This window comes from Azospirillum sp. TSO5, assembly GCF_003116065.1.
In the GTDB taxonomy this organism is placed as follows: domain Bacteria; phylum Pseudomonadota; class Alphaproteobacteria; order Azospirillales; family Azospirillaceae; genus Azospirillum.
Window position 1 is genome coordinate 114,233 of record NZ_LGQY01000058.1, and the last position, 55,034, is coordinate 169,266.

Genomic DNA, 55,034 nt, shown 5'->3' on the forward strand with positions numbered 1-55,034 from the left:
GACTGACCGCGAAGCCGCCGGTCGGCTACCGGGCCGAGACCTCTCAGTTCTCCTGTCCGCACTGGCAGGCGGAGCTGGCCCTCTGGGTCCGGGTTCTCGCCGCAGGGCTGTCCGTCGGCATCACGGAGACCTCAATGCGCGACGTCGGCGATGACGGACGGATGCTCTGCACGGAGGACGGCCGCCCGCGGATCGCCATCCGGGCGGACGGCCAGCACCTCGACGGGGCCTTCTGCCTCGCTTCCGACGAAGGGCGGATCGCCGCCGGGGTCCACCGCTCCGTCGTGACCCTCCGGCTGCTCGGCGCCGAGCTTGCCCGGCGTTCCCTCCCCTGGCTCCGGCGGAGGCTGTCTCCCCCGGACACGCCGACGCTCGACGCGGCAGGCGTCCTCTTCGCCTCGGCGGGGGCAGCCATGATCGGGCTGCTGCGGCCCGAGGACGACTTCGACGGACGCATGAAGCTGTCCCGGCTCGCCGCTGATGGGGCCGACATGGAGAGGTCCGTCCGTCTCGCCGCCGACGCCCTGTCGCTCGCCTTGTCGGTCGCCGAGCCGATCGTCGAACCCGTCCGTCCGCTCCCGCTGGCCGGCAGGCTGGACGGAGAGCCTCCGGCCTTGACCCTGCACGCCCCCTGCCCCGCCCTGCTGTCGGCGTTCCGCGAGGCGTTCGACGGCGTCAGCGGTGTCGCGGTGACCGACGGCGACATCCTCGACACCGGGTGCGCGGCGATCGTGTCTCCCGCCAACTCCTTCGGCTTCATGGACGGCGGGCTGGACATAGCCCTCGCCCGGAGGTTCGGGTGGGGGGTGGCCGAAGCCGTGCAGCAGGAGATCATGGCCCGCCCGCTCGGCGAGCTCCTCGTCGGCGAGGCCGTGGTCGTCCCGACGCGCGACAGCACCGTCCGCTGGCTCATCGCCGCCCCCACCATGCGGGCGCCCGAGCCGCTGCGGACGACGGTGAATTCTTATCTCGCGATGAAGTCGGTCGCCCTCGCCTGCCGCGGCTTCGGCATTCCGTCCGTCGCCTGCCCCGGACTCGGCACCGGGATCGGCGAGGTAAAGCCCCTCACGGCTGCCCGTCAGATGGCCCGGGCGTGGAGGGAATCCGCACTGTCCGAAGGCCGCTTCCCCGTCACTGTGCAAGAAGCCGCCGACCGGCACGACCTGCTGGCCCTCGGACGTGCATGATTGACGCATCTGTTGACATGCAACCAGCTTTGCGTTAGCCTCATCCACCTAGACGAAGCGGGGGATTCCATGACCGACGAGCAGAACGGCGCAGATGCAGCCTCGCCCCTGCGCGACATCGAGCTGACCCGCAACGAGCGGCTCTGCCTCGACCTGCGTGGGCCGAAGACGCCGTTCCAAGACCGCCTGTTCGCCCGCGAGCACATCCGCGACGTCGTCCGGGTCAACGGGCGCACCTTTTCGCGTCCCTCCGACGCCCTCGGCCGCTGGCTCGACCGCTGCGGGGGCAGCCGCCGACGCTGGCGGTGACATGGCAGCCGGGTTCGTCCTGAAGCCGCTCGGCGGCGTTGCCGCCCTGCTTGGACTCTTGTCGCTCGCCTGAAGCCGCATCGCAATCCGCTCACATCGACGAGATGATGCGAAGCGGTCTCCGCGACCGGCATGACGCCAGCCCGGGAACGGGGGATTTCGACCTTGGGCCACTCTCCTGGCACAGCACACGCAGCCGGAGAGAGCCATGGACATCAAGAACGAGATCGCGACCGCCCGCCGGGACGCAGCCGACATGATCGCCGCCGGCATGTTCCCCGTGTACATCGTGGTCGATGAGGACGGCGAGGACGTCGCGATCTACGCCACATCTGGACAGTCGATGAAAGGCATCCCGTCCTTCGCTGCGGCCTCCGCCGACGGCTGGCCAGAGGTCGTCCGGATCGAGGGCGACGCGGGCCGTGCGGTCGCCCATCTCGTCAACTGAGCGTCGCCTTGCGGCTTCCGCAATTGGAAGAAGGGAACGCCGGGCTGGGCTGGAACGCCCTTCCCGGCTTCAGGCCAGCGTCGGTCTGCATGCCCGCCCGATAGGTGTTGACATGCGGATTGTTTTTGCCACGGGCTTCGCTGTGCGCTATCCATAAGAGAGAAACAACCCGCCCAGACCGGGCGGCAGTCCTAAGCAGATGTTGGCATGTCAGGTCTTGTTTAATTGCACATCTGCGGGATGCCAATTGTCGGCGGACGGACTTTAAAGGAGGAGAACGCAGCATGGCGAACGTGTTCATCACGAAAATGGACGAGGTGCCGGGCAGGCCGGTGGTCAGGCTTTTGAGGCCGATAACCGTGGCCGTCGTCGTCAACCGCAACTTCGCCCGGGACTGGTGGGACTCGAAGGTCAAGAGCTTCGTCGGCGGGAACTCGACGGCCAACGCCGACTACGTCGAAGACTGGATCGAGGGCCGTGAGGGCTGCCTGCTCGAAAAGCTCCAGGACAAGGCGGCAGCGTTCGGCGCCAACGCCGTGCTGCGGCTTGAAATCTCCCCCTCCCCTTTCATGGAGAAGGGCATGCAGTTGATCATGGCCACCGGCGAAGCCGTGATCATCGCTTCAGAGCCTTTGACCAATGACGCCCTCCCCTGCCCCGACCCGCGATAGAAAAATGACCCGCCGCAAGGGACTCACCCCCGACGGTGCCCTGACCTTGGGCGTCGTCGCCTTCACCGCCGGGGCGGCCTGCCTTTTCCTGGCGTTGCTCCCTCCGTCCACCGGGGTCTCCGGCGACGATCCCAACGCCGCCGTCGCGCGGTTGGTGGTGGAGTCCGTCCGTTCCAAGGCATGGCCCCCGACGATGGTCGCCCACGACTGGTCTGCGGCCCGTGCCGACGGCACGGTAGAGGTGGGCGTCGTGCAGGAGTCGAAAGCCCCCGGCGGAAGCGTCCGCAAGGCTCCCGCCTTGCTCCCGGTCAGCGCCCCGCCCTCCGTCCTCGCCGACGGCATGGTCGGCGCCGCCAAGCGGCACGTGCAGGCCGTCCTCGTCCAGCGTTGCGGGGACGACGGCAGGTGCGGCCCGCTCGCCGTCGAAGATGTCCGCTTCAAGTCCGCGGACGCCGCCGAGGCACTGGCCCCGGAAGGGTCGATCCGCCGCACGCTGCTGGAGAAGGGGAAGGAGAAGCTCTCGGAGAAGCTCGACGGGGTGCTGAAGAGGTAGCTTGAGCGGCGTCCGCTAGGCTCCCACGAAGTGCGTTTAGCACATCCCGCCTTGTGGTTTCTGCGAATCCCGCTGTGCGGGTGCCTTGCATCCCGCGCCGTGGGTTAATGGCCTCCCACTTCGGTGTTCGGACGGCTCCCGCGTGTCGCTGCCCTCGATGCCCACCAGACGGGCCAAGGGCATCCCCAGTTGTGCATGTTTAGCCTCCCGCCTGATGGCTGCTTGGGTGCAGCACGAGTGTCATCTATGCATCCCGCCATGTGCAGTCGGTCACGCCCACGGCGTGCCGGGATCGGCTCCCGGGATGCGTGCACCGGCATCCCAGGCAGTGCCTTCGCAGCCACCCGTCCGCTGTGCTCGGTGCTGACCGACAGGATGCGTTTCAGAATCCCATACAGCGTTGCCTTCGTCCCCGTACGGCTCCCCCATCACGTCCCACAGACGGGCTGAAGGCATCCGGCATCGTCCCGCTCCGTGCGTCGGCGGCTCCCTGTCGGTGTCCTATTGGGAGCCAACCCAAATCCCGCGCCCCTACCCTCCGGCTCCCTGAAGGCTCCCGCGTCGGCCCGGAGCTTGACGGTTTCCTCCCATCGTGTTATGGGAGGCGTAACCGGCCGGAGGAGCGCCGGGGGTTGGGGGGCGACCGTGCAGAACGCAGAAGACAAAGCCGGGGCGAAGAAGAAGCCGAGGACGGCTGGCCTCGATGCAACTCGGATCGCCGAGACGCGGATTCAGGGAAAGTCGTACCAGGAGATCGCCGACGGCTTCGGCGTGACCCGCCAAGCCGTGCAGTTCGCGTTGAAGAAGCTGGAGACCGAGGCCGCGGCCCTGTCCGGCGAGGGGCTTTCCGTCCGTGCGGTCGCCAACCGCCTCGGGGTCACACCCGCGGTCGCGCAGCACGCGCTGAACGGGTTCGGCGCCGTGCCGCTGGCAAAGGACGGACGGAGCCGCCGGTCGGAGTGGCAGTCGGAAGCCGTCAGGCTCGCCTCCGAGGGCATGGACCCCGCCGAGGTGGCGGCGAAGGTCGGGCGGTCGGAGGATCACGTCCGACGCGTCGTCCGCGATGCGGGTGTCGCCCTCTCCCGCCGGGCCAGCGACGAGGACCGGGACGAGATCCTGCGGCTTCGGGGCGAGGGCCTGATCTACCGCGAGATCGCGGAGCGGACGGGCTGGTCGCATGCCATGGTCGAGAAGGTCTGCCACGAGGCCGGGCTGCAAGGCACGTCGAAGTCCCGTCGCAAGAGGGCGGTCACCGAAGAGGACGAGCGCGAGATCCTGCGCCTTGCCGACGAGAACCTCTCCCAGGCCGAGATCGCCCGGCGAACAGGTTGGAGCCAGTCGCTCGTGTCCAAGGTCATCCGCCACGCCTTCTCGACGCCCGGCGAGTAATCCGTCAACAACCCGCTGGGCATGGCACAGCCTGGTAGGCTCTGCCTGGCGGGCATCTTGCGGGCTCCCACATAGCGTCCATACGCCGTCACCGTGGTGTCGTCGCCAACGCCCGGCGAGTGTCCTCCGGGGAACCCGGGTCATCCATGTTTGCGGCATCTATCTGTTGTCATGTCATCTCTTGTTGCGCTTGAATGCTGGCACTTATATGCTTTGCCAAACAACACCGTTTCAAAGGAGATGCGTCATGAGCAACAAGGGAATCACGAGACTGGCTGCGGTCGCCCTGCTGGCGGGAAGCCTCACCGCCTGCGTCGGAAGCGGACAGGGAATGGGCGGACGGAACGCCAATGCGGACGGATTGTCGCTGTTCGGCGGGCAGTCCGCCGGGGCTGGCGGCGGTCGTCCGGCTTCGGGCATGTTCGCGACCCAGCACCAGGTCTCGCCGGAGACGGTCGAGACGTTCAAGTCCGATCTCATCCGCATCGGGCACACCGAGGCAGAGGCGGAGGCGGCGATAGGCGCCGCCTCGAAGGCGATCCATCTGTTCGAGACCGGCAGCAGCAGGACCAACAGGAACGCCTCCGTGACCGACGTCTGCGGCTCCTACAGCGGCGCCTCGGCGGACTGGGCGGTCGGCAAGGGCGCCGGGGTCATCGTCGTGTGCAGCACGGGCTTCTCCGGTTCAGCCGAGCTGCACGTCGGCAAGAAGGAAGGCAAGCGCTACCGCGTCGGCCAGCTCGGGACGGTCAGCCAGCACTCCGTCCGCGGCGGCACCCGCACGATGATCGGGCTGGGCGGTTTGAAGACCGAGAGCTCGTTCTACTGGGACTACAAGCCCGGCAAGTGACGGCAAATGTGTTGACATGCCATCTATTGTCGGCTATGGTGGCGATCGTGGGGAAGGCAAAGCGACAGCCCCTTTCCGTCGATCCAAGCGAACACTGGGCCGCCTCATGGCGGCCTTTCTTTTTCCTATCCGACGACGGTGCGGCGTCCGCCGTCCGCTTGGTAAGCGCCTGCTTGGCTCCCACTCCGTGGGTGTTCAGCATCCCGCAAAGCGGGTGTGATGCATCCCACTTTGTGGGTTCCTCGAATCCCGCAAAGCGGAATCCACGAATCCCACTCCGTGGGTGCGTTGCATCCCGCTCAGCGCGACAAGCGCACCCGTCGAGTGCATGCGCTGAATCCCACGCTGCACGCCGCCCAGCTCCCGGCCGGTGCTCCTTCGAGTCGTTCAGTGGCCGTCACCCGTACCGAAGCAAGGACGACGCCTGCCCGGGAAGGGGGACGGTGAAGCGGGGTGCAGAATTGCGTCAGCCGCCCATCCGAGCGGCCACACGGTTCAATTTTCAAAGGAGGACAGAATGGCAGTGAAGTGGGAACGCAACCCCGGCGACATCGCCTGGGTTCTCGATGATCGGGAGGCCAGACGCCTGCTGGCGGCCTTCGCCCTTGTGCGTCGCTTTATCCCGGCCTATGAGGGCTGGCGCCTTGGCTTTGAGGAGTTTTTCATCCGACGGGGCAAGGCGGTCACCGCCCAGGCCCTCGACAGTCTTAACCGCCACCTGCGGCGGAAGGGCTGGCCCGAGGTGGAGTTCACCGAGACAGCCCCCGGATGGGGGCATCACCTGTCCCCTTGCGGGTCGCGGGAGGACATGTTGCAGAAACTTCAGCGTCTGGCCCCTTCCGTCCTTGCCGAGATCGCAGCGGGCGATGATACCGGCGAGGAAACGGCCTGCTCCCAGCCCGAGGTGGAGGCCGATTTCGAATGCATCCGGCACACCTCGCCCGGCCTTGACCGCCCGACGATTGAGGCCCTGATCTCGCACGCCCCTGACACTGCGACGGAGGTCTGGCTGCGGGCCTACCTTCCCATGACTGCTCCGGCATGATGGGTGGTCGCCGTTCGGTCGCCATGCATGCGTCCGCGTGGCTCCCACAGGGTGGGTGCTTCGCATCCCACTTTGTGGGTTCTTCGGATCCCGCTCTGCGGTCACACAGAATCCCGCATAGTGAAGCCTGCGGCACCCGCTCCGTGCGTTCTTCGCCTCCCGCAGAGGTGGCGATGGGATCCCGGCGTGCGTCCGCCTGACGCTTCGACAGCTCCTCCCCGGCACCCGTCTACGGCTGCGTTCTACTGGCGGGACTTGCCGCGGCCGCCGTACAGGCGGCTCCAAAGTTCGTCGGTCTCGGTCAGGACGAAGCTGCCGCCGGCGGACATGCCTGTCATCGGTCCAGAGACCCGAAGCCCTTCGGGTCAGGCGCGGCCTGAAAGGCTGTGCCATGATCGCCGCCAGGGCGGACATGCCATGTCAGGCATAGCCTGCCAAGGCTGTGCCATCTCCCCCTGGGTCTGGCGGGGCAGGGCGTCCCATGTTCTCTCGTCCATCCCCATCGGGCACAGCGTGGCGAGCCTGGCCTGCGCGATGGCGACCGCGGCCTCAAGGGTGCCGCCGCCGGCCTCGACGTTGCCGCGGACGGACTCGACCTCACGGCGGGGCAGGGTGAGCCGCAGGCGGAACAGGCGGAACGCGACGCCGTCAGACTGGCCCTGCCGCTTCGCCAGCTCTGGGAGGGCGTATCGGACCATGGCACAGCCTTGGCAGGCTATGCCTGACCCGAAGGGCTTCGGGTCTCTGGACCGATGACACGGCATCCCCAGCAGACCGGCGAGCACCCGTTCGGCCTCCTCGCGGCTGCCCAGCGGCATTCCCTCCGGCTGGCCGAGGACATGGCACAGCCTTTCAGGCCGTGCCTGACAGGCATGCCCCCCCCGAAACAGGATGTTGGGGATGAACCCGGTTCCGCCGGAGGGCAGGGGGCGCTCGGCGATCACGATCGCAGAGGCTCACGCCCCTGCATCGGCGGAGCCGATTCTTTCCAATGCGTGTGCCATGTCTTCGATGAGCTTCCACTTGTAGTGCTTCAAGCCCTGCATGCCAGCAGGCAGAGCCTGCAAGGCTGTGCCATCAGCACCGGCGACACGTCCCGCATCTCCCGGTGCCGCTCGCCGTCGCGGATGCCGTACTGCCGAAGGAGTGCCGCGATGCGGCGTTCAAGTCGGGCGTTAATTTCCGTCCGCGTCCCGTTGCGTCGATGGCCGTAGGGCAGGGTGGAGACAATACAACACCCGGGAGAGAGTGGGAGCCCAGGGCTTTGCGTGGCGCGGGGCATACAGAGCATGCACCATGCGGGTATCGCTGAACCCACAAAGTGGGATTTGAAAGCACGCTGCGCGGGAGGCTCGCACGCCCCATGCGGGCTTCATGTGGGAGCCAAGTGGACGGCGTAAGGGCTTCTAGAGGGTGTCCCGCCCGACGCCATCTCGAACCATCGGCACAGTCTGCTTCGGAGGAAGGGACTGCTCGTCCGCCCTCATTTCGACGAAGCGGGCCGCCCCGAGGGCCTCGACCAGCCGCCCCTGGGCGGCGTACAGGCGGATGCTGGCGTGCTGCTCGGCGTAGCGGGCCGATATCGCCGCCGCCTCCGCGGCGAACGCCGCGTCGATGGCGTGGATCACGTCGGCGGCGGAGCGGTAGCCGAGCCTGTACTGCTCGCGGTAGTGCCGCTCAACGTCCATCAGGCTCTTCAGCGCCGCCTCCGCCTCGGCCCGCTGCCGCACGACGGAGTCGTGCATGTTCCAAGCCTCCCTGATCCTGAATGCCGAGAAAGCGAAGTCCGCCGGACGGACGATCGTCGTCAGCGCGTTCTTGCCTCTCGCGACCTCCGCCTCTTTCTCTCCGACGGGCAGGGGCACGAACGGAACGTGGGGGCCGAACTCGTGCCTGTTGACGCGGAGGTAGCGGTCGGATGCGTCGGCGAGGTCCTGCTCGGCCCTGATGCGTGCCGCGCGGGCCTGGTGGATGCTCGCGTCGGACAGCGGTACGTCGGCGGCGTTCGCGTTGCCCTCACGCACGGCGGGCACCACGTCGGTCGTCTTGAAGCTCTCGATCCCGCGTTCCCTCCGCAGGGCCGCGTCCGCGAGATCCCTGCGGAGCGCGACGTCGATGAAGACACCGCCGACAGCGTACGCGGCATGCTCGGCGAGCTCGTGCGGGGTACGGGCGCCGTCGCCGGGCTGCGTCTCTTCCACGTTCCGGTCGGACTTCAATGCCCAGGCGACTTCCCACGCGAGTGACCCCGGAGCGAGTTCGCTGTCTTCCGGGGCGTCGAGGGCGATCGGCACTCGGACGGTCGAACCGCCGGCAGGAATCGACACGGTGATCGGCGTACCCTGCCCCTGCAAGGCAGAGCATGCGGAAACCGCTACAAGAGCGGTGCCGAGACACAAGGCTCTCGTCATCGCAGAGACCTCTGTGCGGCCTTGCGACGCACTGCGTGTCACATTCCCGAACGACCTCATCGGATGGTTCCTGTTCTGGCTCTCACGGACGGGCAATCACCCGTCCTGATTTATGACTAAGAATATGCGGTGTGCATGTCAACACGTAATTGACTGTCGTTTCTGCGGTCGGGGACTCTCAGTCGCCAGAGGGGCAGCCACGCACCGCCCGTTTGGCTCCCACTAGACGGCGTCTTCAAATCCCACGGTGCGTCCGTTTGAAGTCCGCCGTGTGGTCATCCAGAACCCCACACTGCTTGAGCGCTGCATCCCGCATCGTTCCCGAAAGACGTCCCGACACCACCCGGGGCAGGGGCAGGGGCAGGGGCAGGGGCAGGGGCAGGGGCAGGGAGTCTAAAACATCGAAAATCGTCGAATAAACATCGTAATCCGCTAACGCCCCTCCGTCCGGGCGGTGGCGACAGCCCCTACTGCCGCAACGGAGACGGGGCGGTGGCGGAGGTTATTCCGTTTCCTCCTTATCATTATATTATCTCTTAGTTACCCGCACGTACGCGCACGCGCGTTGGTTTCACCGAACGTCTTGGTTTCGGACATACGGGGCGGATGGGGAAGTTCGTTCGGTCGGGAAAAGGGATTCCCGCAGCAGAAGCGGGAAGGGGCAGTGCCCCCATGGAATCCTCTTTCATCCCGGGGCGGAGCTGGAGGCGGACGGACGGGACGGACGGAGAATGGTCGAGGCGTGATTGCGGACGGGAAGCGGTCGTCCGCACGCCGTATCCGACTGGGTCGGCACACACGCACCACCCGGGATAAAGATGAGATCGGGGGCGGTAGCCCTCCGACATGCCCGCAAAATCGGTTCCAAGGGGTCTCTGGACGCTCCGGCGGGGTAGGGTGCTCCGAGACAGCCGGACGGCGGATTTGGCGTTCAGAGGTGGCCCGCAACCGCTTTCATGGGGTGTCGCCCAGCCGGATCAGCCGAGCCACTCGTCGATCGGGATGAACCCTTCGGGACCCTCCACGGCGTCGAGGCACGGGGCGGACATTCCGACCTCGTCGTCGCCGGGCGTCGGGATCGGATGGAAGTGGTCGCCGTCGGGCGCGTCCCACGCGATGTCGATCTCGCCATCGGCATGCAGGCTTCGCAGCGTCTCGACGGCCTCGCCGGCGGACCCCGCCCGAACCTCGACTTTGGCTCCCAGGACGATGGCCAGCCCGCCCCCGCTCGGGCGGCGTACGGTCTCGGTAGCGGAAAGGTAAGCGGTGTAGGTGCCCATCGGTATCCTCCGGAATCGGGTGCGATGCCCGATCCTGGCGCAGGCGACCTTCCCCCCGTCCCGGGCACGCGTCACGACACCGATGTCGGGCGATACCCGAAGCCATTCGGGGAATGGCACGTCGTGCGGCTTCCCAGCGGGGTCGGGCAAGCCGACCGGAGGGCATGGCTCCCAGCTTCGCAGGGAACCTGCGTGGCATGACGCGGGAGGCAGCATCACCGCAATGTGGGATTCGTAGAACCTGCTGTGTGGGAGCCTATTGGGAGCTAGTCGGCTGCTTTCTTGGTATCTGCGGGGAGTTAAGGGGGTGCGATGCGGACGGCATGCCGCATCTCCGGCGGGGGAGGGCAGACACCGATGGAATGGCGGCATATCGCCAGTAAAAGGCAAATCGGCGGATTCACCCCGGGATTCCATCGTGTTAGCATGCCCCCTCGCTCTGCGGAGGGAGGAAGCGATGCAATCCGAGCTTCGGGTCCGGCTGGAGGCCGTCGATGCGTCTCGCAACGTCCACCGCGGCTATCTCGTGCAGGCGGGCAGGGACCTCTTCGGGAGCTGGACGGTGCAGGTCCGCTACGGTCGCATCGGCAGCCCACACGGGGCCGTGCTCAACGTCTACGCGGGCAGCGAGGAGCGGGCCAGGAGGGCAGTGATGTCGGCGCTGCGCAAGCGGATGTCGTCGCCGAAGCGGATCGGGGTGCCGTACGTCGTCGTCGAGGCCGTGCTGCCGCCGGGGGACGGGGCGGACGCGTGGCTGCCGGAAGGGATGGCACGGCCCTGATCTTAACCCGCTTCTCGCTGGGTTCCGTCCTGCCGGCGCCGGTCAGCGCCCCTTCCAGACCCTGATCGCTTCCCTGGCAACGTTGAGATCGACCCCGATGCCGCTGTCCGACATCAAACGCTGTACGGCGGCGCCCTTCGACCACGCCTCGCCCCACAGCCCGAGCGATGCCTTGGCCGACGCCTCGACGCGGGCCGCCTCCGACCCGGCGGGGAACGCCGACGGCGGCGCCGCCGTCCACACGACCGCCCCGAGGCAGACCGCGGCGGTCGCGGAGGCCGGGAGAAGCCCGCCCCGCCCGCCGGCGGCCAACCCCCAGATCGCCCAGAGCGAAGCAAGAATTTTCGACACGTTGAGCAGGATCGAGACCTGCGACAGGACCATGGACACCGGCGGGACGAAGACCGAGGCGACGACGTTGTGCGAACCCTCGGCTCTGGCCCACGCCTCCGGGTCGCTGCCTGCCGCCGCCCTCCAGGGGGAGACGAGTTCGGCCTCAATCCAAACGTCCAGCTTCGCCGAGTCCATCCCGTAGGGGAGATCGGAGAGGGCCAGCCTGCGTCCGTCAGCCATCGGTATCGACTTGCGGAAGAACGCCTCGACCAGCTTGCGAGCCTTGGGGTCGGAGGACTGCGGCAGGATCTCGTAGGCGAACTGCCCCAACGAGGCGTCGGGGTTGGCGGGCAACCCGCCGGTGCGCTGAGCGAACTCGCGGTCGAGCCGGTCGCCCGCCATGGCGACCGCACCCCCGCGCCGCTCTTTCGGGCGCGACACTTCAAGCGACCAGAACTGGTAGTCCCGGTGCAGAGCCTTGAGGTCGGACCACACCCGGGCGTGCGACGTCCGCAGGCGTTCGGCTCCGAAGTCGATGTCCTTGCGGGCCTTCTCCGCCCGCTCGGCGTCCCTCGCCGCCGCCCGCGCCGCCGCGGCATCGTCCGCCAGCAGCAAGGCGGACGAGACCGCCGCCACGGGATCGGGCTTCCCGCCGGGGGCGAGGAATCCGTCCTCGGCCCGCCCGGCGAGCACGTCCGCACGGTGCAGGGCCACGACCCGGCCGGCGTCCTTCACGTCGGGCGGCAGCCCGTCGAGCGCGGAGTGGTAGCCGTAGTGCACCGCGGCCAGCGTGCAGACCCACAGCACAAGGAACCCGCTAGCCCCTCGCAGCGTGCGCACCAGCCCGCTGCCGAAATACCAGGCGAGACCGAAGGCCAGCAGGATCTGGCCGACCCAGGAGAGCGCAGTCAGCACATCGTTTCCGGCGGAGGGGTCGGACGAGACGGCGAGCAGCGTGCCGTTGTACGCCAGCTCGAAGAAGACGTAGACCGCCGAGACCAGCCCGGTGACGGCGAGGAACAGCCCACGCCGCCAAGCCTCCCTCCTTCCGTCCGGCGGCAGTCCGACCGAAGCCGTCATCGCCCCGGCGGCTCCACCCGCTCCAAAAACCTGCTCACCCGTAGTCATTTGATGTCCTCCTGCACCGCGTATGTCCGGATTCGACGCTATGGCCTATGTGTCTGCATGTCAAACATGATCGGCATCTTTTGGCTTCCTTTTAGGCTTCCTTGTGTCTGCATGCGGACCTGCTAGGCTATTCCCTTGAACTCTCCGCCGGGGAGCGCGAAGCACACTAGGAGTGTTGACATGAGGAATGTTGTAAAGGCGTTGTGGTGGCTCGCGAAGCTGCCGATACGCTTGGTCTTCCGCCTTGCTTTCGGGGGCTGGGCCGAACGCCGGGGTCGCAGGGCCGAACTGCGGATGAAGCGGAAACTGGAGGCGCGGGGGATTCCCGTCATCCACGACCTCTTCGTCCGGCACGGCAACGGGGTGTGGACGCAGATCGACCTCGTCGCCTTCCTCGGTGACCGGATCGCCGTCGTCGAGGTCAAGAACTACGGCGGCACGGTCGAGGTCGCCCCTGACCGCGCGGAGTGGGCGGTCACCTACGCCGGCGGGCGGAGGGCGACGATGCGAAGCCCGCTGCGGCAGAACGCGCAGCACTGCAAGGCCCTCCGGGAGCGCTTCGGCCGCCCGGGCGTCGCCTTCGAGAACCATGTCGCCTTCGACCGCACCCCGCTCCGGGGCGGCTGCGAAGGGGTGTGGGACCGCGTGCCCGAGCTGTGGCCGACGGATGAGACCCAAGCCGCCAGGGCGGTCTGGAACGCGATCGTCGCGCACGACGAGGCGACCGACCGCATGGCTGCCTCACGCGAGCACATGCGGTGGATTAAGGGGCAGAGGTGAGACGAGGCCTTCGAAGAGCAGTCCGTCCGCGCTATCTTATATGTTTGCATGTCAGAAGTAACGGCATGCGCGGCACCTGATCGGGAGGACGGAAAATGAATCTGGCTGCTTCAGCCCCGGCGGAAGGGGCTTCCGTCGGCTGGGCGCCGCCGCTGTCGGTGGCCGCGGTGTCGGTGCTCTACCTTTGCGGCGAGGTTTGGTTCCACTTCGAGCTGCTGGACGCGGCCTCGTCGCCCGACACGCCGCGCGAAGCCCTGGAGCGGCTGGCCGCCATCGGGAAAGTGCTGGCCGCCTTCGGGCTGGCCTGGTCTGCGCGGGGAGGGGGCGCTCTTCGGGGTGTGGGCCCGCGCGGAGCATGCACAGCGTGCCGGACTGTCCGTCCGGGCCTCCGCGGCGGATTGGCTTGCCAAGCCCACGTCGGGCGGGGCAGAACGCTCGGCGACGGCGGGCCGGTGAGGGCGACCTCCCGCCCCCGCACCCAACCACATCCAGGCACAGACGATGAACAAGTCCGAATTGATCGACGCGGTGGCCGAAGCCACGGGCCTCTCGAAGACCGACTCCGGGAAGGCTGTCGAGGCCGTGTTCGGCGGCATCGAGTCCGCCCTGAAGGCGGGGGACGAGGTGCGGCTGCCCGGCTTCGGCACCTTCGCCGTGAAGAACCGCCCCGCCCGGACGGGCAAGAACCCGCGCACCGGCGAGCCCGTCGAGATCGCCGCCGCCAAGGCGGCCGCCTTCAAGCCCGGCAAAGGTCTCAAGGACGCCCTGAACGGCTGATCGAAGACGACGGGTTCGGACGGCGGAACGGTGCCCGCCGAGTCCGGAAAGGCGAAAGCGGGGGAAGGATCGCTCCCTCCCCCGCTCATCTCACTTCGGCTCCACGACCCGCCGGGCCTCCTTGGCCGCTTCCGCGTACCGGCGGATCGTCCCCCTCGCCCGCCAGGAGGTGTCCACCTCCATCGCAGAGGCATACGCCTCGGCGTGTGCCATCCCGAGCGCGGAGTAGGGCGGGGGCATGGCACAGCCTTTCAGGCCGTGCCTGACAGGCATACGCACCGCCTCGATCTCCGACAGGCTGGCGTACCCGAGCTCCGGCTCGCCGAACCCCATCGTCAGAGCCGTGAACGGCCCCGACGTGCACGGCATGTCGATCAGCCCGTAGAGCGTGTCGCCGTCGGCTTCCATCTCCGAGACGATGGCACAGCCTGGTAGGCTCTGCCTGGCGGGCATGAGCGTCGCCGCCCCGACGGCGGCGAAGATCTTTACAACCGGCTCCAGGTCCGGCTCCGTCCGGCCCTCGGCCTGCGCGGTCCGGGTCAGGCGGTTGTTCTCGCGCAGCCGCGCGATGGTGGCCTCGTCAAGCAACGACATGCATCATCCTCGCTTCTTGGATCCACGCCTCTTCAGCCGCACGCACGGCGCGTGCGGACTTGCTCATGGCGATGTCCTGGCGCACGCGGTCGATGCCTGCCAGGCAAAGCCTACCAGGCTGTGCCATGACCCCGGAAGCGTTCCGCCGCCCCATCGTGACCCGCAGCCGCCCGTTCACCTCCTCGATGGCACAGCCTGGTAGGCTCTGCCTGCCGGGCATCGACCAGACGAAGACCAGGCGGCGTTCCCGACAGGACAGGTCGCCGTCAAGCCGAGCCAGCAGCTCGGACAGCTTCCCCATCTTGCCCGGGTCGGAGGTCACATGCACCGAGCGGCAGCCCTCCAGGAGTTCGGGGAAGTCGGCCCGCAGGATTTCGGCGTCGTCGCTGTCCATGTCAGTCCCTCTTGCCCATCTCGTCCCAGGCCCCCCGCAGGTCCCGCGCCCAGCGGGCGAGCCGCGCGTCGAGGTCGGCGAGGAACTCCATCGGCTTCAAGACCGCCATCTCGCCGCGGCGGGCGTGGACCAGTTCCCCGGCGGTGCCGACGCAGTCCGGCATCACCAGACGCCGCGTCCCCGACGAGCGGGACAGCACCGCCAGCACGAGGCTGTCCTTGGACCATCCCGGGTTCGGGACGGGAAGCCAGCCGATCAGGTCGCAGTCCGTCGGCCAGCGCTCGAACTCCGCGAGCAGGGCCTCCGCCTCTTCCTTCCATGACCGCTCCCACCCCCGGATGACGGCTTCGTCAGGCTGCCGCATCGTCCCCTCCTTGCCCATTACCCGCCGTGTCCGGCCTCGGCGGACACCGCTCCGCCGTCCAGAGCCCCTCGTCCTCGATCAGCCGCCCGTCGGTGCCGAAGCGGGCGAGCCACGCCTCGCGACCCGCCAGCCCCCGCACCCGCGTGCCGCAGGGCAGGGTGGCCCGGTAGCTGAAGTGGTGGTGGCCGTGCACGAGCAGCCCGGCCCCGCAGTCCCTGGCGAGGCCCGACAGGCAGGCTGCCCCGAACTCGTGCGTCTCGGGCGCCTCGTGCGTCACCAAGATCCGTCCGGCGGACGGAAGCCCCCGCGACCGCTCCCGCAGGGCGTCGAAGTCCTCCGGGAAGATCGTCGTGCGGTCTTTCACCGGCAGCCCGTTGCGGAACCGCTCGTTCTTCGGGATGCACGCCAGCTTGGACTCCCGCGTCAGGAAGCGCGGCTCGGACCCGTCGTTCGGGAACCACACCTTCTGCCGGAACACGCCGCCCAGCCCGCCGAGCGACACCGGGCCGACGGTTTCGAAGCGGGCGTGCAGTCCGTCCTCGACCGGCAGGGACTCGATGGACGCCTTCCAGATTTCGGGGCGGTCGCTTTCGTGGTTGCCGTGGATGTACAGCACCCGGACGCCCTCCGCCCGCACCGCGACGAGGGCCGTGTCCGCCGTCTCGCCCGCGGCCGGCAGGCTTTTTCGGTCGTAGAAGTCGCCGACGATCACCGCCGCGTCGGGACGGGCCTCGCGGGCCGCGTCGATGATGAAGTCGAAGTCCCCGTGCGGATCCCCGCAGAACAGGATGCCGATCTCTTTGCTCACTCTCAACCCTCCTCGCCACGCGCGGAGGGTCGCCCGCCCCGCGTCAGTCCGTTTCGTCCGCTTCGTTCGTGTCTATGTCTATTAGGGCAGGCATCGGGTTCGCTCCATGAATTTCCCTATCGTGTTATATTAAGCATCACCCTTGCCTTTGTCAACATTCTTCGCCTTTGGCGCGTTCTTTTTCGGCTTCCGCTCGCGCTTCGCGGGTGCCGCCCTCTCTTCGTCGTCGGCTTGGCCCCGCTCGCGGTCGGCCAGCAGTTCGTGGAGCTGCACCCGTCCCGACAGGTCCCACGCCAGCAGCTCGTCCACCGTCGAGCAGTCCACCGCCTGCTCGACGGGGATCAGGTGGAAGGGGCCGGACGCGGAGCCGCCGTCGATCATGCCCGGCAGGCGCTGCCCAGCGGGCTGTGCCATGCCCGGCAGGCAGAGCCTACCAGGCTGTGCCATGCCCCGCACGGCTGAGCCGTGAGGCTCTGTCGATCGTCAGGATGCTGTGCGCGATCGCAGAGCCTTCGGCACCGCGTGCCGATGGCATGCCGCCGACCCGCCATTTGATGGCCTCGCGCAGGGCGGCGGGGTCGTCCGTGGGCAGCGGCGAAGGCTTCCCCTCCGGCCCGGTCGGCAGGTCCGTCCAGTAATCCGTCAGCAGCCGGATGTTGTCGATCATTGGCCAAGGCCCAACGCCCGGTGGGTCATCGGGTGAGACCCGAAGCCCTTCGGGTCAGGTCCTCGGCGATCTTCCGCCGCTTCGCTTCGCTGGCTTCGGCCATGCCTGTCAGGCGCTGCCTATCTGGCTGTGCCACGCTTTGCTTCCCTTTCACCGGCTTTCTCCTTCCGATCCTGGCGCGGCGGCCGACGAAGGACAAGAATTGAAAGATTCCGTTCACTCCGCTTCCGGGGCAAGCAGGGCCGCCCGCAGGTCGAGGTCTTCGACGGCCCCGTGACCCTTCTCTTGCAGCAGCCGGTTCGCCTTCACGGACTCGCTCATGAAGTCGGCGAACACCTCGGTCTCGATCCGCTCGCCGCGCCGCCAGACGCGAGGGGACGGCTGCACGACGCGGAACCCGGCGATCAGGTGGTCGAGGCCGAGCGCAAGGAGGTCGGGGTCGCGGACGGACAGCCCGATGATCCGCATTCCCGAGAGCCAGTGCCGGGGCGACGGGTCGATGCTCATGAAGATCGCGCCTCCGCCGAGGCGCCAGCCGGTGGCGCCCGTCAGCATCAGCGGGAGCAGGCCGGAGTGCCGCCACAGCACGCCGCGGTCGAAGCGGACGCCCTGGAAGTAGAGCCCGAAGGCGGGCGGCAGCTTGCGCAGCACGGCCTCGCGAACCATGCGCCGCGCGGCCTCGACGTCGTTCGCTTGCGGGGCGGCGAGCAGGGTCTGCCGGAGGTCGGCCTCCCACTCGCCAGCCCGGTAGCTGAGCACGGTCGCGCCGTCGGCGGAGCGGTCGGCGCCGAGCATCGCGTCGAGCACGGTGGCGCAGCGGGAGTCACGCACGACGAGCCGGGCGGACTCGCTCGGTTTCCGCACGAGCGAGCTGAGAATGCCTGCGGTTCGGCCGGCGGGCGACGTGAACGGCGTGTGCAGCTCGACGGAGACCTCGTCCGCCTCCACGGCCCACGCCCGAGCGTCCGTCCGCGGCGGCACGCCTTTGGGGCTGTTGCACGGCAGCCAGCCGCCGTCGCGTGCCACCAGTTCCAGGGCGTCCGCGAGGGCCTCGCGGGAACGCTGCGCCTCGATCATAGGAAGAAGTCCGGCCATGTTCGCTCCTGCCGTGCCGTCGCACTGCGGTTCAATGTGAGTTTTTGGGCTGGGCGTCCGCCGCCCAGACCGCGTAGGCCCGCCGAAGAACACGCAGGTCGCCGCCGGTCCGCGTGAAGAGGCTGCGCAACGCCGTCAGGGCATTCCCGGTCGGTCGGCCAGCCGTCCCGCCGTCCCCAGATGCGGAGACCACGGCGTCGAGGCTGGCCGCGAAGAGGTCGCGCCCGCCAGCCGGAGCCGGGGAGTCCGCCTCTTCGTTTGTCATGCCCCGCACGTTCCGTGCGAAGCTCGGAGCGATGCCCGGCGCGTCGTCTTCATCGGGCATCCGGTTGAACTGCGTCAGGCTGACCCGCTTGGGGCGGTGCGGGGCAGGCTGGCCCCCCACCGAAGCATCTTCGGCATCTTCGAGCGCCCACCGCTCGTGAAGTTCGAGTTCGTCGCCGACGTCGGGGAAGGGGATGTCGCCCGAGGATGCGGGCGAAGGGTGCCCCGCACGTTCCGTGCGCAGCTCGGGGCGATGCACCGCACGTTCCGTGCGAAGCTCGGAGCGATCGCCGGGACCGCGCCGACGCAGCCCGCTCGCCGCCTTGTTCATCATGTCCGCCAGCCTCATGTTCGACGTGCCGAGAAGCGACGGTGTCCCGCTCCGTTCCCACGCCTTCCGTCCGTTGCAGGCGAGCCACTCGCCTGCGATCCGCCGGCTCTCCTTATCCGAATCCTGGTTGTGCTCCCCGGCGAGCAGCCGGGCGGCGATCCGCGTCTGTGCGGCCCAATGTCCGAAGGCGGCGGCGCACCAGGTCCAACCCCAGCAGGCATCCTCAAGCCCGGCGAGGCGGAGGGCCTCCGCGATCTGCGCCATCGCAGAGCCTGCGGCACCGCGTGCCGATGGCATGCCTTGCACGGCAGAGCCGCCCAAGGCTCTGTCGATGTCACGCAGGGGCATGTCACGCAGGGGCGCTCCGGTCGATGCAGGGGCGTGGCAACCCCACCGGACGCGGGACATCCACCGCTCGACCTCCGAGGTCAGGACCATCCGGTCATCGGTCGCATCGAGCACCCGGGCCAACGCCTCGCGGGCCGCCTGCTCGCACAAGGGAGGCTCCCAAGCCCAGACTCCGAACGGGTCGGGCCACGGCCACTCGTCTTGCGTCGGCATGTTCGTGCCCCCGTCGAAGACCATCACTCCCCCCGGAATACGGTACGCGCTAGGCGTAATTAGGTTGGCATGTCAACCTGAAGATACCTTACATGTGAGATGGCGTGCTTGTCAACACAGGTTGTGCGTTCTCGCGTTTTGCCCGAAATGCGCGTGCCATGGTCAGGCTTCCCGCTCCCAGGGTACATTTCGCACATATATTGACATGCAGACACTTTAGCGCAAGCGTCGTAGGCATGGCACGCTCCGCGGTTTCTGCGGTGCATGCCCACCCTGAAAATGAGGAGCGGAGAGATGGCGAGGACGTTGGGGTATGAGGCGAGGCAGCCCGTCGATCAGACGAAGAAGCCTGACAATGACGGCTACGCGGACGGCTACGCGGGCGAGGTCGGAATGCCGGACCGGCCGCTGATCGAAGTGGGATCCGCAGAGCACGGACTGCCGGCGGGCATCATGCTCACCGTCGGCTACCTGATGATCATCTTCGGCTCCATCTACGCTGCCTGGCGCCTCGCCGGCTGGGTGGGGGAGACCGCACAGATCGCCGGGCTGAAAGACATCCGAGGCAACGCGCAGTCGAGAAGCATCGTCATGACCTGGCTGATCGTCCTCGGGCTCATCTTCGGGGGCATGTTCCTCGTCAACATCGTCGGAGGTTGAGCCGGCGGACGAGAAAAAGGGGCGGAGGAATCCGCCCCTTGCCGTTTCCGTCCGTCCCGGCTGGTCACAGCCGCAGGCCGGCGTAGCCAGACTTTGCCGAAGCCCTTGCGGCGACGGTCGCCTCGGCGGTCTCCGCGACTATGGCGTTGGCCATCTCCCGCGGCGTGACGCCGCGCAGGCAGCGGGCGGCGATCTCCGAGCCGTTCCGGTTGCCGAACCGCTCGATCGCCCTGTCGGCCTCGGCCTGCCCGCTCTCGGCGGCGATGATGAGGCGGACCTCGCCGAGCCACTTCGTCATCGCCGCATCGACGTCTGAGATCACGGCCTCGGCGGCGGCCGCCACGGCCTTGGCGGTCACGTCGCTCTGTCCGGAAGCTCGTCCGGCGAGACCACATTCGCGGATGTGGCGGGCGGCGGCGTCGGCCGCCGTGTCCCTGATCGCCGTCAGCGAGACCCCGAGCGCGGCGAGCGTCCGGCGTCCGGCGGCGCGGGTGGCCGGCAAGAGCGGTTCGGCCTGGGCGGCGAGCCGCATGGCGTGGGACTCGACTGCGTGCATCGAGGCCGACACGGCGATCTCGACGAGCGACGCCGAGGAGCGGAGCTCCCCGCGTACGGTCCTGGCGGCCTTCGCTTCGGGAACCCCCTGGAGGAAGCCGCGCTCGGCGCAGCCCGAGGCCGCCAGACGGACGGAAGATGTCGCCAAGTCCGTCTCGCCGGATTCCCGCACCGCCCGTGCCGTCACCGTCGCGACATAGCCCGTGAGTGCCGCATCGAACGCCTCCGCAGGGGTCCGTCCGATATCGAGCATGTCCTCCGCTGCCCGCTCAGCGGCGAGCCAGGCGCCGCTGCCGTCGAGGCCGAGGTCCAGCGCATGGCCGAGTGCGACGTCGCGCAGCTCGATCGCGAAGGCCAAGCGGGATAGCGCCTCGCCGGGCGGGAGTCCTTCTTCGATCGACGAGGTCAGGACGGCCCTCCTGACCTCGACCGGAACCTCGCCCGCCTTGCCCCCCCGTTCTGCCGTCAGCCAAACCATTTCGCTCGCGTATTCCTTGCCGTCCTTCATGTGCCTCTCCTTCTCCCGCTACCCGCGCCGACGCTTCGCCGGCCCTCGGCTTGCCTTGATTCTTTGCGCAGCTCCGTCCGCCGGTCAAATCAATGCCCTGCAATATAGATATTTAATCGTTGACATGCAGACATCAATAAGAAAATCTCAAAAACAGGCACCGGAGCGGTGCGCAGACATCAACGAGGGGAGCCGCCCCGCGGAACGGAGGCGGCAGGACAAACGAGAGGGCGTGACGATGGACAACACTGACAGCATACAGACACCAAAACCCCCGGTGCGGGCCGGGCAGACGCAGGTCGGGTTCTATCTTCTTCCCCGCGACTGGCAGGCGGTGAAGGGGATCGTGATCGGCGAGGAGATGTCGATGCAGGCATTCCTCGGCGACTGCGTTGCGTCGGCCATGGAGCATCTGACCGGAAAGGCCCCTGCGGGGCTGCGCCAGTTCCCCTGCCGGGCCAGCACGCGTCGGCTGTCGGCGGTGCCGAAAAGGTCGGGGCCGCCGTCCCGTGTCGGGAAAGTAAACGTCATGGGCCACCTGCCGAAAGAGCATGTGCTGCGGGTCAACACCGTCGCCGCCAAGTTCGACATCAGGCGCCAGGACATGCCGGCCATCGGGCTGGTGCTGGAGTTCGCCCGCCGCGGCCTCGGCTTCCCGCAGAGCGCACGCGACGCCGTGACACGGCTGGCGAAGACCGCCCCCGGGAAGGCCGATGCAATCCTGCCATAAGCGAACCAGGCTTCCAGCAAAGCCGAAAGCTGTGGCTCACGGACACGAGAAGAGGGACGGCACCAGCCGTCCCTTCTGTATTCCTCGGAGATTCAGGCCTTCGCCTTGGCACGCGGCTTCGATGCCGCCTTCGCTGGCTTGGCCTTCGGCGGCTTCTGCTGAGCCTCTGGATTGCCCGGACGCTCTTCACGCTCGTTCGGCGGGGCGTCGATCATCTTGTAGACTTCTTCCGGCGTCGCATCGTGCAGGATGTCGATGGCTTCCCGCTGCTCGTCGGTCAGTTCGTCCGGGTCGAGCAGGTCCAGGTTGTCCAGGATCAGCAGCCGGGCGCCTGCCTCGATCACCTTCTGCGTGGAGGTCGGAGCCCCTCCCAGTCCGCCTGCCACCAGCTTCTTGACCTCGAAGGTATCCAGCACGTCGAACCAGCCGCTCAACGGACGCTTCCCTTCCCGGCTCTTAGCCTTGGGGGTGGTTGCCTGGGCACCGCGCTTCTCGTTCTCGATCCAACGGTCGAGGGCGGAGGCCAGGTCGCTCCGCTCGGCGCGGATTGCCTGCAATGCCTCCAGCCGCTCGGCCTTGCTCATGTCCGCGAGCCCGCGCTCTTTGTAGAGTTGGAACGCCTCAAGGCGGCATTCCGCATTCTGCTTTGCCCGGTCGAAGCGGATGGGGCCGTAACGCCGGGCCGTCGAGAAACTCGGCACCTTCTTCTTTGACCGCGACGAAACGACGTCTCGGATTTCCTTTTCCAGCTTCAGCCGGAACGGCTCGCCCTCGCGATGTGTGCTGCGCAGATCCTCGATCCGCGTTTCGCGAACGCGCTCGATCTCGTCACGGGTGGCGTCGGGGTTGACGGCGAGCAGGTCGAGCTCCGCGGCGAGCGCCGCCGCCTTCTCTTGTTCGTCGATCAGCGGGGACACCCGTGCGTCCAGCCGCTCGAACACCGTGTTCATGACCAGAGCGACGATGTCCTGCTTCGTGACTTCCAGCTTGCTCGCTAGATGGTCGAGAATGTCGATAATGGTCGGGGACAGGTGCCCCTGAAGCTGCTTCTTCCCCTCCCGTCGGCCCGCCTTCCGCTCATCCGGCGTCCGTGACGCCGGCCGGGTTCCGGTGAATCCCAGGATGGAAAGCGATGTGCGATCCAAAGCGTATCCGCTCGTCTGTTCCATTTCCTCTGACATCGCTTTCCCCCTCCCGGCGGCAGCCTCCGCCATGGGGCCGCTCACCTGTGACCCAACGGGCCTGTGACATGACAACACTTGCGGCGATAATGGGGGTCTGACATTGCTATGTCAACAGTTACGGAGCGCGGGATGCCCATCGACAGGCGTCCGTATGCAGATAGTTAGAACACTGTTTTAGTGGCTCTAAAAAGCTTTAGCTTAGCCATTCCTCAGCGATTTGCCCGCATCATGATGGCATCCGAAACGCCAAGGGGCAGGTGGCGAGAAATGACGCAGATCGCAGCGAAGGGGGTTTGGAGTCTTCACCGCGTGCAGGGCCGCGTGGCGGCCAACGGCGGCGGCATGACGAGCCACGAGGGCACGCTCTACAAGTACATCGAGTTCAACGACCGGGCCTTCAACAACGTGCTTGTGACCTCGGAGTTCGAGCGCTTCGTCGAGCCGGGGCGCGAGGGCCTGTACTACATCGCCATCATGGACTTCGGGAAGGCCAAGGCGGCGTTCCTGACCGCCTACAAAGACGCCAAGAACGAGGAGGTCTACCCGGTCAGCCGGGCCGCGAAGAACCTGTCGCGGGCGCCCCTCTGGCTCGGCGTCGCCGCGCTGCTGGCGACCGTCTTCCTGATCTGGATTCTCATCGGCTTCGTCACGCTGTTCATCGGCGTCTGGCAGATCAACATCGTCCGCAAGCTCCGCTCCGGGGCCGCGGCGATGGAGGAGGCCGTCCGTGCCGATCTCGCTCTCATGCGGCAGTCCGTCAACCTGTCCGGCGGCACTGCCGCGGTCCCGGCCGTCGTCCCCGCCGGCTAACTGCCGGAAGGCGGCACTGGGGTCAGAGGAAGGGGGCGGTTCTCCGCCCCCTTTCCGCGTTCCCGTCTACAACCTGAGACCGGAGGCCCGTTTGGCGGTTGGGGGCGCGGACGGAACGGGGGCAGCCGCCCCGCCCGTCATCGCTCCAAGGCCCAAGGCCCACATCCGAGTCGCTTGCGCTTTACTGGCGATCGAAATCGCCGCCTTGCTGGCGGTCAGGACCGCCCCTGCGGTGGCGGACACGTCCGCCACCCTGCCGGAGGCGAGCAGCGGGCGACCGGCCCCGTAGCCGTCCTCGACCGCATCCAAGCGCCGCCGCCGCTTCACCTCCACGGCGTAGGGCGTCTCGCGCTCGAACCCGCCTTCGCTGACGCGTGTCGGGCAGGCCCATCCGGACTGGAGGTCCGACGCCGCCTTCACACACCGCAGGAAGTCTTCCGGCCCTCCGCCGAGCTCGACTCCGGGGTGCCCCAGGGTGTCTCCGTCCAGCCGCCAGGCGGACGGGACGGCCGTCTCGCTGGCGAGGACGGCAAACCCGCAGGCGTGTCCGTTCCGTCGGAACCACGCCTCGTCGGCGGCCACAGGGTCGTCGTGGGCGAGGCAGAGTTCGCCGTCGGCGGCCCGCAGTCCTGACCCCGTCGGCACGAGGCGGCGCACGATTCCGTCCGGGCAGGCGTCGAGGTGCCCGGCGTCACCGACCGCAGCCTCCGGCAACGATCGCCCGACCTCGGCCACGGCGGACCGGAGGGCCTGCCGCAGGGCGGGCAACCTCGCGTCCCCTTCCTTCAGCCCGCCGGCGTTGACCCACTTGGCTCCCGCTCGGAGGTCATCCGGGACGAGCAGGAAGCCGCCGAGGGCGAGATGCGGGGCGACGGACACCCCGCCGTAGGACCGCTTGTTGAATCCGTCGGGTATGTGCCGCTTCGGCGGGGCGACGGGCCTGCCCCTGGCCCCGTGTCCGTCCGACCGCGCCAGCAAAGGGCAAACCTTGAACGTGACCGTTTTGGTCGCCTCCGGGGCGAACCGCAGCCGCCCTTCGATGAATCCGGACACCAGCCGCGTCACCGCGGCGGATGCCGAGCGGAGGTAGGCTTCGCGTTCGGCCCCGCCATCCGGCAGCTTCCGGACGGACGTCCAGTTCGGGAGCGAGCGGTCGAGGTCGGTCAGGGCGATCACGGGAATGCGACGGTCGGGGTTCCGCAGCAGCCCCTGCGGGGTCCGCTCCGGATCGCGGTCGGGCACGATCCAGACAACGCGGAAGCGGCTCCACAGATCCTCGCTGGCCGACTCCGCGTCCAAGGAGTCCCAGCCCCACCGGGGCCTCACCCCCTGCTCGGCCAACGCCGCCAGCAGCCCGGCGCGGTCGAAGCCGTAGCGGGCCAGGTCGGCGTCGGAGAACGGAGCGGTGCGGGCGTGCAGCCTTCCCTCCTCGGAATCCTGCCAGTCGGCGACGCGGCGGCAGGTCCGCAGGAAGGTCGCCCGGTCCCCCTGGGCGGCGACCTGAATCTCGAAGGCCACCGTCATCGGCCGGGAGCGGCGTTCACCGGCGAGGGAGTAGGACACATCGCCGCGCACGACGCAGTCGTTACGGGCCTCGGCCCGGGGATCGCCGTCGCCGAGGGCGAGCTCGGTCGATCCTGACCAGCCGAGGGCCTTCGCCGACTTCAGCGCGGACACCTTCAACGTCGCGTGCTCGCGGCTCTCTCCCATTTGCCGATCTCCATCCCGCTGGGCGCCGACGGGCGCACACACCGGATTCTCCGGCGCTGGACAAAGGACGTCAAATCGGATGGCTCCCGCTTGGCTCCCACATCGTGCGATATGCGAAGCCCGCAGGGTGGCTGCTTTGGAACCCACGCCGTGCGTGTCACGAATCCCACACGGAGACCTTATGCCGTCCGTTGGGCTCCGTGCGGGCTTCCGGAGGCCACCCGCTTCGAGGTAAGGTCTCGCCGAATTTTTGGCCCGGTGGGGTGGATTGCCGGGAAGGCAGGGGGACATCGAATGATCATCACTTGCGGTGGCATCAAGGGCGGAAGCGGGAAGACAACCGTTTCGTCCAACATCGCCGTCATGCTCGCGCTCCGCGGTTTCCAAGTGCTCTACGTCGATGCGGACGAGCAGCAGACGGCACTCGACTTCTCGATGGCCCGCGAAGCCCTCGGGGTCGAGCCGAAGATCACGACGGTCGCCCTGCACGACACCGCCGTGCGCAGCGAGGTCCGCAAGATGCAGGACCGTTACGACCACGTCGTCATCGACACCGGCGGCCGCGACACGACCTCGCAGCGTGCGGCGCTGACGATCTCCGACATCCTGCTGGCGCCCTTCGTGCCCGGCTCGTTCGACATCTGGACCGCCGAGAAGCTCGACAAGCTGGTGGCCGAGTGCGGGGCCGTGAACGAGCGGTTGGCCGCCTACAGCTTCTTGAACCGGGCCGATCACCAGGGTTCCGACAACGCCGACGCGGCGGAGATTCTGTCCGAGATGACGAACGTGACCTTCTGGCCGGAAATCCGGCTCGGCGTGCGCAAGGCGTTCCGCACCGCCGGGGGGAAGGGGCTGGCCGTCATCGAATGGAAGGGCGAGAACCGTAAGGGCGACGAGAAGGCCGAGGCAGAGGTGAAGGCCCTGTTCGGAGCAGTGATGACAGCCGGTGGTCTGTCGGTTGAGACGACGGAGGCCGCGTGATGGCTGTCACCCGTAAGCCCAAGCCCGTGGCGACTGAACCCGCGGCAGACGACAAGGTGGAGCAGTTCATCCGCGGAGGCGGTGCCCCCGCCATCGTGCCGCCCACTGAGCAGCCGGAGCCTGAGGGCAATGGTGGGGATGCAGAAGGCGAGCGTGCGAAGCGGCTGGACACCCGCACGACCCCGCGCTTCTCGCTCCGCCTTGACCGCGACCTTCTCGACGAGATCGAAGAGATCCTGGAGGACGCGAAGGTGACTATCGGGATGCCGCGGCATGTCCGGCTGACGAAGTCCGACTTCGTCGAGTGGGCGATCCGCGAGGCGATCGACCGGGTGCGCAGCGAAAAGAACGGGAAGCCCGCTGCTTGACCCGAAGGGCTTCGTGTCTCATCCGACGCTCCGCAGGATACCTGCGAAGCTGGGAGCCATCGCAGAGGCAGACGCCCCTGCGTGTGCCATGCCTTGCACGGCAGAGCCGCACCAGGCTCTGTCGATGCCACGCAGACGAGCTGCGAAGCTGCTTGTCATGGCAGAGCCTGCGGCACCGCGTGCCGTGGGCATGCCTGTCAGGCAGAGCCTACCAGGCTGTGCCATGACAAGCAGGCTCTGTCATGACCTAACGGGCGTTCGACGGAGGCGATGGCTTCTCCGTCCGCCCCGAAGAGCAAAAATCGGCCCCGCAGTGGCATCCGCTTCCCATTCCGGCGGACGGATCCCATGGTGGGCGATGCCCGTCCGACGCTCCCAAATTTGGTATTAGCTGTTATTTGAAGAGTCTATTTGTATGTGCCAGTAAAGGGCAGGGGGCGACTCGGATTTCGCCACCAAAGGGCAAGCGAACGCCACCAAAGGGCAAAGGCTCCCGCCAGTAGAAGGCAGGGGGCAAGTGGTTCTATGGAAAACGCCAGTAAAAGGCTGGGGACGGTCCGCTGGGGCCAGCCCGTCCGACCAGAGGGAAGGGACGGTGGCCCGCTTCCATGGGGCGGTCGAGAGCGCCAGCAACGCGGTGGACGTGTCCGCCACCGCCAGTAAAGCGCAACCGACTCGCCGGATTCACAGGGGATTCCCTCCGTCCGTTTGCCTTTTTCTGGCGATCAGACCGCCGCTCCGATGGCGTCTTCGCCGCCCCCTGCGGCGGCGCCTGGAAAGGGGAAGGGCGGACGGACACCCATTGCAGGTCGGATGGAGCGGCAGGGTGCGGGCATGCCCGCCACCGTAGGGGCGGTCTTGACCGCCAGTAAGGCGGCGGCCCCGGCCGCCAGGAAAGCGCAAACCGCTGGACGGCCTCCGCTTCACCCGGGCCGTGCGGAGGGCGGAACGATTCCATTTCGTGGAGTTCGGGGACGGATTCGGGGATTCCTGGGCGGCGGGAACGACATCGGGGTGGCGGCGATGGCGCCAGTAAAGGGCAAATCCGCCTCGGACATGTCCTGTGACCCCCGCCCGACTCCCGTAGGAATCAAAGCGTTAAGCCTCCGGCCGGGGTGCCATCGGAGAGGCGGTGACATCGCCAGTAAAAGGCAAATAGCCAAGTCATTGATCTCGCGCCAGAATGTGCCAGTTTTCTAGCGGGTGAACGGTGGAGGTCCAGGTCGATGTCGAAGTCGGTGCCGGCACGGGCGGATTCGATGCGGCGGAGCAACGAGGAGCTCGCCCGGGTCGGACAGATTCACCAGCTCGTCCGCGCCCACGGCCGCGACGTGGCCCGCGACATGGTCACGTCGGACGAGAAGGCGTTGGTGGACAGGGTACACGCCTTCCTCGCCGACGAGGAATCCTCCATCGGCATCACATACAGCGGCTTCTGCATCCTCTCGTTCCCGCACCGCAAGCTCAAGAGCGACGACGAGGTCTGGGTCCGCTCGACCGGGCCGTTCTCGCTGCTGATCGAGCCGGGCGCGGTCGCCAAGGGCCGCAAGGTCGTCCGCCTCGGCGTGCCCTACGGCTCCCGCGCCCGGCTCATCATGCTGTATCTCCAGACGCAGGCCCTGCGCACCCGCTCGCCGGAGGTGGAGATCGGCTCCAGCATGCACGACTGGCTGGACCGCATGGGCGTGCCGATCGGCGGGACCAGCTACAAAGACGTGCGCGAGCAGGCCGCCCGCATCTCTCGGTGCAAGCTGTCGTTCCAGTGGTCTGGGGAGAACGAGGACGGCGTTAAGTGGTCGGGCTTCGAGAACGACAGCATCGTCAAGGGCGGCATGTCGTTCCAGATCGACCACGACAAGGACCCCCGCCAGCCGCGGCTGTGGGAGGACACGGTCCGTCTGTCGGAGTCGTTCTACAAGGCGCTGGAGGCCCATCCCGTCCCGGTCTGGGAACCCGCGCTGCGCCAGATCTCGAACCAGTCCGCCGCCATCGACGTCTACATCTGGCTGGCCTACCGCCTGCGCGTGATCGACAAGCCGAAGACGATCTCGTGGGCCGACCTCTGGCAGCAGTTCGGGCCGAACTACAGCCGCCTCCGCGCCTTCCGAGAGAACTTCCTGACGACCCTGAAGGACGTGCTCGCGGTCTACCCCGAGGCCAAGGTCGAGGCGACGGAGCAGGGCCTCAAGCTGTTCCGCAGCCCGCCCGCCGTGCCCGAGCGCAAGGTCGTCCCAGTCCTCCTGCCCGGCGCCTCCGCGCGGTGAAGGAACCTGGAGGCGGATTTCCGGAGATTCGCTCCGCCGTCCAGGTTCCGTCCGATCGGCGGGTTCAGTTGACGGGCCCGTCCGAGGGCTGGCTCTCAATCCACTCCCGGGCCAGACGGCCCGCCTCGACGAGCTTGCGTTTCGTTTCGGGGGCGACCCCGGCCAGCGCCGGGTGGTCCCGCTCCGCCTTCCCGGACAGGAGGTCCGACTCCCCGACGATGGAGATCAGACGTTCCGCCCGGCGGGCGGTGTCCGCCGACCAATACGGCTCCTTGCCTTTCGTCTCGATCAGCCACGCCTTCATGCCGGCGCGGTCAAAGCCCTCGGCGGTTTCCGTCCGCTTCGCGCGGGTCCCCGTCCGCCCGCGGGGGAAGACGGGGTCTTTCGGGGGTTCCGGCTCGCCGACCAGCCACCACGGGTAATACGCTCCGGTGCCCACAGCCTTCTCCATCATCGTTCGCCCTCCGTTCACACGTTGGCCGCGGCCCGGAGGCCGTCGCGGGTGAGCGAGAGGACGGTGTGCGACATGATCGGCGGCTTGCCGCACTTCAGCCGGGCGCGGTTGAGGGCCACCGGCTCGGGCACGGTCTCGGACACGGTTCCGGAGCGGAGGATGACCGCCATCGCCCAGCGGAAGAAGTCCATCGGACCGGCCAAGCCCTTCTGATGCGGCAGGACGGTGACGATGCCCGCCAGACGCTGCCCATCGGGCTGTACCATGCCGTCCTCAGACCACAGCGCGAGCGTGAGGTTGACGTCCGGCCAGCGACGCGGGTTTTCGCACAGCAAGAATGCGCGACCGTTGGCCGAGGTCGAGCCGTCAAGCTCCCAGTCGAGTCCGCCCGCCCGCTCGGCCACCCGGCACGGGGCCTCGAACAGGATCGACGGCAGCAGGGGGAGGGCGGGGGGCAGACGGGAGCTGCCGTCGGTGCTGGGGTCGAACGCGCGGAGCACGACGGACGGGATCACGAAGCGCTCGGCGGCCATGGCGTCGATCATGAAGTTGATTGCGGCCTCCGTGTCGTCGCTCTCGACATGGCTGTCGAGCGCGGACATCAGGCTTTCGGCGAGATCGTGCAGACGGGACGCAAAGTGCATGTCAGTCTCCAAGCTGGAATAGTCCGCAGACCCTCGCCGGATTCCGTCCGTCCCCTGTCCCGGGCAGGCGTCATTGGCCAAGGCCCAAAGCCCCTCGGGTCATGGAACTGCCCAACAGGCCGTTCCTTGTCCCGCCGCCTCCGTGACGGACGGACGCCGTCCCGTTACTTGACAAAATACGCATATCGTGTTATGTATAAGTCAAAGATCGGGGGAGGGCATCATGCGAGCGATAGGAATCATCGGGAAGATCGGCAACTTCGGCCTTGCGGCGGCTCTCTGCCTGCTCCTCTACCCGCTGCTGGTCATCGTGGCGGCGGGGCTGCTGCGCTCCGCCGGGGTGCAGGTCGAGTACGGCGACTTCCTGCCGCCGATGCGGAGCGACCGTCCGCTCACCCCCGACGAGGTCCGCATCGCCTCGCTCCGCGCGATCGAGAAGGAGTCCATCGCCCTTTTCACGAGGGGGACGGGCATCCGGGTGGCGGTCGTCGGAACCCTGGGTCAGCACAGCTCGATGTTCATCGACCGCGACGCCTTTGAGACCGGCGCCGGCTACCCCCGCAAGAACACCGGCTACGCCGTTCTGCGGCCCGCCGAGGCCCGCAGCCCTGCCTGCGAGATCGTCACCGGGAATCCGCTGATCCCGGTCGAGCGGGTGATGACCGCCGGCGGCGCGGTGGTGACCCGCCTGTCCGCCTACCCCGACAACGACCGCTTCGACCGCATGATCGTCTGGCGCAACCTCGCCCAGTGCCACGACTTCAGAGACGTGGGCCGTGAAAGGGCTCCGCGCATCGACCGGGAGATGACGGCCGACGTCTACTACGGGCTGGTGCTGCTGGCCACCGACGCCGATCCCGTCCTCACCCTGCGTCGGCACATCGCCTGGCGGACCTCCATGGGCTACATGGGCTACCGCCTGCCCGGCGAGGGCGGAAAGCCGTCCCGCGCGGTGGTGGACGCCGCGCACTTCACGACCCCGGCCCTCGACCGCCTCCTCGCCGACTACCGGGCGAAGCGGATCGACCCCCGCTCGATGTCCTTCGACGACATGCTGGCCTACTCCCGCAAGGTGTCCGCCGAGGTCGTCGCCGCCTGGTTTCCCCGCGACGTCAAGGAGGCGGCCCCGCTGCACGAGCAGGACTACCGCTACCAGTACCTGGCCGAGTTCTACCACAAGCGTATCCTCGCCGGGACGCTGTAGCGATCGAAAGGCGGTCGCGGCGTTGCCGAGGCCGCCTAGGTAATTATTTGATTTATAACGGTTTATACGGAATACAGCCCTGCTAAACCATTCTGTAGAAACGCCTATAAGGCATTGAATTATGCCGGTTTCTACGGAAAAATAGCGAGACGCACTTACCCGTAGAAACGAGGCGACGCGATGCCCGAGCTGATCCCGATGACCGCGAACCAGCGTCGCATGCTCGTTGACACGCGGCAGGTGTGGGACGCGTGGCGGGCCGCTTGGCGACGCCGGGCCGGGTACGCGGGCAGCCTGTCGTGGAAGGAGGAGAAGGGGTCGGACTATCTGGTGAAGGTGTTCGACGACCCCGGCACCAAGGTCCGCAAGATGCGGAGCCTCGGGCCGCGTTCGCCCGAGACGGAGCGGACCTACGAGGAGTTCCGGGCGGGGAAGGAGGAGGCCAAGGAGCGGCTGGAGTCCCTGTCGCGCAGGCTGTCCGAGCAGGCCCGGCTGAACCGGGCGGTCGATCTCGGCCGCGTCCCGACCATCGCCTCGAAGATCCTCCGGCGGCTCGACCGCGAGGGGCTGCTCGGGCACAACGTCTATGTCGCCGGGACGAACGCGATCTACGCCTACGAAGCGGCGGCCGGGGTCTTCGTGCGGACGGACCTGCTGGCGACCGGCGACCTCGACATCCTGATGGAGGCGCGGGCGAAGCTGCGGCTGACGGTGACCGGCGAGGAGCCCGCCAGCGTCATCGACGTCCTGCGCTCGGTTGACCGCAGCTTCAAAAAGGCGGGCGAGGCATCTTTCAGGGCCGTCAACCGCGACGGCTACTACGTCGATCTCATCAAGGCCGCGGCGAACCCGCCCTGGCGGGACGAGAGGGAAGGGTTCGGCGAGGGCGACCTGCTGGCCTCCTCGATCGTGAACATGAAGTGGGTGGCGAACGCGCCGAAGTTCGAGGCGGTCGCCGTCGGCGAGGACGGGCAGCCGGTGCCGATGGCGTGCCCCGACCCGCGGGCCTTCGCCCTCTACAAGCTCTGGCTGGGGACGAAGGACGACGGCCGCGACCCGGTGAAGCGTGCCCGCGACGTCGAGCAGGCCCACACCGTGGCCGCCATCGTGACGCAGCACCTGCCGCAGCTCCCGTTCGAGCCGGAGCACCTGAAGTGCTTCCCGAAGCCCGTCGTCGATTTCGCGTCCGAAGGCGACGACCCGTTCTTCAAGCCGTTCTGAACAGATCAGCTTTTCCCAAAGCAACGGGGAACGCGTTTGCCAGTGATGTCATAAACTACTCAACCTCTTTCCACCATGCATCCATATCCATTTGCGTCGCTGCTTCATCAAGATCTGATCGTCCTGACACCTTCCGATATGCACGCAACATCAGAGGCGATGCTTCAGGATGGTCAGTGGCATGGATCATGTGATACATGGTCCGACCGCCGCGGATGCGGCTATGGATCGCGTAAGGGTGAACGTACTTATAGCCCAGCTCTTGCTTGAAACGTGCGACTAGCAAATTGGCCCTTGCGATGCTGTCCATTCCCTGCAATTCGCGCCAGTCGGACTTTCCCCACCACCGATCCAGCTTAGCTGCTGTCTCGGGCCTCTTCACGGCAGCGATAGAGCGATCAAGCCATCCGGTTGCAAGGAAATAGAATATCTCGATCTTCGTAGCCTCTGGATCGAGTGAAGGTTTGAAGGAAGCAAGCCTTTCCACCGTTTCCCACGCACATTCAAACGTACGCTGGTCCAATAAGGCAAAAGTCGCTTTCTTCGCTGTGATATCCCCAGAGGAGAGAATATCAGAGACAGTGACATTGAAGTCGCCAGCAACCACTTTTATGCGGCGGCCCTTAAACTGATTCGCGGCTGCAATTTCATTTAAAAGTGTAACGCCGTGCGGGTCGATGTCACAGAGCCAGAAACGTGTGATCCACTTCGGATCGTTCTCCAGCACCAATCGAGCAGAGCAGATTTCAGACATATTCCGCCGCTGTGGGGCGGCGAATCCATCAATGTAGGCTCCGTGTTTTGTAACGTATGTAAAGTGTCTAATGTATTCTCTAATGAGATTGGCTTTCTCCTCGGACCACACTGGGTGTTTTAATGACTTAAAACTCTTTTCTTCTATCCTAGGAAATCTCGGTAAATCTAATAAGCTAAATAACATAGGATCATTCATCATGCCGTCCTCGCCCGTGGTAGACCGTCCCAAATCGTGCCGTCTAAGGTGCGCCCAGCTACCTTCTTGCCGAGCCTCAGCATTGTCGTCCCGTCTTCGGCTAGAGCCGACCTGACCTTGGCCAAGCTGATGCCTTGACCGGGAGCCCAGTCTCCCCACTGTTTGAAGTGGAAGCTGACGTCTGCCGCCATACACTGGTTCATGAGATCGCGGAACCAGCTTGGACTTGACGGACGAGCCTTCGGGCCGCTTTCGCCGCCCGTGATGACCCAGTCGATAGTGCTGATCCAATTGCCGAGGTCGAGTGGACCCAGAAGCGGCTCGGCCGAGATGAACCGAACTGCGGCAGGAATCTCGGCGAGCTTGGGCAGGCGCTCGTCGGCCCACGTCTGGTTCTCGACCGTCGTCCCGAGCCAGACATTCTCAGGCCATTTTTCCTTCCAAGGCGCCAGAGCGCTCACCATCTCAGGTCGCTTGGTGAGCAGCAACCAATCAAGATTCGGCGTCCCTTCGATCAGACTCCACAGGCGATCCCGTGCGGTGTCGAGATCGCGTCGGTCCTCGAACACGTCTGCCATTGAGGCGCAGAACACACGCGGACGGATTTCAGCCCCGGCTGCATCGGCATTCCATTTTAATGGTTCCGACCAATGCTTATCACCGAAGAAGCGTCGTTCAGCATTCACTCCCCAGATGTCGTGCCCGGTTCGTTTTGCCCAGGATTCGGCGTAACAGTGCTTGCAGGCCGGTGAAACCTTGAGGCATCCCCACCAAGGATTGAATGTATGGGTCGTCCACTCGATCTTACTGTTCTTCGCCAACGCCGTACCCCTCCTAAACGCCTACAGCGTAAAGGAGAATCGGTTCGTTTTCATCTGCTATGTCTCCGATCGAAGCTCTTGTCATGACTGAGGCGTCACCATGGGGTCGATGAAGGTCCGCTAATACCGCCCAAGTTACGGTAGCTGCGCGACGCCCCCGGCTCGATGTCCGGGTCCCCAATCTTTGCTCCAAGGACATCGTTGATGCCAGCAAACAGCCGTTGATTCCGCTCATCTCAGGATTCCGGGACTACCAGCCGTGATGCATCATGTGCTGTGGCTCCAACAGCCGCTCGTATTCCACATCGAGGTACGCATCCACCGCTTCGACATCGAGACCGCCGGCCTTGTACCAAGCCCGCAGCTCCTTCAGCGCCAGGGTGCCGAAACGTGCCCAGCCGATGAGGTTGGACCGAAGCATGAACTGGATCATGTCGCCCCCGGACCGGAGGGCGGCGTCGGCGCCATCGACGACACACAGCGTTCCGTGCCCGACGAGGAGCATTCTGCGAAGCTCGGGGTTGGCAGCCGAAGGCACGCACTCCGTCCAGGGCCTGTCGTCATGGAACCGCTGCTTGAATGTCCACATCACCCGGATGAGAAGCTCGGTCACGAAAACAGGTATGGCCAAGGCCATGCCGTGCCGAAAATCGTAGCCCTTCTCGAACACCTGGACGGCGATCTTGGCGAAGGTCTGCTTATGCTGCCCGAACTCGCCGATGTTGATGAACTGCAACAGAGAGAAGAAGGGGATGGGGATTCCCGAGCCTCGCCCTTGGGCGCCGGACGAGCCGGCGACGTCGGAGACCAAGTGCCCGAACCAGTTCACGAAGCCAGCGAAGACCTTCGACACGAAATCGGAACCCTTCAGCTCGAAGCCGCTGCCGCTTGTATCGACGGAGATGATCTTCCCACCGTCAACGAAGTGTGCCGTGTTCGTGAACTGGTCGAGAATGGAGAAGAACAGGCCGACGAGATCAGGTGAGTGAGCCAAGCTTTTGATGTGATGGTTCTTGGTGCTCATATCGAACAAGCCACCGACGTCCCCGCCATGTCGATGGTCGTAGTTCACCTTGAAGTTTCTCTCCAGGAACGCAATGGCGCTTGCCATCGGGTCTTTGCCCTCGCGAGGTCCTTTCCAGCCGCAGACCCGCGCGAACTTCTGAACGAAGCCGTCGGTGACGTCGTCCGTGAACTTGGTCAACGTCCCCTGTCCGGGGAGCCCGACGAAGAAGACGTCGATGAGCCCGCCGACGAACCCGCAGGTGCCGGCGATCATGTAGTCGAATTTGTCGCAGTTCGCGTTCTTGAGCGAGAACTCGTCCCTGATCCTCTTCTCAAGGGCGATCCGCTGGGTTGGGCTGAGGAGGCTGCCAAAGGGGTCTTCGGAGAGCGTCAGGCCGTTCCGGTCCGCATACCCCTGGACCTTGGCGAAGTACGACGCCCAGTCGTCGCCCACTTCGATGTCGATGAAGTCCAAGGAGGGGATCGGCGCCGAGCGGACCTCGACCTCCACTTCCTCGACGACCAGAACTAGGTCGCCTGCCTCGGCCACTCCTCCCGGAGCGATGAACCCGCCCTCCAGCATCTCCTCGGCCAGCGCACACAAGGCATCCAGGTCGTCCTGGTTGTTGCGGAGGCGGGACTCGATGCCGTCGAGCGCGGCATTCGCCGTGCCGAGGATTCCCTCGGCCTTGTTGAGCTGGTCCCGCTGCATCAGCAGGGCGTTGCCCTGATCGATTAGCTCCGCGCTCATGAGAGCAGCCCGGCGAGCTTTTCCTTGGCCTTGAGCGTCATGTCCACGGCGGAGCCCTTGAGGACGTCGCCGACGTTGAAGTAGCCGATGGCCTCGAACGCCTTTGCAAGATTTTCGAGGCTCTTGGTGTCGCAGTCCGGTTTGAGGGTCAGCCTGCTCACCTCGGAGCGGGTTCCGTCCTTCTCGACGACTTCCGTCCGCTCTTCGTAGAATCCGCTGATGTAATCGTACAGCGGCAACTTGGTCGGCTCGCGCGTCAGAGCGTGCAGCGTGTTCTGATTGAGGTGTTGGGCGCACCTGATCCGGGTGGCGCTGTTCTGAGCGGTATCCGCTTTCCGGGTGAGGATGTCGCCCGCGGAGCTCATCTGCCTCATCAGGTTCATCAGCTTCCTGATCTGAGCTTCCTGGCGGTCGGTGGCGGCGAGAGTCTCGTTCAGGCGGCCTACGATGAAGTTGATGTCCTGCACCAGCAGGGCGATGGTGCCCTGGGTCTGCTTGATGACCTCGTTCAGCATCAACTCGCGGCGTTTCGACCTTGTGACTTCGTTGACGCCCGTCAGCTTGCGGACACCGGCATAGGCGCCGACGCCGAGCAGAACGGCGACGCCGATCCCCGTCGCCATGCTCGACAAGCCGAGGAGCCCGCCCATTCCCAGGGTTGCGAGGCCGGATGTGATACCGGCCGCCGACATGCCGACCACGGAACCCGAGATGTAGACGGCGGCCAGGGGGGTTCCCACGGCGGCGGCCTTGGCCGACAGAAGCTTCATCGCCGCGACCAAGTGGTCGTCGGTGAACTCCGACTTCAGCATTTTGAAGTCGTTCTCGATCGCCATCATGACGAGTTCGATCTCGCCGTCGGCGATGTCCAGCAGCTTCCGGTGCTCTTGGAAGAAGCCGAAGTCCGCGACCGACTTGCCGCCCGTGCTCAGGTGCGTGTTGATCAGATCCTTCGTCAGCGAGACGTGTAGGGTCTTGATTTGCCCGTCGGGGCATCCGGCGTGGAGGTCGGCGAGTATGCTCTCGAAGGGAGTCAGCCCATCCGCCGAGGACAGATAGGCCCTCAGCGTGAAGCGGGCGTCCGAGCTGAGGTTCAGCCGGGTCATCAGGAGCAGGATTTCGGCGAATTCCTTCTCGTCGATCGCGCCGTCATTCCAGTAGGCCATGTTGATGACGGCCTTGACGTACGCGATCTTGACGGCGTCGCTCATTTCCTCGACGGGTATGAGCTGCTTCGCCTCCTTGTACTCGTCGAAGTCGTCGATGCACGATTGGAGAATGGCGGCGAGCCGCTCGTAGTCGCAGTCGATGAAATCTTTCAAAGCGACGGTGTCGCCGCCATTCAGGGCGATTTCGACCGCCTCGACGATCTTGTCGTTCTTCTTTCCGGTTGCGGTCCGCGAGTGTTTGACGGAATCGACGTCGGCAAAGGGCACGCTGATCGGTGAGCCGAACGCAGGGCGGAAAATGAACCGCTCGCCGGTGAAGAGAATTCCGTCCTTCCCGCTGCCCAGGAGAGTGTTGTCATAAATAGCGACGACGGTGTCAATGCTTCCCGAAAAACCGAAGGCCTTGACGGCGTTGTTCAGCTTCCCCTCCGGGATGTTCGGCGCGACTGACACCCTTTTGGCCGATACCCCGCCGATGTTGTTGCGAAGGTAGGTGTTTATGTCGGCCACTCTGCCCCTTGAGGCTTTCGGCGTGCGGGTCCTGTGTGGGCGGTTGCGAAGGTATTCGTTAATGTTGGTCACTATGCCACCCATCGGCGATCATTCGTTGGATGAGGGGGCTTCCCAGAACATCCCGGCTCAGCATACCCCTTCGGAGACGACGCCAGAAGGGGTATCCTGCTCGGTGTGGGTGGATTGGCGCGTCCATTACACGCGTGTAACTTGCTTTATCTCCCGGCGGGAAACGTATCCGCCATGGTACAAACATCTATGGTGCCGCGGCATCGGCGCCGAACGACACCAGGTCGATGGCCGCCTCCAGGAAGGCGAGCACGTTTAGTCCCACCAGCCATCCCCGCTGCCGCTCGCGGCCGGTGAGCTCGACGATGCCGTCCATCGACCACACCCCCTCGTCGCGAGGGGCGCTGCCGTTGTCGTAGACCGGACGGAAATCGTCGGCGTGAATGATCTTGTTGCAGCTCTCGCGAATCCCCAGCTCCCCGTCGCCTTCGTGGAAGCTTCCGAACGGCCCCTGCTCGCCGTCGATCTTCCGCCTGTGGTCAAGGTAGCCGGGCGTTTCCCTGCACTGATCGTCGAACGTCCGGACAAGGACGGCCAGCTTCAGCAGGCTGCGGGAAAGCTGAGCTTCGGCACTCCTGTGGTGCAAAGCGGCGAGGTTCGGGAACTCCCACGCGGGATCCTCGTCGTCGTCATCGACCCACAGCGCCGGCATGGAGCCGCTGGCCAACACGACGTGCAGGCAATCGAGGCAGAGGTTCCGGATTTCGTCGCGGTCAACGACGTGCGGCTTGTCGAGCTCGTGCCAGTACGGGTTCTCGGTGGGATGCCTCGGTTCGTCCATCGCTCGTCTCCGCCTGCGGGGTGAACGCCGACACTATCGGGGCAGGGCGGCCCTGTTTGCAAATCGTCCGGGGGGCCGACCCCCATCGTCGGAGAGCAGAGGGCGGGGGCGGTGGTCGGCGTTCGTCGGGGGGCTGCACGGTGGGCGGATCGTTCGCGATGCGGATGGGGTCTTTGATGCTTAGCTCCGTTAAGTCTGAAAACCGTCCTTTTCAGATTCAAAACCGGCGGTTATGCTCAAGCCGGGTTTTTCGCCGAAATCGGAGGAGGGGGCGGCGATGGGGATTCACGGACCGATCCGGACGGACTGCGGCGGGCTCATCCAATGCCCCGCACGGCAGAGCCGTCCGAGGCTCTGTCGATGACCGGACGCGAGCTCGTCGCCACGGACGACATCGACGGCGCCCTCGTCGGGCTGGAGGCGACCGTCGAAGCCGCCCGGGCCTACGCGGAATCCGCCGACGCGCCCGGGACGAGGAGGGTGTACGGCACAGCGTGGCGCCAATTCATCCAGTGGTGCGGACTGCGCGGGCTGGACTCCCTGCCGGCGACCGGGACCACCCTGGCCTTTTGGCTGTCCGACCTTGCGAAGGCGGGGATGAAGCCGAAAACGCTGCACGTGAAGGCGGCCGCCGTGCGTTGGGCGCACATGTCGGCCCGCGACCCGGACGGAAAACCGCTGCCGAACCCAACCGACACCCCGGAGGTCCGCCTGGTCATGCGGGGAATCCTGCGCGACGCGGCGACGCGCGGCATCCGCCGTGAGCCGGCCGACCCCATCACCGCCGAGCTGCTCCGTCTGCTCGTCCACCCGATCGACCGCAAGAGCTCCGTCCGCGGACGCCGGGACGCGGCGATCATCCTGCTCGGCTTCGGCTCCGCGATGAGAAGAAGCGAGCTGGCGGCGATGGAGTTCGGCGACCTGGAATACGTCGAACGCGGCGTGCTGGTGCGGATCCGGCGCTCGAAGGGCGATCAATTCGGTGAGGGGCAGGCCGTGGCCGTGCTCCGCGCCCGCGACCAGAATCTTTGCCCGGTGGCGGCGTTGGAGGCATGGCTGCGGATCATGAAAGCCGAAGGATCCGAGGGCGGCCGGGTCTTCCGCGAGATCACGAAAGCCGACCGGATTCTTCCGGACAGCGACGGGCTCACGCCGGAGAGCATCAGCCGCATCGTGCAGAAGCGGGCCGACCTCGCCGGCGTGGAGGGACGGATTTCAGCCCATTCGCTCCGGGCGGGCTTCGTCACCACGGCACTGATCCGCGGCAAGCCGCTGGCCAAGGTCAAGGATCACGCCCGGCACAAGGCCGTGGCCACGACATTGGAGTATTTCCGCGATATGGAGCTGTTCGAAGGCCATCCCGGCGAGGGGCTCCTGTAGCCTGCCCCGCACTGCGGTTGCAACCGCTCTTCCCGCTGACTACGCTATCGATCAATTCATGGCTTCGTGCCGCGATTTTGGTTGCCGGAGACGACGATGTTGCAGTTTGAGTCCGGTTGGCGATTTGCAAGCCCCGGCCCTGCGCCACGGGCGGTGGTGAACGCATTTTACAGCTTCATCGAGAAAATTGCGTCGCAGGGTGATGGTTGGGGGATTGCTGAGCGTTTCAAATCCCAGTTCGGCGGTGGAAGCTGTAGCAGCAATGAAAGCTGGGCCTGGTCGGACCTCAACGATTGCATGCAGCGGGCGGCGGAGAACGCACCGCTGTTCATCGAAGCCTTCTATGACGGCTGCGTGGCCTGCGCGAACGAAGCGATCGCGGTGCCCGACCTCCCCCTCGTCAACCGGGTGCTGATGGAGCACGACGCCGGATACGAAATCCGTCCGCCCCTTCTGGTCGCCACCCGCTCTTATACGGCCATCGCCGTGCCGCAGAAGACGCCGTCGTTGGCCGAGCAGGCACGCCTGCTCATAGAGGAGAGCCTCGCCGCATCCGAACGGCTCATGGACGAGGGACAGGGGCGCCGCGCCGTCCAGGAAATCCTGTGGCTCCTGGAGACGATCGCGACCGCCTTCCGGGGCACGGGGCCGGAAGACGCGACCGTCCAGGGCAAATATTTTGTCACGATCGTCAAGGAGATGAAGGCGCACGGGCGAGGCAAGGCCCAAGAGCAGATACTGAATTGGATGACGACGTTGCACGGGTATCTGTCTTCACCGACGGGCGGAGGCGTCCGCCATGGAGTCGATCTGAAGTCCGGCATCGCGATCCAGACGCATGAGGCCCGTCTGTACTGCAACCTGATCCGCAGCTACATCACCTACATGATCGAAGAGCACGAGCATCGCACGTCACCTTCTAAGGATTGACCCGGACACCTATTTCCGCTGTTGGCCTCTCGCCGAAGGAGTTGCCCATGTCTGCCCGCCGTCCTGTCACGACCAATCTTCCCGGGGTGACCCAACTTCACCCAACGATCAACGCCGCGAGCGGAACAGGCAGCTTCGTGGACAAAGAGGGAAGCGTCCGCACTTTCGCGTACGGATGTGATTTCCAAGGAGCAGACCCCTTTCTTACGATCGCGGTCGAGGATGCGACATTCTCGACCTTCAAACCCTGGCCTGCGCCCCATGAGAAGACATGGTCAGCGAGCGGCATTGACGTTCACCACCGGGGCAAAGGCATAGCAAAGAACATCTATGCTGCCGCCCGCGACATCTTGGCCCCACACGGCATCAGCATCGCTCCGTCCGACAACCTCTTCGACGACGGAATGAAGCTCTGGAAAAGCCTCGATCCGGCGATCGAGATGGAGGAGCAGCCCGACAGGCCGACATATTATCGTCCGAAGCTATAGATGGCGTGGAGTCGGCATGCATGCCGGGTACGGAGACCGGACCGATTCCGTGCCTCATGGACGCCTGTGATCGCCCCCGAGGGGCGGAACGTAGGGGGCGGTCGGCGAAGTTCACGCAACGGGTACTTCGTCAACCGCCTGTCCGTTGATGTTACCGCCCTCCGCGCCGTCTGTTCGTGTTTAGCTCGCGCGAGCCAAGCTAATTCGCTCCAATCGGCCGGCGATCAGATTGGCCAACTCCTCGGCTCCTTGGTCGTCCGTCCGCACGATGTCCCATCCATACTTCTCGGCAGCGGCAACAAACCGCCGAGTCACCTCCTGATGCTCGTCGAAGCTGGAAACCACCTTGCTGTCCAGCCCCCGACTCCTGGCTATCGCACGCCCCCAGGAAGTCGCCGGCTCGCATGTCACGGCGAAAACGATGTCGGGAACAAGAACCCCGGCGGACAGGTTGGCCTCGATGACCTCTATGGGATCGAGGAAGCGCCTGAAGACGGTATCGGACGGATACCAGCGGTCCAGGAGGACGATGTCGGCGTCCACCTCGACCAGCAGATTCTGCGAGATCCAGAGGCGGGCTTCGAGCAGGGCTTGGGCGATGGCCTGATCGGCCTGCTGACCGGGGCTGCGTCGGAACTCGGCGTAGAGTTCCTCAAGACGCCGGGAAATGGCGGCCGGCACGACCTCCTTCTCCACGATGGTCCGCACTTTGAGGCCGGACGCGTCCAAGGATGGCCCAAGCAACCCGATCAGCGTTGATTTGCCCACCGATTTGGGGCCGTCGAATGTGGCGATGATACGATTTCCGACCATTTCATGCTCTCCGCATCGGCTGGTTGTCCAAAGACGCTTCCCGGTAGATCGTCAATCCCAGGCAGCCCACGCTGTGGGCCGTCCGAATCCAATCAAGGATTTGCTCTTCCGTGGTGGTCGAGGGGCAGTTGATCGTCTTCGTGATGCCGCAGTCGATATGCCTCTGGAAGGCCGCCTGAACCGCGATATGCTGCTCGCCTGGCACATCCAACGCCGACGGCATGAGATCGGCCAGTTCATCTCCGGCCACTTCGCGTAGAGAGGCGCCGGCCAGCAAACGGGCTTCCGCGCGATCCCGGTCGATACCGTGCATAGCCAGCATGGACATGACAATGGGATCGACCAAGCGGACGGTCTCGCCGATCACCGTCTGCGAAAGCACGGGCGAGAACATCGGTTCTATCCCGCCAGTCGTCCCAGCGATCAGCGCCAGCGTCGCTGTGCCGGCGATGGCCACGAGCCCGGCGTTGCGGCGACGATTCCCATGTCCCGGCCGCCACGACGGATAGGGGCCGAATTTTTCCGCCAGCCGTTCGGACTCCGCCTGCACCGCCGACATCAGCAATCCGGCGATCCGCTCGGCGAACGCCACGCTCTCGGGACTCCCGTACCGGATGCCGCACAGGATCAGGGCATGGGCGAAACCCATGACGCCAACCCCGATCTTCCTAGTGGCCAGCGTGTTCCGGCGGATGGTGCCGCTGCCGTGGCATTGGCAATCATGGATGCCGTCGAGGAAGCGGGTGGCGAGTTGGGCCTGCCGAACGAAGGCTTCCTCGTCGAACTTGGCGAAGCCCGCCCCGTTGAACCGGCAGAACCGAACGAGGTTTAGGGAGGCGAGGGGCGCGGATTCGTCCACCGCCAGAGGAGCCTCGCCGCAGACGTTGGCAGCGAACGGGGAGACTTCCTCAAGCGCGATCTTGTTCAATCGCCCTGGAAACAGCACCCCAGGCTGGCCGGACTGGTGGATGGACACCGCCACGGCTCGCAGACGCCGCATGGCTTCGGCGTCATTGTCGAGTGCAGCCATGAAGCCGTCGTCGATGGCGACGTTCATGTTGGTTACCGACAGCTTGCCGGCTATCGACAGAAATGCGCCGATGTCGCCGTCGATCGGCATCGTCACCGCATTGGAGGCCGGGCGCGGTCGTCCCATCTGATGGGCAACAGTGTCCTGGTCGATCATCTGGATCAGGCTTGTCAGCGACTCCTCGCGCCCAGACACGGCATAGCCGACGCCGCCCATGCCGTCATGGATGAAGCGAAACAGGGGCAGCACCTCACCCATCGGCCGGCGGATATCGACGGCAAAGCAGGCGAAGACCCGCTCCTTCGCCTCGCCGGCGTTCACCAACAGCGGGCTATTCGGCAGAAGGCTGCAATTCATCAGCGCGGCGCCAAATTCCCCTAGATACTGCTCAGCGTCGTCTTCGTCGCGTCCATCTTCGGCCCGACGGGCCAAATTGACGACGCGGTCGGCGAGGGCGGCCCAGCCTTCGCCCTTATGCTTGTGGAGGATGCGGTCCTCCAAGCATTTTGCAAACGGGCTTTCGCCTAGCGTAAAGCCGATCCCATTGTGCATGTTCACCCCCTGATGCGCATCGGGCCAGCTTTAGGCCAGACACGCTGAAGTGGAAAAGATATCCGCTAATTAGATTAATGTCTCGTGGCCTTGTAGACCGTCACGAGCGTTCCTCCGGCCATGATCGCCTTGATCCGCGATAGGCGCTCGATCTGCTGAGGGGGGAATCCCTCCCATTTGAGGCGTCCCAACACCTTTCGGGACAGCATCCATTCCTCGCAGCCGCCTCCCGCCTGTTCGATCAGGTCTGCATAATCCAGGAAGACGGCTAAATCAGTTGCGGCCACGCCTCGTTGCTGAACTCTCTGCGAAGAATGACGGGTGTGCTTGAATTCATAAGGAGACGCACGACTGATATCCACATGAATATCTTGCATCATTCATCATCCTTCTCGAAGAATACAACAAGGAGTTTCTAGTAACTTCATAGACAGTACAGACGCATTCCTTCGCCCCCATTGCTAGCAGGGCAGATTGCCTCCTGATTAGTTTTTTAGGCACATCGAATAGGTTGATGGCTCGAAGGAACTCCTCTTGGACATCGAACCTATCCGCTGGATTGCGGTGGACCACAGGATGGCAGGGCAGCGTCGATCCGTAAACACATATTTTTTGAAACCGACACTTTTTTCATACCGACAGAATATCGTGCCCGACGTTGACGGATGACGGCGCGAGGGCTCATATTCCGTCCGCTGACTGGAGGCCTGTTGTGGAACCGAGGGATTTGATCGTAAGCCTGGGGCGTGCACCCCACGACGTTCGACTCGCTGACGAAGTGGAGCAGCACTTGGCTGACTTCCTTGTCTCGGCCATCGCTCGCAGCTCTATCCCTGGCGATCCGCTTTCAGGAGAGTTGGAGGCTGTGCTCAAGGCAGTGGAGAACCTGGACGCTGGCAAGGTGCTTACGTCTGCGAGGAACCGGATCGCAGAGATCGGCGGGACCGGCGCCCTTACACGCCTAAGCAAACTGCTCGGCGTCGAAACCGGACGGTTTTCGAACTGGATGACCTCGGGCAAGGCACCTAACTGGGTCGCCGCAATGCTGCTTCTGATGGCCCTATACGCCACTCCTCAGGAAGCCGACGATGGCGACGATATCTCCAGGGACGATGAGGCCGAACAGCAGGCGCAAGATGATTCGCTCAAGTCAGTCGGGTCAGCAGGCTCGGCTGCCGCCGGCATTACCTCGGGGTTAGCTGTTGCTGGAGCTCTTGCGGGACCAGTAGGGTGGCTGGCATTAGGAGCATTTCCGCTAATCACTGAATTGATACGCACAAAAAAGTCTTCGAGGGATGCCCTTCGTAATGGCAGTCCGCTGAAGACTATTATGCAGATTGATGTTATTGAGCCATCGATCCTTGGTCAGTATCTGAACAATGAAAAAATCGTTCCGCCTGTCATCACCGATCAGGCCCGGATCGTTTTTATTGGCGACTCTCCAGGCAAATGGGAAATGCTGTCACGACGCCCATTTTCTGGAAATGCCTCCTCAATTCTTAGAGATATGATTGAGCTCTACTGCGACGACAACAACATTGAGCGGGATCGTATTGGATACACCAACATTTTTCTTTCGCCGCCAGATGGTGGCTCCATATCTGGATACTTCGACAGAAAAAGCAAAGAAACAGAATTCATTCAGAAATCCACGCAATACGGTTATGTGAAAAAGGAAAATGTCTGGAGCCTCGCTATCAATGCCAAATTCTTCAAAGACGCCAAGCCTGCGGTGATCGTACCTCTAGGATCAGTCGCACTATGGGGTGTGCTTGGTCGCTCCGATATCGCGAACATGCGCGGAAGCACTGAAGATTATGACTTCGGGAGCTTCAAGACGACTGTCGCTCCCACGCTCCACCCCGCCTACGTCATTCGTGATCGACGCCGTGAAGCAGACTTCATTCACGACATCAGGCAGGCGCTCGACATTGCGTTCCATTGCACCGGAGGCAAGTCAGGGAATCAGAAAGACGCGTGACGGCGGGCGTAGCTGGGGGCGGAGAGGGCTCAATTGTCGTTCAGCCCGGCGGGTGCATAGGTGCCGAGCCGGATCTTCCACGAGGTCTCCAGCTTCACGATGTCCTCACGCGGCATGTCCGGAGACGTGCGCTGGAGGATCGAGAAGACGAAGGTGTCCGGGCAGCGGTCGAGCAGCAGGCGGTTGCCGCCGTGCCCCGTCTTCGCGTAGTCCCGCCAGCGGCCGAGGAGGTTCTCGGCGCCGGCCGCCGAGCCGACGTAGCCCCGCCCGTCCGAAGTGTCGCGGATATAATAGATGCCCCGCCATTCCGACAGAGCGGCGCACCAGCGCCTCGGCAGGACGGAAAGCTCCGCCCACGTCACGAGCAGTTCCGTCCAGTCCGGCATCGCCGGTTCGAGGGCGCTGTCCTCAAGGATGGCCAGCACCGGCATCTTGTTCTGATGTGCCCGGCGCCACCACGACCGCTCCGGCGGCGGCCAGCCGACGATCAGCTTGCCGCGCCACTCCTGGTGGAATTCCAGCAGCCGCAGGTCGAATTTCAAGATGCTCTGCCGCGGATCGGTCTCCGCGAGGCCGTCCATGCCATAGCTGCGGAGTTCCGCGTATCCCGGGATGGACCAGAAATCGGCACGGGGGTAGGGCGTGGGCTCGTTGATTGAATAGAGCCCGACGAACAAGGCGCGGCCGGGGCCGTGGGCGATGAAGGAGGCGACGTACGGCAGCTTGCTCATCGACACCTCCAGCACCGGCCCCTGGCAGCTCTGATAGGCATCGAAAAGGTCGGTGCGCTGGGCGGCGAGCCACGGCAGCACGCGGGCCAGTTTCGGCTCCTTCGGCCGATGCCGCAGCACGAGGGTCTGTTCGGGGTCAACGTCCCCGGCCGTGAGCAGGTCGTTCAAGAACATGGGCGCTTTGCCCGATGGGCTGTGAAGGACTGCGTCACGGGTTCCTCGACCCACCTGGGGGCGTGGCTTCTCACAATTCTCCCGGATTGACCGGCGTCATTTGCAGGAGGTTGTCTTTGGCGTTGTCTCGCCGCTGAATCAAACCCAGCAGCTTATTCTGCTCCTCCAGACTGAGATTCCCTGATTTTCCGGCTCTGTAGATTTCGAGATGAAACAAATACCACTCGCTGTAGGCGTCAGCAAATTCAGCCAACGCTTCGCGGTGCCCCTTTGACTTGGCGATGATCTCGACAACATCGTTCAATGGCAATGGGTCATCTTTGGAAATGATGCCGAGAGAGATGGATGTGCGATAGATAGCCCAAGCGATAATATTACGTAGATCTTCTTCGGTAAAATACATGATGATCCTACTCCATCTCCATCCGTCACACGCATCAGCTTACACCAAGCTTCATCGGTCGGCGTATACGGCGAGCGGCGCCCCCTGCGCGAAGGCGGCGCTGCCGTCCTCAGCATAGACCTTCAGCATTCCGACGACGCGCACCCGAGCCTTTTTCTCGTCCAGCGCGGACAGCTTCTCCAGGTCGGCGTCGGAGAAATCCCACACATAGGACAAGGTGACCCGCGCGTGTCCGCTGACGAGATCATATCGGCCGCCGGCGGCGTCATGCCCGAACTCGATGGCGCCGACGACCGACACGGGGAACGTCCGCCCCGGCGGAACCTGCATTTCTGATTGCGCCGGCCGCACGAGCAGGGGCTGCCCGGCAGGCGGACTGGGGGTGGCATCTTGCGTCAGCGACGCCGCCAGGACGAGGCGCCGCGTCTCGTACTCCTCGGCGAGGCATTGTGCGCTGGGGCACTTGTTGCGCCGGGCGATCCACCCCCGCTGCTCCTTTTTGACGAAGTCCGCGATGAGCGCGACGGCGACTGCTTGCTTGTAGACGGCGCTGAGTTCCTCGTCGGCTTTGCTGAGGCTCGGGGTCTTGCAGACCAATTTTTCGACGTTCGTCGCAGCCTTCGCGCAGTCGAAGCTTGCCGCCTGTGCCTCAACATGAGTGAACGGCATCACCGCGACGAGAAGAAGCAGGACGGAGAATTTCGTTTTCATTTTTGATTTCTCCAAGGCCGTCGCCAAGCGGCGACGGCAGATAGCCGTGCAGTGCTTGCCGCATTACGCCAGATGCGGGAGGGAAGGGGGATCGAAGGCGGAGGCCGCTTCGAGAGCGCGGTCGTAAGAAAGCGAGATCGTCTCGTCGAGCTTCGCCATCACCTGCGCATGCCGGGTTTTCGCGTTCACGCCGAAGAGGTCGAGGCGGTCGAGCATGTGCACGGCGAAGACGGTGCACAAGCCGGTGGCGACACCCACGGCGATGGCGGAGACGTACGGGGCAAGCGGACCCAGCGCCCCCGCCAGCGCCTTCTCGACCACTTCTTCGAGGAGTATCCCGCCCCCGGTCACGACGCCGGCCACCAGTAGCTTCGATGCGGCGTCCGCGGCCTCGGCGAGAGACATTCCCTCCGGCGGGAACGCCAGCGTCTTCATCGCCCGGTACAGCGACATGAAGCCTTCGCGCGTGATCCGCACCAAGCGGGCCGACGTCGTCACGAACGCGTTGATCGCGATGGTGACCAAGTTGGACAGGAAGCCGCTGATGAAACCGTCACGGAAGGCGACGGCAGCATCCTTCCATTTCGCCTGTACGCGGTCGGCGACCCGTGTCAGACGGAGCTTGAGCACGTCCAAGAACGCGTCATCGACCTTCCCCCGGAAGCCGTTGTGCCACACGTCCCGGACCTCGGCGAAAGCGGCGCGGACGAACTCCTCCATAAGCACGCCAATGGCCTGCTGAAGGGCCATCCTGCCGCCTTCGGTGGCGCTGGTGACGGCGGCGTTCTTCAGAAACTTCGAGCTTGTGTAGTAGGCTTTGTTGATCTCGCCGTCGATCTCCTTTCGAGCCGCCGCGTCAGCGGCCCGCAGTTTGTCCTTGTCCAGGCTCTCAAACTCGGCCAGCTCACGCTTGTATTTTTCGAGCTTTTGAAGGTCTTCTTGCGTAGGCGAAGCCTTCCCCTCAATTTTTGCAATCTTCCCCTTCAAGTCGGGGATTTTGGTTTCCTCCACATACTGAATGAATGCATCCGCCGTCATCGCTCCTTTCGAAGTGTTGATGGTCTCGGATGTAGCCTTCAGGTTGGTTTGCCTGTTGGCGAGAGCGACCCCGTCCACCTCGGCGAGAACCCGGCCGGGGTCGTCATGCACCTCTTTGGCCGAAACGACGTGGTCCTGATGCTTCTTGTCATGAGGGCCAATGTTCTTGCCCGTGTACTCGTCCGCCACCCCTCCTGCCTTCTGTGCGGCCGAAGACGCGCGGTTGCTTTGCACGTAGCGAGGATCGCTGTGGTATTTGTGCTTGGCTTCCTTGTTGTAGGGGTTGTTCGCCTTGTGATCGGCGTACCTATCCTGTTCCTCGGAGGTCGCATACACCTGGTTTCGTGCGTTGTGCACGGTATCGACGTTGCCGCCTTCCTTGTCCTGGAACAGCACCCTGGCGAGCCCGAAGGGCCGGATGACAGCCTGGAGGCATTCCTTTTGGCACGCGTCGATCAGCGCCCCGATCTTCTCGGAGTCGAGCCTTCCGTGGATCTCGGCGAGGAGCGCGTCGGCGTCCACCGCGACGAGGGCATGGCCTTCGTCGTCAGGAAGGACGATGACCGGCAGCCCGCCGGCGGAGGCGGATTCCGCCCCCATCCGTGGCGTTGGACGGACGGAATGCTGGGCGAAAAGGTCCGTGTCTGACAGAACCGCCCGCCTCTTCCTGAAGCGCTCGACAGAGTCGCTCATGCCGGCACTCCTTCGAACTGGTCCGCCTTGTAGGCCCGCCACTTGAGCAGGAAGTCCCGCTCGTGCTCGTTGCCGTCTCCGTCCGCTTCGCTGACGACCGTCAGGATGTCGTCGATAAACTCCCAATTGTCGCGGCCCAGTCGCTCCGCGTACAGCATTGCGTCGTCGAAGTCGGGCGGCGTCAGACAGAGATTGTCCAGGAGTTCCTTGATGTCATTCGGGATCAAGTGCTTTGAAATCCCGGCGATGAACTCCAGAATACACTCCTTCTCTGCGACCCTCACGGTTCCGTCGCAACCCGCCATCGCGAACCCGATCGCGGCAGCGTTCACGTAGAACTCATGGAGCATCTTCTGGTCGGCATGACGGGCTGCGGCCCGCTCGATCTTTTCTTGAAGTTCCCGCATCCTGGCCGCGGCCTCGGCTTTGCCCTTCTCCATGCCTTCGTCGTAGGCCGCGCGTTTCTCCGACTCGTTCGACGCACCGCGCATGGCGGCCCCCGCGGCGAAAAGGACCGCACCGCCGAGAATTCTCCATACCCAACTCATTGAAGAGCACTCCTAAACAACGAACCGCGACGCTTGAGGTTAGAATGTTCACCACCTGAGATCGACATGGTATTTCTCAATTATTATCATTATGAGCAACAGAACCGAGGATTTCAGCCTGTCCGCCGAAGCTCGACACCCAGGCGTTCAGTTCCTTTTCGCTGGTCGTCGTGACGGACAGAACTATGCTGCCGTCCTCCTGGTCCTTGACGACTTGGTCGTCGCTCCAGACACGGTCTCGGACGTAATCAGCGGCCTCGGCATCCACCCGGACCTCCACGCGTCGCGGCTCGTGCCAGCCCAGCCCGAAGGTCCGGGCCTCTCCGTCGGCGGCGTTGAAGCGGAAATACTCGCCGGTCGGCGTCACCTCCGCGATGCGGTGGATCGAGAAGGTCGTCGGACGATCCGGGAGAACCGAGCCTTCGGACATGCGGTAGCCCAGCACGTACAGTGTCCCGCTCATCGCCACCAGGCGCCCCGGCGCGTACCGGTAGACACCCTCCGCCTGCCGTCCGCGGGCGCGGTAGACGATGCGGCACACCTGCCGCCGCTCGATGGCCTTCCGCAAGGTCGTGATGGTCTGGAAATGGGGCGAGTAGTCGATGAACCCCTTGCTGCGGAAGCCGATCGGCTGCCCGGCGGTCGGCGGGTTCCCTTCAGCGAGGTGAAGGGCAAGAGCCGTGACGGTCTGGCTGATCCGGTCAACGACGCTCTCCGGCAGGAACTGCGCGGCGACGTCCCGGCAGGCGGCGAGGCAGTGAAGCTCCTCGAACGAAAATCCGAGCGACTTCTCCTCAGACCGCGACCGCAGGCGGTAGTAGCGGCGGCGGTTCTCCAGCCCGCTCTCGACGTAGGCATCCCGGCCGAGGTTCCGCTCGACGATGGCGATCAGACGGACGACTGTCTGGGCGGAGCAGCCGAGGTCCCGGGCGAGGTCGCTTTGGAAGTGCTTCCTCCCGTCAAGGGTCAGGCGCTGGTAGAGTGCCAGAAGCTTGTCGCCGGGCAAGGCGTCATGGTGTTTGCGAGGCATTTCAGCACCCGTGTCCGCAATCCCGGCGGCGATGCGACGCAACGCCTGCATTTGTTATAGCTTTCGCGGACATGCCCTTCAATCTCCGTTCGCCTGATCCTAAGCCGACGCATCCTATGCGGAGAACTTCCTGTGCTTCCAACCACCCCTCGACGGGGTGTCAGGGCTCCACGCCCTTTTCCGACACGACATGGTTCTTTACGAACTGCGACAGGCCGTAGGCGGAGAACCCGGCGATGACGAGCCAACCGACGAAACGCACCATGCTTGATCTCCCATTTCGTGTATCGGCGCCGACGCGTTCCGAGGCACCGGCCTCCGACACAAGCCACGCTACGGGATCGTCCCCCCAGATTCTGAGGAGTGTCAGCCGTTTTTTCCTGGAGGCGAGGGATCCGGTCGGTCAGTTCGGGGCGTCAATGTCGCGGCGCAGCCAGTGCGAGCGGTGCTCTGCGGCGGCACGGATGGAGATGCCGATGCGGGCCGCCGCGCCGCGGACGGAGAAGCCATCTTCGAAGAGGCTGTAGAGGAACGTGCGGCCTTCGTCGCTGAGATTGCGGCCATTCGGCAGAAAATGCCGCGGGTCACGCTCGCTGGGCTGCGCCGGCGAGGCGGAACCCTCGCCGCCCGACACGGACTTGCAGATGACGGCGGCGGCCCGCTCGATGCCGATCGCCTGCTGAAGGACTTCGGGATTCGAGCGGCCGATGTGCTTCAGCCGGCCGATGTGACCGCGCAGGCTGCGGACTGCCTGCTCGACGGGGGGCTCGTTCATGGGTTCCTCCACGAGTTCACTGCACGGCATGGTGTATACTCGTTTGCTTCGGGTGCGGCAACAAGGAAATCTGCGAAGCGTGTCCTCCGGCCGGACAGCGCGTGCGGGCCTCGGGGCGGGCAAAGGCTTCAACGGCATTCCCGGACACGCTTGCCCGGCTTGAGCAGGAACGTCATACCCTTCCGCATCGAAACGCCGGGAGGATCGCATGCCGCCGAAGCTCGAAGACTTTGCCGAGAAGGAAACCAGCCCCAAGCTGGCCGAAAGGGCGTTCGAAAAAGCCGTCGGCCCCGCCACCGGCTTGGAGGCGCCCATCCGTCCGGAACGCTACACCATGGAGCGCGAGGGGCTGACCACGACGATCCGTGGCTACATCGGCGACAGGCTCGTCTTTCGGAACGTGTTCAAGGCCGCAGCGGAGTGGAAAGAAGAGGGCGAGCGGCGCTGGACCTACCAGCTCGAAGACGGCAGCACAAGAACCGTCGTCCTGCTGCATCCGGGTGAGTCGCTCGCCTGAGACCCTGTCTGAGCCGCGGGGCTGGATGATGCGTGTCTTTGCCGTACTGGGGTATTCCGAGGCCGGAGCCGAACAGTCCGCCCGGTGCTTCCAGGTGCGGGCCGAGTCGGTCGGGGAGGCCGTGCCGCTGGTTCGGGAATCGGGGCTGGCTGACGGCCTGGCGGAGCTGATCCCGTATCCGTCCAGCATCCTCGGCGCCGCCGACGGCCCGCCGGGGATCGTATGGTACGGCCCGGCGCCGAAAGGCTTCGCACGCCCGAAGTAGCCACCCGGCGGTAGGGACGGGAACGTGGCGGCACGGGATTGTTCTTGAAAAGTTCTCGTCCGCGGTCATCCTCACTTCCGGGGCGATCGGAAGACGGGGAGACGGGGAATGGCAATCGGGGTCGAACTTTTGGGTGAACCGTGGCCGGTCCTAGCCAGCCCGTGCCCTATCCTGATGTTCGACGCCAAGGTTCCCGCGGGGTTCCCGAGCCCGGCGGCCGATTTCTCGGAAGGCCGGATCGACCTCACCGAGGTGCTCGTCCCCCACCCCTCCGCAAGCTTCACGCTGCGAATCAGCGGGAACTCCCTCACCCGCGCCGGCATCCTCGACGGGGCCCTGGTCATCGTTGACCGCAGCTTGACCGCCCGCCATGACGACATCGTCGTGGCCGTCCTGGACGGCGAGCTGACCGCCAAACGGCTCATCGTCCGGAAGGACCGCGTCTGGCTCGCCCCCGACAGCGACGACCCGCAGTACCGGGCGATCGAAGTCACCGGCCGCCCCGACTTCAGCGTGTGGGGCGTGATCACAAGCACGATCAACTTCCTGCGGCGGTGAGCCATGGCCACTCTGGCGTTGGTGGACTGCAACAACTTTTACGTGTCTTGTGAAAGGGTATTTAATCCTAAACTGGAGGGCGTCCCGGTCGGCGTCCTGTCCAACAACGACGGGTGCTTCGTCGCCAGAAGCCAAGAGCTGAAGGATCTTGGCGTGGCGATGGGGACACCGCTGTTCCAGGTCCGGGACCTCGTGAAGCGGCATCGGGTTCGGGTGCTGTCCAGCAACTATTCATTGTACGGTGACATGTCCGCCAGGGTGATGGAGTGCCTGTCCGGCTTCGCCCCGGCGGAGGTCTATTCGATCGACGAGAGCTTCCTCGACCTCTCCTGTTTCGAGCGTCGCGACGTCGTAGGCGTCTGCCGGGAGGTCAAGGACACCGTCCGGCGCTGGACGGGAATCCCCGTGTGCGTCGGGATCGGCGGCCCGACCAAGACGTTGAGCAAACTGGCCAATTACGCCGCAAAGAAAAAGCTGGTGGACGACAGCGGCGTCTGCGACCTGCGCGATCCCGACGTCCGCGAGCGCGTCCTGCGGACGGTGCCGGTCGGCGAGGTCTGGGGGGTCGGACGGAAGTCGGCCGAGAAGCTGGCCATGGTCGGCGTGAAGACGGCGGCCGACCTGCGGGACATGGACCCCCGCCACGCCCGGCGGATGCTGACGGTCGTCGGCGAGCGGATCGTCCTGGAGCTCCGGGGCGTGTCGTGCCTGCCCCTCGACTTGGTGCAGAGGCCCCAGAAGGGCCTCGCCGTCACCCGCAGCTTCGGCCACCCGGTGACGGCGTTCGACGAGATGCTCTCGGCGGTCGTCGCCTACGCGACCAGAGCCGCGGAGAAGCTGCGGGCCGCCGGGCTGTGCGCCGGCCACATGCAGGTGTTCGCCCACACGTCGCCCTTCCGGGGCGACCCGCCGTACAGCGGCGCCGCGTCGTCGGAGATCCGTCCGCAGGCTGACGACACCTTCGTCTTGATACAGCACGCCACGGGCCTGCTCCGCCGAATCTGGCGGGACGGCTTCAGATACTCGAAAGCCGGGGTGATGCTGGCCGACCTCGTGCCCGCCGGCCAGGTGCAGCCGACGCTGCTCGACGCACTCGACCGCGAGCGGTCCCGGAGGCTGATGGAGGCCATGGACGCGGTGAACGCGCGGATGGGCCGCGGGACGCTGGCGCCGGCCACGGTCATGGCGGGCAGGGGCTGGAGGATGCGGCAGGAAAGCTGCTCGCCGCACTACACCACCTGCCTGGACGACATCCCGGTCGTGAGGTCGTAGAGGCCCTCGCCGCCGGACGGAATTCGGATCAGGGCTTGGCCGGATTTCCCACCACAGCCCGGGAGGTGTTGTTTTCACCCCGGTATGGGGGAACAAATAGTAGCGGAACAGAAAGTCCGATTGGGTCGGTACGGCTGGGAAGCCCTCGTCGGGAGAGATTCCGCACAGCCGCTCAATCCGACAGGTCAACCGTCCTTCTTGTTCACTTCCTTGTCCATGGCTCGCAATCGGGATGCCCAATCGGGTTCACCTTCCCAAGGTTCTTGCGGGATCTGGGGTTTCCAGTGAGGCCAGCGACTGGACCATTTGCCTGCCGCCATCTCCATCTTTCGTCTTGCCGCATCTACCGCTTCAGCGACCGTGGACGGTCCTTCGAGCGTCATTTTGATGGTGCCAACCGTTCCGCCGACCGGCCATTGTACGGTCGCCGTGCATCTCTTTCCAACGGCAAGCTCAATCTGCCCATGCGAAGCCGATTGCTCGGACGCCCGCTTCAGGTCGTGGCAGGCGACGAAAAGCCACGCATCGATTACCTGCGCGGCAGTGCTTTTGCCATCGCAGTGCGGCCAGGAAAAAGTTGTCGCAGCCATTTCGAAGTCATTGATCAGACGTACTTCGAAATGGCCGACCGATACGGGCCGTTCATCAGCGTTGGTCGATGAACTTTTGATGTTCACTTTAGCTTCGACATCGATTACGTCGAAAAGGTCGCGGGGACTGCTCATGGTACAAGGGGCCTTCTTGCCGACGGTTGTTCGCTCGCGCAGATAC

Annotated in this window: 60 protein-coding genes (1 of these 60 cut by a window edge); 27 read left to right on the forward strand and 33 right to left on the reverse strand. The window is 65.2% G+C overall.

Translation table 11 applies throughout. The annotated features are described in order from the left end of the window. From TSO5_RS16375 to TSO5_RS16410, 8 genes are all read left to right on the forward strand, one after another. Positions 1-1,187: the 3' portion of a macro domain-containing protein gene (locus tag TSO5_RS16375; protein ID WP_109152543.1), read on the forward strand. The gene continues 70 nt to the left of window position 1, outside the view; only the last 1,187 of its 1,257 coding nucleotides appear in the window; its start codon lies beyond the left edge, outside the window; the stop codon is at positions 1,185-1,187. Positions 1,188-1,256: 69 nt separating this feature from the next. Beyond that, positions 1,257-1,496 carry a hypothetical protein gene (locus TSO5_RS16380; protein ID WP_109152544.1) on the forward strand — a complete coding sequence of 80 codons (240 nt, stop codon included), beginning with the start codon at positions 1,257-1,259 and terminating at the stop codon, positions 1,494-1,496. Positions 1,497-1,704: 208 nt separating this feature from the next. Next, positions 1,705-1,944 (forward strand): hypothetical protein, encoded by a 240-nt coding sequence (locus TSO5_RS16385; protein WP_109152545.1) that lies wholly within the window; start codon positions 1,705-1,707, stop codon positions 1,942-1,944. Between the two features lie 284 nt (positions 1,945-2,228). Further along, positions 2,229-2,615 (forward strand): heavy metal-binding domain-containing protein, encoded by a 387-nt coding sequence (locus TSO5_RS16390; protein WP_109152546.1) that lies wholly within the window; start codon positions 2,229-2,231, stop codon positions 2,613-2,615. Between the two features lie 4 nt (positions 2,616-2,619). Continuing rightward, a complete protein-coding gene (locus tag TSO5_RS16395; RefSeq protein WP_109152547.1) occupies positions 2,620-3,168 on the forward strand; it encodes a hypothetical protein in 549 nt (182 codons plus the stop codon). Positions 3,169-3,813: 645 nt separating this feature from the next. Further along, positions 3,814-4,557, forward strand: coding sequence for a helix-turn-helix domain-containing protein (locus TSO5_RS16400; protein WP_158282435.1), 744 nt, complete (start codon positions 3,814-3,816; stop codon positions 4,555-4,557). A gap of 247 nt (positions 4,558-4,804) precedes the next feature. Further along, positions 4,805-5,407 (forward strand): hypothetical protein, encoded by a 603-nt coding sequence (locus TSO5_RS16405; RefSeq protein WP_109152549.1) that lies wholly within the window; start codon positions 4,805-4,807, stop codon positions 5,405-5,407. Positions 5,408-5,924: 517 nt separating this feature from the next. After that, positions 5,925-6,452 carry a hypothetical protein gene (locus tag TSO5_RS16410; protein WP_109152550.1) on the forward strand — a complete coding sequence of 176 codons (528 nt, stop codon included), beginning with the start codon at positions 5,925-5,927 and terminating at the stop codon, positions 6,450-6,452. A gap of 365 nt (positions 6,453-6,817) precedes the next feature. Here TSO5_RS16410 and TSO5_RS16415 read toward each other — a convergent pair whose 3' ends face one another. The 3 genes from TSO5_RS16415 to TSO5_RS16425 all read right to left on the reverse strand — a co-directional run bounded on the left by TSO5_RS16415 (position 6,818) and on the right by TSO5_RS16425 (position 10,143). Next, on the reverse strand, positions 6,818-7,150 hold the full coding sequence (locus TSO5_RS16415; RefSeq protein WP_146203768.1) for a hypothetical protein: 333 nt from the start codon (positions 7,148-7,150) through the stop codon (positions 6,818-6,820). A gap of 708 nt (positions 7,151-7,858) precedes the next feature. Then, on the reverse strand, positions 7,859-8,779 hold the full coding sequence (locus tag TSO5_RS16420; protein WP_146203769.1) for a hypothetical protein: 921 nt from the start codon (positions 8,777-8,779) through the stop codon (positions 7,859-7,861). 1,061 nt (positions 8,780-9,840) lie between these two features. Beyond that, a complete protein-coding gene (locus TSO5_RS16425) occupies positions 9,841-10,143 on the reverse strand; it encodes a hypothetical protein (RefSeq protein ID WP_109152553.1) in 303 nt (100 codons plus the stop codon). A 457-nt stretch (positions 10,144-10,600) separates the two neighbouring features. Between TSO5_RS16425 and TSO5_RS16430 the strand changes: the two genes are divergently transcribed. Beyond that, positions 10,601-10,924: a WGR domain-containing protein gene (locus tag TSO5_RS16430; RefSeq protein WP_109152554.1), complete on the forward strand. Its 324-nt coding sequence runs from the start codon at positions 10,601-10,603 to the stop codon at positions 10,922-10,924. 42 nt (positions 10,925-10,966) lie between these two features. Here TSO5_RS16430 and TSO5_RS16435 read toward each other — a convergent pair whose 3' ends face one another. Next, positions 10,967-12,385, reverse strand: a complete 1,419-nt coding sequence (locus TSO5_RS16435; RefSeq protein ID WP_109152555.1) for a hypothetical protein — start codon at positions 12,383-12,385, stop codon at positions 10,967-10,969. 180 nt (positions 12,386-12,565) lie between these two features. Between TSO5_RS16435 and TSO5_RS16440 the strand changes: the two genes are divergently transcribed. Together TSO5_RS16440 and TSO5_RS16445 are read left to right on the forward strand one after the other, a co-directional pair. After that, entirely contained in the window at positions 12,566-13,165 is a 600-nt protein-coding gene (locus TSO5_RS16440) for a nuclease-related domain-containing protein (RefSeq protein ID WP_109152556.1), read from the forward strand. Between the two features lie 486 nt (positions 13,166-13,651). Next, positions 13,652-13,942, forward strand: a complete 291-nt coding sequence (locus TSO5_RS16445; RefSeq protein WP_282183517.1) for an HU family DNA-binding protein — start codon at positions 13,652-13,654, stop codon at positions 13,940-13,942. 90 nt (positions 13,943-14,032) lie between these two features. On the opposite strand, the gene TSO5_RS16450 is transcribed toward TSO5_RS16445, so the two are convergent. From TSO5_RS16450 to TSO5_RS16485, 8 genes are all read right to left on the reverse strand, one after another. Next, complete coding sequence (locus TSO5_RS16450) at positions 14,033-14,536, reverse strand: DUF2958 domain-containing protein (protein ID WP_109152558.1); 504 nt, start codon at positions 14,534-14,536, stop codon at positions 14,033-14,035. Continuing rightward, a complete protein-coding gene (locus tag TSO5_RS16455) occupies positions 14,523-14,930 on the reverse strand; it encodes a hypothetical protein (RefSeq protein WP_109152559.1) in 408 nt (135 codons plus the stop codon). Before TSO5_RS16455 ends, TSO5_RS16450 begins: the two co-directional genes overlap by 14 nt. 1 nt (position 14,931) lies before the next feature. Next, positions 14,932-15,294 carry a hypothetical protein gene (locus TSO5_RS16460; RefSeq protein ID WP_109152560.1) on the reverse strand — a complete coding sequence of 121 codons (363 nt, stop codon included), beginning with the start codon at positions 15,292-15,294 and terminating at the stop codon, positions 14,932-14,934. Then, a complete protein-coding gene (locus TSO5_RS16465) occupies positions 15,281-16,102 on the reverse strand; it encodes a metallophosphoesterase (protein WP_158282436.1) in 822 nt (273 codons plus the stop codon). The genes TSO5_RS16460 and TSO5_RS16465 overlap by 14 nt, the downstream gene beginning before the upstream one ends. A 129-nt stretch (positions 16,103-16,231) precedes the next feature. Then, positions 16,232-16,516 carry a hypothetical protein gene (locus TSO5_RS16470; RefSeq protein ID WP_146203770.1) on the reverse strand — a complete coding sequence of 95 codons (285 nt, stop codon included), beginning with the start codon at positions 16,514-16,516 and terminating at the stop codon, positions 16,232-16,234. A 16-nt stretch (positions 16,517-16,532) separates the two neighbouring features. Further along, positions 16,533-16,769: a hypothetical protein gene (locus tag TSO5_RS16475; protein ID WP_109152563.1), complete on the reverse strand. Its 237-nt coding sequence runs from the start codon at positions 16,767-16,769 to the stop codon at positions 16,533-16,535. 216 nt (positions 16,770-16,985) lie between these two features. Beyond that, complete coding sequence (locus TSO5_RS16480) at positions 16,986-17,864, reverse strand: hypothetical protein (protein ID WP_146203771.1); 879 nt, start codon at positions 17,862-17,864, stop codon at positions 16,986-16,988. A 31-nt stretch (positions 17,865-17,895) separates the two neighbouring features. After that, entirely contained in the window at positions 17,896-18,723 is an 828-nt protein-coding gene (locus tag TSO5_RS16485) for a hypothetical protein (RefSeq protein ID WP_146203772.1), read from the reverse strand. Positions 18,724-19,314: 591 nt separating this feature from the next. Between TSO5_RS16485 and TSO5_RS16490 the strand changes: the two genes are divergently transcribed. Further along, complete coding sequence (locus tag TSO5_RS16490) at positions 19,315-19,680, forward strand: hypothetical protein (RefSeq protein ID WP_109152566.1); 366 nt, start codon at positions 19,315-19,317, stop codon at positions 19,678-19,680. 64 nt (positions 19,681-19,744) lie between these two features. Here TSO5_RS16490 and TSO5_RS16495 read toward each other — a convergent pair whose 3' ends face one another. Next, entirely contained in the window at positions 19,745-20,743 is a 999-nt protein-coding gene (locus TSO5_RS16495; protein WP_109152567.1) for a hypothetical protein, read from the reverse strand. Positions 20,744-20,981: 238 nt separating this feature from the next. Between TSO5_RS16495 and TSO5_RS16500 the strand changes: the two genes are divergently transcribed. Continuing rightward, entirely contained in the window at positions 20,982-21,473 is a 492-nt protein-coding gene (locus TSO5_RS16500) for a hypothetical protein (RefSeq protein WP_146203773.1), read from the forward strand. Positions 21,474-21,565: 92 nt separating this feature from the next. Here TSO5_RS16500 and TSO5_RS16505 read toward each other — a convergent pair whose 3' ends face one another. After that, positions 21,566-22,687 (reverse strand): hypothetical protein, encoded by a 1,122-nt coding sequence (locus TSO5_RS16505; RefSeq protein WP_146203774.1) that lies wholly within the window; start codon positions 22,685-22,687, stop codon positions 21,566-21,568. Between the two features lie 237 nt (positions 22,688-22,924). Here TSO5_RS16505 and TSO5_RS16510 point away from each other — a divergent pair, with 237 nt between their 5' ends. Next, a complete protein-coding gene (locus TSO5_RS16510; protein WP_146203775.1) occupies positions 22,925-23,467 on the forward strand; it encodes a hypothetical protein in 543 nt (180 codons plus the stop codon). A gap of 66 nt (positions 23,468-23,533) precedes the next feature. Here the strand turns inward: TSO5_RS16510 and TSO5_RS16515 are convergent, their stop codons facing one another. Continuing rightward, on the reverse strand, positions 23,534-25,177 hold the full coding sequence (locus tag TSO5_RS16515; RefSeq protein ID WP_109152571.1) for a hypothetical protein: 1,644 nt from the start codon (positions 25,175-25,177) through the stop codon (positions 23,534-23,536). A 294-nt stretch (positions 25,178-25,471) separates the two neighbouring features. Here TSO5_RS16515 and TSO5_RS16520 point away from each other — a divergent pair, with 294 nt between their 5' ends. The 3 genes from TSO5_RS16520 to TSO5_RS16530 all read left to right on the forward strand — a co-directional run bounded on the left by TSO5_RS16520 (position 25,472) and on the right by TSO5_RS16530 (position 28,790). Then, positions 25,472-26,158: an AAA family ATPase gene (locus TSO5_RS16520; protein WP_109152572.1), complete on the forward strand. Its 687-nt coding sequence runs from the start codon at positions 25,472-25,474 to the stop codon at positions 26,156-26,158. Next, positions 26,158-26,526: a hypothetical protein gene (locus TSO5_RS16525; protein WP_109152573.1), complete on the forward strand. Its 369-nt coding sequence runs from the start codon at positions 26,158-26,160 to the stop codon at positions 26,524-26,526. The genes TSO5_RS16520 and TSO5_RS16525 overlap by 1 nt, the downstream gene beginning before the upstream one ends. Positions 26,527-27,752: 1,226 nt before the next feature. Next, a complete protein-coding gene (locus tag TSO5_RS16530) occupies positions 27,753-28,790 on the forward strand; it encodes a replication protein RepA (protein ID WP_247870786.1) in 1,038 nt (345 codons plus the stop codon). 64 nt (positions 28,791-28,854) lie between these two features. On the opposite strand, the gene TSO5_RS16535 is transcribed toward TSO5_RS16530, so the two are convergent. Together TSO5_RS16535 and TSO5_RS16540 are read right to left on the reverse strand one after the other, a co-directional pair. Further along, positions 28,855-29,244 (reverse strand): hypothetical protein, encoded by a 390-nt coding sequence (locus TSO5_RS16535; protein WP_109152574.1) that lies wholly within the window; start codon positions 29,242-29,244, stop codon positions 28,855-28,857. Positions 29,245-29,258: 14 nt separating this feature from the next. After that, complete coding sequence (locus TSO5_RS16540; protein WP_109152575.1) at positions 29,259-29,888, reverse strand: hypothetical protein; 630 nt, start codon at positions 29,886-29,888, stop codon at positions 29,259-29,261. A gap of 223 nt (positions 29,889-30,111) precedes the next feature. On the opposite strand from TSO5_RS16540, the gene TSO5_RS16545 reads away from it, so the two are divergent. Together TSO5_RS16545 and TSO5_RS16550 are read left to right on the forward strand one after the other, a co-directional pair. Beyond that, positions 30,112-31,092, forward strand: coding sequence for a hypothetical protein (locus TSO5_RS16545; RefSeq protein WP_109152576.1), 981 nt, complete (start codon positions 30,112-30,114; stop codon positions 31,090-31,092). Positions 31,093-31,272: 180 nt separating this feature from the next. Then, positions 31,273-32,313, forward strand: a complete 1,041-nt coding sequence (locus TSO5_RS16550) for a nucleotidyltransferase domain-containing protein (RefSeq protein ID WP_109152577.1) — start codon at positions 31,273-31,275, stop codon at positions 32,311-32,313. A gap of 55 nt (positions 32,314-32,368) precedes the next feature. Here the strand turns inward: TSO5_RS16550 and tcmP are convergent, their stop codons facing one another. The 5 genes from tcmP to TSO5_RS16575 form a co-directional block, all read right to left on the reverse strand. Continuing rightward, entirely contained in the window at positions 32,369-33,268 is a 900-nt protein-coding gene (tcmP, locus tag TSO5_RS16555) for a three-Cys-motif partner protein TcmP (RefSeq protein WP_109152578.1), read from the reverse strand. After that, on the reverse strand, positions 33,265-34,086 hold the full coding sequence (locus TSO5_RS16560; protein ID WP_109152579.1) for a phage Gp37/Gp68 family protein: 822 nt from the start codon (positions 34,084-34,086) through the stop codon (positions 33,265-33,267). Before TSO5_RS16560 ends, tcmP begins: the two co-directional genes overlap by 4 nt. A gap of 250 nt (positions 34,087-34,336) precedes the next feature. Next, positions 34,337-35,842: a hypothetical protein gene (locus TSO5_RS16565; protein ID WP_109152580.1), complete on the reverse strand. Its 1,506-nt coding sequence runs from the start codon at positions 35,840-35,842 to the stop codon at positions 34,337-34,339. Next, positions 35,839-37,521 carry a hypothetical protein gene (locus tag TSO5_RS16570; protein WP_109152581.1) on the reverse strand — a complete coding sequence of 561 codons (1,683 nt, stop codon included), beginning with the start codon at positions 37,519-37,521 and terminating at the stop codon, positions 35,839-35,841. The genes TSO5_RS16565 and TSO5_RS16570 overlap by 4 nt, the downstream gene beginning before the upstream one ends. Before the next feature lie 259 nt (positions 37,522-37,780). Beyond that, a complete protein-coding gene (locus TSO5_RS16575; protein ID WP_109152582.1) occupies positions 37,781-38,374 on the reverse strand; it encodes a hypothetical protein in 594 nt (197 codons plus the stop codon). Positions 38,375-38,734: 360 nt separating this feature from the next. Between TSO5_RS16575 and TSO5_RS16580 the strand changes: the two genes are divergently transcribed. From TSO5_RS16580 to TSO5_RS16590, 3 genes are all read left to right on the forward strand, one after another. Beyond that, positions 38,735-39,754, forward strand: coding sequence for a site-specific integrase (locus TSO5_RS16580; RefSeq protein ID WP_146203776.1), 1,020 nt, complete (start codon positions 38,735-38,737; stop codon positions 39,752-39,754). A gap of 96 nt (positions 39,755-39,850) precedes the next feature. Then, entirely contained in the window at positions 39,851-40,684 is an 834-nt protein-coding gene (locus tag TSO5_RS16585) for a hypothetical protein (protein WP_109152584.1), read from the forward strand. Between the two features lie 47 nt (positions 40,685-40,731). Further along, positions 40,732-41,172 (forward strand): hypothetical protein, encoded by a 441-nt coding sequence (locus TSO5_RS16590; protein WP_146203777.1) that lies wholly within the window; start codon positions 40,732-40,734, stop codon positions 41,170-41,172. 180 nt (positions 41,173-41,352) lie between these two features. On the opposite strand, the gene TSO5_RS16595 is transcribed toward TSO5_RS16590, so the two are convergent. The 3 genes from TSO5_RS16595 to TSO5_RS16605 form a co-directional block, all read right to left on the reverse strand. Continuing rightward, positions 41,353-41,985, reverse strand: coding sequence for a hypothetical protein (locus tag TSO5_RS16595; protein ID WP_109152586.1), 633 nt, complete (start codon positions 41,983-41,985; stop codon positions 41,353-41,355). Between the two features lies 1 nt (position 41,986). Next, positions 41,987-43,567 carry a hypothetical protein gene (locus tag TSO5_RS16600; RefSeq protein ID WP_109152587.1) on the reverse strand — a complete coding sequence of 527 codons (1,581 nt, stop codon included), beginning with the start codon at positions 43,565-43,567 and terminating at the stop codon, positions 41,987-41,989. A gap of 74 nt (positions 43,568-43,641) precedes the next feature. After that, positions 43,642-43,947 carry a hypothetical protein gene (locus TSO5_RS16605; RefSeq protein WP_109152588.1) on the reverse strand — a complete coding sequence of 102 codons (306 nt, stop codon included), beginning with the start codon at positions 43,945-43,947 and terminating at the stop codon, positions 43,642-43,644. A gap of 410 nt (positions 43,948-44,357) precedes the next feature. On the opposite strand from TSO5_RS16605, the gene TSO5_RS16610 reads away from it, so the two are divergent. Further along, the gene (locus TSO5_RS16610) at positions 44,358-45,548 is read left to right on the forward strand and encodes a uracil-DNA glycosylase family protein (protein ID WP_146203778.1); all 1,191 of its coding nucleotides are present in this window, start codon (positions 44,358-44,360) and stop codon (positions 45,546-45,548) included. Between the two features lie 29 nt (positions 45,549-45,577). Here TSO5_RS16610 and TSO5_RS16615 read toward each other — a convergent pair whose 3' ends face one another. The 7 genes from TSO5_RS16615 to TSO5_RS16645 form a co-directional block, all read right to left on the reverse strand. Next, entirely contained in the window at positions 45,578-46,447 is an 870-nt protein-coding gene (locus tag TSO5_RS16615) for a GIY-YIG nuclease family protein (protein WP_199230915.1), read from the reverse strand. A 76-nt stretch (positions 46,448-46,523) separates the two neighbouring features. Next, on the reverse strand, positions 46,524-46,856 hold the full coding sequence (locus tag TSO5_RS16620; RefSeq protein WP_109152591.1) for a hypothetical protein: 333 nt from the start codon (positions 46,854-46,856) through the stop codon (positions 46,524-46,526). Between the two features lie 51 nt (positions 46,857-46,907). Next, positions 46,908-47,567: a lysozyme inhibitor LprI family protein gene (locus tag TSO5_RS16625; RefSeq protein WP_109152592.1), complete on the reverse strand. Its 660-nt coding sequence runs from the start codon at positions 47,565-47,567 to the stop codon at positions 46,908-46,910. Between the two features lie 63 nt (positions 47,568-47,630). Beyond that, the gene (locus TSO5_RS16630; RefSeq protein WP_109152593.1) at positions 47,631-49,298 is read right to left on the reverse strand and encodes a lactate permease; all 1,668 of its coding nucleotides are present in this window, start codon (positions 49,296-49,298) and stop codon (positions 47,631-47,633) included. Next, a complete protein-coding gene (locus TSO5_RS16635) occupies positions 49,295-49,846 on the reverse strand; it encodes a TerB family tellurite resistance protein (RefSeq protein WP_109152594.1) in 552 nt (183 codons plus the stop codon). The genes TSO5_RS16630 and TSO5_RS16635 overlap by 4 nt, the downstream gene beginning before the upstream one ends. Positions 49,847-49,922: 76 nt before the next feature. After that, on the reverse strand, positions 49,923-50,876 hold the full coding sequence (locus TSO5_RS16640; protein WP_158282437.1) for a WYL domain-containing protein: 954 nt from the start codon (positions 50,874-50,876) through the stop codon (positions 49,923-49,925). A 403-nt stretch (positions 50,877-51,279) separates the two neighbouring features. Then, the gene (locus TSO5_RS16645) at positions 51,280-51,651 is read right to left on the reverse strand and encodes a hypothetical protein (RefSeq protein ID WP_109152596.1); all 372 of its coding nucleotides are present in this window, start codon (positions 51,649-51,651) and stop codon (positions 51,280-51,282) included. 208 nt (positions 51,652-51,859) lie between these two features. Between TSO5_RS16645 and TSO5_RS33340 the strand changes: the two genes are divergently transcribed. The 4 genes from TSO5_RS33340 (at position 51,860) to TSO5_RS16665 (ending at position 54,263) form a co-directional block, all read left to right on the forward strand. Continuing rightward, a complete protein-coding gene (locus TSO5_RS33340) occupies positions 51,860-52,168 on the forward strand; it encodes a hypothetical protein (RefSeq protein ID WP_247870787.1) in 309 nt (102 codons plus the stop codon). Positions 52,169-52,193: 25 nt separating this feature from the next. Then, positions 52,194-52,433 carry a hypothetical protein gene (locus tag TSO5_RS16655; RefSeq protein ID WP_109152597.1) on the forward strand — a complete coding sequence of 80 codons (240 nt, stop codon included), beginning with the start codon at positions 52,194-52,196 and terminating at the stop codon, positions 52,431-52,433. Positions 52,434-52,607: 174 nt separating this feature from the next. Beyond that, entirely contained in the window at positions 52,608-52,991 is a 384-nt protein-coding gene (gene umuD / locus TSO5_RS16660) for a translesion error-prone DNA polymerase V autoproteolytic subunit (protein ID WP_247870788.1), read from the forward strand. A gap of 3 nt (positions 52,992-52,994) precedes the next feature. Beyond that, positions 52,995-54,263: a Y-family DNA polymerase gene (locus TSO5_RS16665; protein ID WP_109152599.1), complete on the forward strand. Its 1,269-nt coding sequence runs from the start codon at positions 52,995-52,997 to the stop codon at positions 54,261-54,263. Between the two features lie 185 nt (positions 54,264-54,448). Here the strand turns inward: TSO5_RS16665 and TSO5_RS32265 are convergent, their stop codons facing one another. After that, positions 54,449-54,988 (reverse strand): hypothetical protein, encoded by a 540-nt coding sequence (locus TSO5_RS32265; protein ID WP_146203779.1) that lies wholly within the window; start codon positions 54,986-54,988, stop codon positions 54,449-54,451. Positions 54,989-55,034: the final 46 nt, after the last annotated feature.

Coding starts and splice junctions, on each gene's coding strand:
- TSO5_RS16455 (WP_109152559.1), bottom strand. CDS start 14,930: ATGGACAGCGACGACGCCGAAATCCTGCGGGCCGACTTCCCCGAACTC.
- TSO5_RS16575 (WP_109152582.1), bottom strand. CDS start 38,374: ATGGACGAACCGAGGCATCCCACCGAGAACCCGTACTGGCACGAGCTC.
- TSO5_RS16665 (WP_109152599.1), top strand. CDS start 52,995: ATGGCCACTCTGGCGTTGGTGGACTGCAACAACTTTTACGTGTCTTGT.
- TSO5_RS16405 (WP_109152549.1), top strand. CDS start 4,805: ATGAGCAACAAGGGAATCACGAGACTGGCTGCGGTCGCCCTGCTGGCG.
- TSO5_RS32265 (WP_146203779.1), bottom strand. CDS start 54,988: ATGAGCAGTCCCCGCGACCTTTTCGACGTAATCGATGTCGAAGCTAAA.
- TSO5_RS16630 (WP_109152593.1), bottom strand. CDS start 49,298: ATGAGCGACTCTGTCGAGCGCTTCAGGAAGAGGCGGGCGGTTCTGTCA.
- TSO5_RS16495 (WP_109152567.1), bottom strand. CDS start 20,743: ATGAAGGACGGCAAGGAATACGCGAGCGAAATGGTTTGGCTGACGGCA.
- TSO5_RS16590 (WP_146203777.1), top strand. CDS start 40,732: ATGTCTGCCCGCCGTCCTGTCACGACCAATCTTCCCGGGGTGACCCAA.
- TSO5_RS16580 (WP_146203776.1), top strand. CDS start 38,735: ATGACCGGACGCGAGCTCGTCGCCACGGACGACATCGACGGCGCCCTC.
- TSO5_RS16635 (WP_109152594.1), bottom strand. CDS start 49,846: ATGAGTTGGGTATGGAGAATTCTCGGCGGTGCGGTCCTTTTCGCCGCG.
- TSO5_RS16510 (WP_146203775.1), top strand. CDS start 22,925: ATGACGCAGATCGCAGCGAAGGGGGTTTGGAGTCTTCACCGCGTGCAG.
- TSO5_RS16625 (WP_109152592.1), bottom strand. CDS start 47,567: ATGAAAACGAAATTCTCCGTCCTGCTTCTTCTCGTCGCGGTGATGCCG.
- TSO5_RS16385 (WP_109152545.1), top strand. CDS start 1,705: ATGGACATCAAGAACGAGATCGCGACCGCCCGCCGGGACGCAGCCGAC.
- TSO5_RS16525 (WP_109152573.1), top strand. CDS start 26,158: ATGGCTGTCACCCGTAAGCCCAAGCCCGTGGCGACTGAACCCGCGGCA.
- TSO5_RS16490 (WP_109152566.1), top strand. CDS start 19,315: ATGGCGAGGACGTTGGGGTATGAGGCGAGGCAGCCCGTCGATCAGACG.
- TSO5_RS16425 (WP_109152553.1), bottom strand. CDS start 10,143: ATGGGCACCTACACCGCTTACCTTTCCGCTACCGAGACCGTACGCCGC.
- TSO5_RS16475 (WP_109152563.1), bottom strand. CDS start 16,769: ATGATCGACAACATCCGGCTGCTGACGGATTACTGGACGGACCTGCCG.
- TSO5_RS16430 (WP_109152554.1), top strand. CDS start 10,601: ATGCAATCCGAGCTTCGGGTCCGGCTGGAGGCCGTCGATGCGTCTCGC.
- TSO5_RS16415 (WP_146203768.1), bottom strand. CDS start 7,150: ATGGTCCGATACGCCCTCCCAGAGCTGGCGAAGCGGCAGGGCCAGTCT.
- TSO5_RS16645 (WP_109152596.1), bottom strand. CDS start 51,651: ATGAACGAGCCCCCCGTCGAGCAGGCAGTCCGCAGCCTGCGCGGTCAC.
- TSO5_RS16380 (WP_109152544.1), top strand. CDS start 1,257: ATGACCGACGAGCAGAACGGCGCAGATGCAGCCTCGCCCCTGCGCGAC.
- TSO5_RS16620 (WP_109152591.1), bottom strand. CDS start 46,856: ATGTATTTTACCGAAGAAGATCTACGTAATATTATCGCTTGGGCTATC.
- TSO5_RS16605 (WP_109152588.1), bottom strand. CDS start 43,947: ATGATGCAAGATATTCATGTGGATATCAGTCGTGCGTCTCCTTATGAA.
- TSO5_RS16470 (WP_146203770.1), bottom strand. CDS start 16,516: ATGGCACAGCCCGCTGGGCAGCGCCTGCCGGGCATGATCGACGGCGGC.
- TSO5_RS16565 (WP_109152580.1), bottom strand. CDS start 35,842: ATGAGCGCGGAGCTAATCGATCAGGGCAACGCCCTGCTGATGCAGCGG.
- TSO5_RS16390 (WP_109152546.1), top strand. CDS start 2,229: ATGGCGAACGTGTTCATCACGAAAATGGACGAGGTGCCGGGCAGGCCG.
- TSO5_RS16600 (WP_109152587.1), bottom strand. CDS start 43,567: ATGCACAATGGGATCGGCTTTACGCTAGGCGAAAGCCCGTTTGCAAAA.
- TSO5_RS16540 (WP_109152575.1), bottom strand. CDS start 29,888: ATGCACTTTGCGTCCCGTCTGCACGATCTCGCCGAAAGCCTGATGTCC.
- TSO5_RS16505 (WP_146203774.1), bottom strand. CDS start 22,687: ATGGCGGAGGCTGCCGCCGGGAGGGGGAAAGCGATGTCAGAGGAAATG.
- TSO5_RS16460 (WP_109152560.1), bottom strand. CDS start 15,294: ATGCGGCAGCCTGACGAAGCCGTCATCCGGGGGTGGGAGCGGTCATGG.
- TSO5_RS16450 (WP_109152558.1), bottom strand. CDS start 14,536: ATGTCGTTGCTTGACGAGGCCACCATCGCGCGGCTGCGCGAGAACAAC.
- TSO5_RS16515 (WP_109152571.1), bottom strand. CDS start 25,177: ATGGGAGAGAGCCGCGAGCACGCGACGTTGAAGGTGTCCGCGCTGAAG.
- TSO5_RS16640 (WP_158282437.1), bottom strand. CDS start 50,876: ATGCCTCGCAAACACCATGACGCCTTGCCCGGCGACAAGCTTCTGGCA.
- TSO5_RS16440 (WP_109152556.1), top strand. CDS start 12,566: ATGAGGAATGTTGTAAAGGCGTTGTGGTGGCTCGCGAAGCTGCCGATA.
- TSO5_RS16410 (WP_109152550.1), top strand. CDS start 5,925: ATGGCAGTGAAGTGGGAACGCAACCCCGGCGACATCGCCTGGGTTCTC.
- TSO5_RS16530 (WP_247870786.1), top strand. CDS start 27,753: ATGTCGAAGTCGGTGCCGGCACGGGCGGATTCGATGCGGCGGAGCAAC.
- TSO5_RS16545 (WP_109152576.1), top strand. CDS start 30,112: ATGCGAGCGATAGGAATCATCGGGAAGATCGGCAACTTCGGCCTTGCG.
- TSO5_RS16480 (WP_146203771.1), bottom strand. CDS start 17,864: ATGGCCGGACTTCTTCCTATGATCGAGGCGCAGCGTTCCCGCGAGGCC.
- TSO5_RS16535 (WP_109152574.1), bottom strand. CDS start 29,244: ATGATGGAGAAGGCTGTGGGCACCGGAGCGTATTACCCGTGGTGGCTG.
- TSO5_RS16595 (WP_109152586.1), bottom strand. CDS start 41,985: ATGGTCGGAAATCGTATCATCGCCACATTCGACGGCCCCAAATCGGTG.
- TSO5_RS16520 (WP_109152572.1), top strand. CDS start 25,472: ATGATCATCACTTGCGGTGGCATCAAGGGCGGAAGCGGGAAGACAACC.
- TSO5_RS16485 (WP_146203772.1), bottom strand. CDS start 18,723: ATGGCGCAGATCGCGGAGGCCCTCCGCCTCGCCGGGCTTGAGGATGCC.
- tcmP (WP_109152578.1), bottom strand. CDS start 33,268: ATGATGAATGATCCTATGTTATTTAGCTTATTAGATTTACCGAGATTT.
- TSO5_RS16655 (WP_109152597.1), top strand. CDS start 52,194: ATGATGCGTGTCTTTGCCGTACTGGGGTATTCCGAGGCCGGAGCCGAA.
- TSO5_RS16435 (WP_109152555.1), bottom strand. CDS start 12,385: ATGACTACGGGTGAGCAGGTTTTTGGAGCGGGTGGAGCCGCCGGGGCG.
- TSO5_RS16550 (WP_109152577.1), top strand. CDS start 31,273: ATGCCCGAGCTGATCCCGATGACCGCGAACCAGCGTCGCATGCTCGTT.
- TSO5_RS16500 (WP_146203773.1), top strand. CDS start 20,982: ATGGACAACACTGACAGCATACAGACACCAAAACCCCCGGTGCGGGCC.
- TSO5_RS33340 (WP_247870787.1), top strand. CDS start 51,860: ATGCCGCCGAAGCTCGAAGACTTTGCCGAGAAGGAAACCAGCCCCAAG.
- TSO5_RS16395 (WP_109152547.1), top strand. CDS start 2,620: ATGACCCGCCGCAAGGGACTCACCCCCGACGGTGCCCTGACCTTGGGC.
- umuD (WP_247870788.1), top strand. CDS start 52,608: ATGTTCGACGCCAAGGTTCCCGCGGGGTTCCCGAGCCCGGCGGCCGAT.
- TSO5_RS16585 (WP_109152584.1), top strand. CDS start 39,851: ATGTTGCAGTTTGAGTCCGGTTGGCGATTTGCAAGCCCCGGCCCTGCG.